This window comes from Alterluteimonas muca (assembly GCF_021191595.1).
Lineage (GTDB): Bacteria > Pseudomonadota > Gammaproteobacteria > Xanthomonadales > Xanthomonadaceae > Luteimonas > Luteimonas muca.
The window spans coordinates 115,344-171,652 of the sequence record NZ_JAIWPS010000004.1 but is presented as its reverse complement, the minus strand read 5'-3'; the positions used below and the strand labels follow the sequence as shown (position 1 = coordinate 171,652).

Sequence of the window (56,309 nt, the reverse complement as noted above, 5' to 3'; positions counted from 1 at the left end):
TGGCCGCTGGTACTGGAACGCATCCAGCGCCTGGGCCTGGACCTGGATGAACTCACGCGACCGCTGCGCACTGGAGGTGCCGAGTGAACACGCCGTCCAACGTCACGCGACCCGACGTCACCCTGCCCCATGTCATCCAGGCACGCGGCCTGCGCAAGGCCTATCGCCACTCCGTGGCGCTGGCCGATGCCAGCTTCGCCATCGAGCCCGGGCGCATCGTCGGGCTGATCGGCCCCAACGGCGCCGGCAAGACCACCGCGCTCAAGGCGATCCTCGGCCTGTTGCAGGTCGACGGTGACCTGCAGGTGCTGGGGCTCGACCCGCGCCGCGACCGCGACCGGCTGATGAACGATGTCTGCTTCATCGCCGATGTCGCGGTGCTGCCACGCTGGATGCGCGTGCGCGAGGCCATCGACTACGTGGAAGCCGTGCACCCGCGCTTCGACCGCAGCCGCTGCGAGCGCTTCCTGGCCAACACCAGGCTCACCCCGAAGATGCGGGTGCGCGAGATGTCCAAGGGCATGATCGTGCAGCTGCACCTGGCGCTGGTCATGGCGATCGACGCCCGCCTGCTGGTGCTCGACGAGCCCACCCTGGGCCTGGACATCCTCTACCGCAAGGAGTTCTACCAGCGCCTGCTGGAGGACTATTTCGACGAGCAGAAGACGATCCTGGTCACCACCCACCAGGTGGAGGAGATCGAGCACATCCTCACCGACGTGATGTTCATCCGTGACGGCCGGATCGTGCTGCAGTCGACGATGGACGAGGTCGGCGAGCGCTTCACCGAGGTGCTGGTCAATGCCGACCGCCTCGACGCCGCCCGTGCACTGGGCCCGGTGAACGAGCGCAGCCTGCCGTTCGGCAAGACCGTGATGCTGTTCGACGGCGTGCCCGTCGCGCGCCTGGCCGAGTACGGCGAAACCCGCAATCCCGGCCTCGCCGACCTGTTCGTGGCCCAGATGAAAGGAACCTACGCATGAATGCCCACGTCGAAACCCCGGCCATGGGGCGCGCCACGAGGCCGCGCGCGCATCCGTTTCCGATGCTGCTCCGGCGCGAATACTGGGAACACCGCGGCGGCTTCCTGTGGGCGCCGCTGATCGCCGGCGGCATCTCGCTGTTGCTGACGATGATCTTCGCGGTGGTCGCCTCGGTGATGGCACGCCGGGCAATGGCCGATGGCGAGCTGCAGATCGACGGCGTCACCATCAACGGCCTCGACCTCGGCATGATCACCAGCCGGATGAGCCCGGTCGAATTGCAGCAGCTCGGCGAGGCCTTCGATGCCAGCCTGCTGATGGCCTCCAGCTGGCCGTTCATCGTCATGGCCTTCGTGGTGTTCTTCTACTGCCTGGGCGCGCTGTACGACGACCGCAAGGACCGCGGCGTGCTGTTCTGGAAGTCGCTGCCGGTGTCGGACCGCGACACCGTGCTGTCGAAGGTCGCGAGTGCTGCGCTGGTGGCGCCGCTGCTGGCAACCGCGGCCGCACTGGTCACGATGCTGCTGTTCGCGATCATCGTCAGCGTGCTGGTGGCCGCGCACGGCGGCAACGCCTTCCAGCTGGTGTGGGCCTCGGGCGGGCCGTTCCGGATGGCGGCGTTCGTGCTCGCGGCGATTCCGGTGTACGCGGTCTGGGCGCTGCCGACCATCGGCTGGCTGCTGCTGTGCTCGGCCTGGGCGAAGGGCAAGCCGTTCCTGTGGGCGATCGTGATCCCGGTGCTGCTGGGGGTGTTCGTCTGGTGGTTCGAGGTGATGGGCTACTTCGGGCTGCAGGCGGAGTGGTTCTGGCAGAACGTGGTGGCACGCATGCTCCTGAGCGTGGTGCCGGCCGGCTGGATGGACGCGGTCAACCTGCATGCCATCGATGCCCCCGGCGACCTGCGCGACGTGCTCAACCTGCGCGCCATGTACTCCACCTTCCTGTCGCCGAAGATGTGGATCGGCGCCGCGGCGGGCGCGTTGATGATCGCCATCGCGGTGCGCCTGCGCCGCTGGCGCGAAGAGATCTGAGTCCGCACCGCGTGCGGGAACCATTCCTCAACAAGGACGCCTGATGAAAGCCACCGCCACCCTGCTGCTCTGCCTGCTCCCCGTCGCCGGATTCGCCCAGGAACGCTGCGCGCACAGCCAGCCGCAGGAGCTCGTCCTGGAAACCGCCGGCGCCAGGCGCGTGATGTTCGACATCGGCCCGCACACGCTGCGCCTGCAGGGCGCAGGTGGCAACGACCACCGGATCGCCGGCCGCGCCTGCGCCTCCAGTGCGGGCGACCTGGAACGCCTGTCGGTCACCCAGGCGCTGCGTGGCGACACCCTGCACGTGACCCTGCAGCGTGCGGACCGGCGCGGGCTGTCGTTCGGCGACCGCTATGCCTACCTGACGCTGGAAGGCACGGTGCCCGACGACGTCCTCGTGCAGCTGCGCGTGGGCTCGGGCGATGCCTGGCTGACCGGCGCCGCCACGGCGAGCGCCGACGTCGGCTCGGGTGATGTCGACGTGCGCCAGGTCCGCGGCCTGCTGACCGCCAAGGTCGGCTCCGGCGACGCCGCGCTGGGCGGCCTGGGCGCGCTCAAGATCCTCTCGCTGGGCTCGGGCGACATCGAGGTCCAGCAGGTGCGTGGCGACGTCGAAGTCGGGAGCATCGGCTCCGGCGATTTCGAACTGCGCGGTGCGGGCGGCAACGTCGACATCGGTTCGATCGGCTCCGGCGACGCGTCGCTGGCGGATGTCACCGGCGACGTCGTGCTGGGTTCCATCGGATCCGGCGACTTCGACGTGCGCAACGTGCAGGGCGGGCTCACCGTCCGCTCCAGGGGCAGCGGCGACGTCGACCACCGCGATGTCGCCGGCACCGTCGACCTTCCCCGCAAGCGCTGACCCTCCTTCCGCAGCGGAGCCTCCCATGCACACCTCACGAAACCGCATCCTTCCGCCGATGCTGTCGGCCTGCCTGCTCGTGGCGATGCTTGCGCCCGCACCACCCGGCCAGGCGGCGGATGGCGGCGTCAACCAGGAGATCAGCAGCGAACTCGCCCAGGCCCGGCGCGAGGTGCAGGCCGATCTCGCCAAGGCACGCCTCGAGCTTACGACCGGCAACATCGACGTCGCCCGTAGCCTGCGCCCCGGCCAGGCGTCCGAGGAGGCCGCCTCCGCGCTGCCGACGGCGGAGATCACCCCGGACGGCGACTTCCTGGTCGACGGCGAGGCCGTGGCCGTCAATGCGGCGCAGCGCCGGCAATTGCTGGACTACCGCGGGCGGGTGATCGCGATCGGCCTTGCCGGGATCGACATCGGCGAGCGCAGCGCGCAGCTTGCGATCGATGCGGTCGACCGTGGGGTGTTCAGCCTGATGGTCGCGGCCATGACAGGCAGCCTGGAACGACAGCTCGAGAAACAGATTGCCACCGCCGTCGAATCCGACGTACGCGCGATCTGTGCCCGCCTGCCGGCGCTGTACGCGTCGCAGCAACGCCTCGCCGACAGCCTGCCCGCGTTCCGGCCCTACGCCACCATGACCGTCGACGAGGCCAGCGACTGCGAGCGCCAGGTCCGCCGCGAATTCGCCAGGCGCTGACCATCTGCCGCCGTCCCTGGCCGGGCACGTGCACGGCCGATGGGATGGCTCCGCTTCGCCCACATTTCTTTCGGACTCCGGAGACCGCCATGACCCGCTCCCTTCCCGCCCTGCTGCTGCTCTGCCTGCTGCCGCTGTCCGCCTGCAGCAACCCGGCTCCGCCCGCCACCGGTGACACCGCGGAACCGGATGAGGGCCTGGTGGCGCGCACCACCCGCCAGGCCATCGGCAAGGCCCGCGAGGAACTCGCCACCGCCGACATCGGCGTGGGCGGCAAGGGCGACGGCCGTGGCTTCAGTTTCGGCGACGGTGCCCGCACGGACGGCCTGCCGCCGGCAAAGATCAGCCCCGCGGGCGACCTGCTGATCGATGGCGAACCCGTGCCGCTCGACGACCGCCAGAGGGCGCTGGTGCTGGCCCACCGCGCCAACGTGATCGCGGTGGCCGATGCCGGCATGGAGATCGGCGCGCAGGGCGCGGCCCTCGGGCTCGACGCGGCACGCGGTGCGCTGGGCGCGCTGTTCACCGGCGGTAGCAAGGAATTCGAGGCACAGATGGAAGCCGAAGGTGCGCGCATCGAACAGGCGGCGCTGGGCCTGTGCGGACATCTGCCGGCAATGCTCGAATCACAGCAGGCGCTCGCCGCCGCGGTGCCCGCCTTCGTGCCCTACGCGACGATGACCGGAGACGATGTCGAGAACTGCCATCGCAAGCTTGAAGAACGTGATGCAGCGGCGGAAGCCGCCACGGCGCCAACGTCAGCCGGCTGAGCTGCAAGCGGTCGCCGTGCCACACCCGCGCCCGGCAGCTGGGGCTCAGCCGCCTCCGCCGCCGGGTTTGCCGTGGATGCCACCGCGGGTCAGCGCTTCCGGGTCCAGCAGCGCGCGCAGGGTCTTTTCATCCAGGCCGCTGTCCTCCAGCGCGATGTCCAGTACCGGCCGGCCTTCGGCGTAGGCGCGCTTGGCGATCGCCGCGCCCTTCTCGTAACCGATCACCGGGTTGAGCGCGGTGACCAGGATCGGGTTGCGGTCCAGCGCGGTGGCGATGATGTCGCGGCGCACGCTCAGGCCATCGATGACGCTGTCGGCCAGCAGGCGCGACACGTTGGCCAGCAGCTGGATCGACTCCAGCAGGTTGGCCGCGATCAGCGGCAGCATCACGTTGAGCTGGAAGTTGCCGCTCTGCCCGGCCACGGTGATCGCGGTGTGGTGGCCCATCACCTGCGCGCAGACCATGCCGACCGCCTCCGGGATCACCGGATTGACCTTGCCCGGCATGATCGAACTGCCCGGCTGCAGCGCCGGCAACTCGACCTCGCCCAGGCCCGCGAGCGGCCCGGCATTCATCCAGCGCAGGTCGTTGGCGATCTTCATCAGCGCCACCGCCAGCGCGTTGAGCTGACCGGACATCTCCACTGCATCGTCCTGCGAGGCGATGCCTTCGAAGCGGTTCTCCGCGCTGGCGAACTTCACCCGCGTCTGCTTCGACAGCGCCGCGCACACGCGCGCACCGAAACGCGGATCGGCATTGATGCCGGTGCCGATCGCGGTGCCGCCGATCGGCAGCCGGCGCAGGCGTTTGAGCGCATCGGCGATGCGGGCCTGCGCCGATTCCAGCTGCGCCGACCATGCGCCGAACTCCTGCGCGAACGTCAGCGGCATCGCATCCATGAGGTGGGTCCGCCCGGTCTTCACCACCTTCTTCAGTCCGCGCGCGCGACGGTCGATGGTCCGGCGCAGGTGGAGGATCGCCGGCTGCAGGTCCTCTTCCGCCGCCAGTACCGCACCCACGCGCAGCGCGGTCGGGATCACGTCGTTGGAGCTCTGGCCGAGGTTCACGTGATCGTTGGGGTGTGCCTTGCGGCCGCGCGCCGAGGCCAGCGCGGCGATCACCTCGTTGGCATTCATGTTCGATGACGTCCCGGACCCGGTCTGGTAGATGTCGATCGGGAACTGCGCGTCGTGGTCGCCGTCGGCCACGGCAAGCGCCGCACGCCGGATCGATGCGGCAAGGCGCTCCGGCAACAGCCCGAGACCACCATTGGCATCGGCCGCGGCGGCCTTCACCAGCCCCAGTGCACGGATGAAACCGCGTGGCATCGGCCGCCCGGAGATCGGGAAGTTCTGCACCGCACGCTGGGTCTGCGCGCCCCACAGCGCATCGGCGGGCACCTGCAGTTCGCCCATGCTGTCGTGTTCGGTACGAAAGGACTCCGGCATGGCGCTCTCCTGTGCGGTGATGGCGGGCCACAGGCTCCGCCGGGTGTGTTCCCGAGGATACGACAGCGACGGTGCAGGCCCGGGATGCCGCCACACGCCACTGGCGCGTCATCGTGAGCGCCCCTGCAGGCCCGGCACGCGAACCACCGCGCCTGCAGCGCTGTTCGATCCCGCATAAAATGCGCGCCCGTCCGTTGTGCAGCATTCCCATGTCCCACGCCCTGCTCGCCCTGTCGCCGCTGGATGGCCGTTACGCATCGAAGGTGGATGCACTGCGCCCGGTGTTTTCCGAGTACGGGCTGATCCGCGCCCGCGTGCGCGTGGAGATCGAATGGCTGCTGGCACTTGCCGCGGAGCCGGGCATCGTCGAACTGTCACCGTTCGATGACGCCGCCACCGAGCGCCTGCGCGCGATCGCCGATGACTTCTCGGTCGAGGATGCCGCGCAGGTCAAGGCGATCGAACGCACCACCAACCACGACGTCAAGGCAGTCGAGTACTTCATCAAGGACCAGCTGCGCGATGCGCCGGGCCTGGCCGGCGCGCTCGAGTTCGTCCACTTCGCCTGCACCAGCGAGGACATCAACAACCTGTCCCATGGACTGATGCTGGAACAGGCGCGGCGCGAGGTGCTGCTGCCGACGCTGCAGGGCATCGCCGACAGGCTACGCACCATGGCGCACGCACAGGCCGGGCAGCCGATGCTGTCGCGCACGCACGGTCAGACCGCATCGCCGACCACGCTCGGCAAGGAGCTGGCCAACGTGGTCGCGCGCCTCGAACGACAGATCCACCAGATCGCCGCGGTCGAGTTCACCGGCAAGATCAATGGCGCGGTCGGCAACTACAACGCGCACGTCGCCAGCTACCCGGATGTCGACTGGCCGGCGTTCGCGCAGCGCTTCGTCGAGGGCCTGGGGCTGGTGTTCAACCCCTACACCACGCAGATCGAGCCGCACGACAACATCGCCGAGATCGGCGATGCCGCCCGCCGCGCCAACACCATTCTGATCGACCTCGCCCGCGACATCTGGGGCTACATCTCGCTGGGCTACTTCAAGCAACGGCTCAAGGAAGGCGAGGTCGGCTCCTCGACGATGCCGCACAAGGTCAACCCGATCGATTTCGAGAACGCCGAGGGGAATTTCGGCATCGCCAATGCGCTGTTCGAGCATTTCAGCGCCAAGCTGCCGATCAGCCGCTGGCAGCGCGACCTGACGGATTCGACCGTGCTGCGCGCGCTCGGCACCGCCTTCGGCCACACCCAGGTGGCGCTGGACGCGCTGTCGCGTGGCCTCGGCAAGCTGGAAGTGAACCCGCAGCGGCTCGACGCCGACCTCGACGCGTCGTGGGAGGTGCTGGCCGAGGCGGTGCAGACGGTCATGCGGCGCCACGGCCTGCCCAACCCGTACGAGCAGCTGAAGGCGCTGACCCGCGGCCAGGGCATCACCGCGGAATCGATGCGTGCCTTCGTCGAGTCGCTGGAGCTGCCGGAGGATGCGAAGCAGCCGCTGCGCGAACTCACCCCCGGCGGCTACACCGGGCTTGCGGAGCACCTCGCCCGCGGGATCTGAACGATCGGCCGGCGGAAAGCGCAAGGCCTCGTGCCGCGCGTCCGGCCAATGCTGCAGGGAGGAAGTGCCGATGTCCGTCTCCATCCTCGTCAACCTCGACGTTCCCGATCTCGCCGCAGCCGAGGCCCTGTACACGACGGCATTCGGCCTGCGCGCCGGGCGCCGTTTTGGCGCGCATGGCGTCGAACTGCTCGGCGCGCAGGCGCCGGTCTACCTGCTGGTAAAGGCGGCCGGCAGCACCGCCGCCGCGACGCGTCCGCGCGACTATGCCCGCCACTGGATGCCCTGCCACCTGGACGTGGTGGTCGACGACCTGGACGTCGCGCTGACCCGGGCGCTCGGTGCCGGCTTTACGCAGGAAGGCGATGTGCGCGAAGCGGACTGGGGGCGGATCGTGCAGATCGCCGATCCGTTCGGGCACGGCTGGTGCCTGCTGCAGTTCCTCGGGCGCGGCTACGACGCGATCGCCACCGCGCCGGCCTGATCCGGACGCGCCCGCGGCATCGGTTTTCGCGTGAGGCGGATCCGGTTTTCGCGTAGGCTGCGGCCCCATGAGCCGCCCCCCATTCCCGATTGAAATCGACGCCAGCCGGACGCCCGAAGGCGGCCCGCTCGGCATGTCCGCCGAACGCTTCCTGCGCGACTACTGGCAGCAGCGGCCGCTGCTGGTCCGCAACGCGTTTCCCGGCTTCGTCTCGCCGATCGAACCCGACGACCTCGCCGGCCTGGCCTGCGAGGACGGCGTGCTGGCGCGCATCGTCGAGCACGACCGCGCAGCCGACCGCTATGGCCTGCGCACCGGTCCGTTCCCCGAAGACGCCTTTCCCGGCATGCCCGACCACGACTGGACCCTGCTGGTGCAGGACGTCGACAAGTGGGACGCCGACATCGCGGCGCTGCTCGACGCCTTCACCTTCCTGCCGCGCTGGCGCATCGACGACATCATGGTGAGCTTCGCCGCCACCGGCGGCTCGGTCGGCGCGCATATCGACCAGTACGACGTGTTCCTGCTGCAGGCCCAGGGCCAGCGCCGCTGGCAGATCGACGCCCGCGCCAACCCGCCGACCGCCTTCCGCGACGATGCGGAGTTGAAGCTGCTGCGCCAGTTCGATCCCAGCCACGACTGGGTGCTCGACGCGGGCGACATGCTCTACCTGCCGCCGGGCATGCCGCACCATGGTGTTGCGGTGAATCCCTGCCTGACGTTCTCGGTGGGCACGCGCGCGCCGTCGTCGGCGGAACTCATCACCGACTGGCTCGACACCGTGGTGGCCGATGCCGACGACAGCATCCGCTACCGCGACGCCGGCATGGCGCCCCCGAAAGACCCGTGGGAGATCGACGCGCTGGCGATGGGTCGCGTGATCGAGGCCCTCAACGCGTTGCGGATGAACGACCCCGACCGCCTCGGCGACTGGTTCGGCCGCTTCATCACTCTCTACCGCGCCGGCGCGGAGGCCATGCCGGGGGGCGAAAGCCGCCCGCGCATCGAGGTGGAATGGGACCTGCGCGCCGGCGGCGCCCTGCACCGCCACCCGTGGACGCGGATGGCCTGGCGGCGTGCGCGCCGCGGCGCGCGCCTGTACGCATCGGGCCAGGAATTCGGCCTGCCGGTCGCGGACGCGCGCGCGCTTGCCGCGTCGGCGCGGGTGGACGATGCGCTGTACTCGCGCCTGTCCGACACCGGCCGCGACGCCGTGATCGCCCTGCTCGAGGCCGGCCATTACCACCTGCTGCCGCCCGACGACGGCGAGTGGGACGGTGCGGAGGACGGCGACGGCGTGGAGATCGACGGGCGATGAGCGGCCAGCCGCCGCCCGGGCCGTTCCAGGTCGCCACGGCCGACTGGACACGCGACCACGCCGCACTGTTGCAGGTGCGCGGCGTGGTGTTCATCGAGGAACAGGGCGTTCCGGAAGCGCTGGAGCGCGACGACGACGACCCGCGCAGCACCCATGTCATCGCCCGCGATGCCGGCGGCCGCCCGATCGGCACCGCGCGGCTGACCCCGCAGCGGCGGATCGGCCGCATGGCCGTGCTGCGCGAGTGGCGCGGCAAGGGGGTCGGCGACGCGCTGCTCGAGGCGCTGCTGCGCGAGGCGCGTACGCAAGGGCTGTCCGAGGTGGCGCTGCATGCCCAGGTCGAGGCCATCGGCTTCTACACCCGGCACGGCTTCGTCCCCGAGGGCGCGCGCTTCGACGAGGCCGGGATCCAGCACCAGACCATGCGCCGTGCGCTGGCGCGGCCGCAGGCGATCGAGGACCGCGATGCCGCGGCGGCCATCGTCTGCGCGCTGGTGCATGGCGCACGCCGGCGGCTATGGGTGTACAGCCGCGAGCTCGATCCGGGCCTGTTCGACGACCCCGAGGTCCTGGCGGCGCTGCGCCGTTTCGGCACCCGCGGCGGCGGTGTCGAGGCGCGCTTCCTGCTGCAGGACCCGGCCGCCGCGCAACGAGCGCATGCGCCGCTGCTGCCGCTCGCCCAGCGCCTGTCGAGCGTGTTCACGTTCCGCGTGGTCGAGGAACCGGTGGACCGCGGTTACGCACCGGCCTACATCGCCACCGACGCCGGCGGCTATTACTTCCGCACCCTCGGCAACCGGTTCGACGGCGAGGCTGAACTCGACGCCCCGGGCCGGGCGCGCCAGCTGCGCGACACCTTCCTGCCAGTGTGGGAACGCGCGCGCCCGGCCAGCGAATTCCGCGTGCTCGGGATCTGACCCGGCAGCCGGCGACAACATGAACGGGGGTGCCGCGGCACCCCGGTGGCGCCGGCAACGGGTCGCCCCCTTCGGTGTGCTGGGGCTATAATCGCGTTCTTTGCCGCATCCCGACCCGGGCGGCCGCTGTAACCACGTCCGGGCCGTCTCCCGCCCCCTCTATCCGAGCCCAAACCCCCGACGTGGACAGTCTTCTCAAGCAGTTCGCCCAGTCTTCCCAGCTCGGCGCCAACGCCGCCTATATCGAGGATCTGTACGAGCAGTACCTCGTGGATCCCGACAGCGTCGGCACCAAGTGGAAAACCTGGTTCGACGGCTTCAAGGGGCGGGAGGCCGGCGACGTGCCGCACTCGGTGGTCATGGACGCGGTCGCCCGCGCCGGCCGCGAGGCCAAGGCCGGTGTCATCACCGCTGCCGGCGGCAACGGCGGCGACCTCGACGCCCAGCGCAAGCAGGGCTCGGTACTCAAGCTGATCACCGCCTACCGTTCGCGCGGCCACCTGCAGGCGGATACCGATCCGTTGGGCATGGCCGAGAAGATCGACGCCCCCGACCTCGAGCTGCCCTTCCACGGCCTGTCCGACGCCGACCTCGACACCGAGTTCGCCACTGGACCCGGCGGCGGCACCAGCACCTTCGGTGGTGCGCCGCGCATGCGCCTGCGCGAGCTGCTGGCGCTGCTCAAGGCCACCTATGCCGGCCCGATCGGCGCCGAATTCATGCACATTCCGCAGGCCGACCAGCGCCGCTGGATGTACGAGCGCATGGAAAAGGCCGGCGGCCGCTTCAGCCACACCCCCGACGAGCAGCGCAGGATCCTCGAGCGCCTGACCGCGGCCGAGGGCCTGGAGCGCTACCTGCACACCAAGTACGTCGGACAGAAGCGCTTCTCGCTGGAGGGCGGTGATTCGCTGATCCCGCTGCTCGACACCGTGATCCGCAGCGCCGGCAACGACGGCGTCAAGGACATCGTGATCGGCATGGCCCACCGCGGCCGCCTCAACGTGCTGGTCAACACCCTTGGCAAGAGCCCGCGCCGGCTGTTCGACGAGTTCGAAGGCAAGTTCGAGCACAACGCGCTCGCGCTGGCCGGCGACGTCAAGTACCACATGGGCTTTTCCGCCGATGTCGCCACCGATGGCGGGCCGGTGCACCTGGCGCTGGCGTTCAACCCGTCGCACCTGGAGATCGTCGACCCGGTGGTCGCCGGCTCGGTGCGTTCGCGCCAGGAGCGCCGTGGCGATACCGACCGCCGCAAGGTGATGCCGATCCTGATCCACGGCGACGCCGCGTTCGCCGGGCAGGGCGTGGTGATGGAGCTGTTCCAGATGTCGCAGGCGCGTGGCTTCGCCGTCGGCGGCACCGTGCACGTGGTGGTCAACAACCAGGTCGGATTCACCACCAGCAACCGCGAGGACGCGCGTTCCACGCTGTACTGCACGGACGTGGCGAAGATGATCGCCGCCCCGGTGCTGCACGTGAATGCCGACGACCCGGAAGCCGTCGCCTTCGCCGCGCGCCTGGCCTACGACTTCCGCCAGGAATTCCGCAAGGACGTGGTCATCGACCTGGTGTGCTACCGCCGCCACGGCCACAACGAGGCCGACGAGCCGGCGATCACCCAGCCGGTGATGTACCAGATCATCCGCAAGCACAAGACCACCCGCGAGCTCTATGCCGAGCAGCTGGAAGGCGCCGGCGTGCTGCCTGCCAAGGCGGGCCAGGCGCTGGTGGATGCCTACCGCGACAAGCTCGATTCCGGCGAGGTCACCACCGAGCTGGCCAAGGTGGAGAAGACGCCGCCGGAGAGCCGCCTGTTCGTCGACTGGGGCACGCTGGTGTCCGGCAGGCTCAGCGACGACACCAGCACCGCGGTCGGGCTGTCGAAGCTGACGTCCCTGGCGCAGGCGATCACCCGCATCCCGGACGACGTGCAGTTGCATGCGCGCGTGTCCAAGGTCTATGACGACCGCCGGAAGATGGCCGCGGGTGAAGCGCCGGCCGACTGGGGCTTCGCCGAGAACCTCGCCTACGCCACCCTGCTCGACGAGGGCTTCGGCCTGCGCCTGGTGGGCCAGGACGTCGGCCGCGGCACGTTCTCGCACCGCCACGCGATCCTGCACGACCAGAAGACCGACACCTACCACCTGCCGCTGCGCCAGCTGGTGGATTCGCCGGAGCGTGCCACCGTCATCGACTCGCTGCTGAGCGAGGAAGCGGTGATGGCCTACGAGTACGGCTTCTCCACCACCGACCCGAACACCCTGTGCATCTGGGAAGGCCAGTTCGGCGACTTCGCCAACGGCGCCCAGGTGGTGATCGACCAGTTCATCGCCTCGGGCGAGGCCAAGTGGGGCCGCATCAGCGGGCTCACCCTGCTGCTGCCGCACGGCTACGAAGGCCAGGGCCCCGAGCACAGCTCGGCGCGCCTGGAGCGCTTCCTGCAGCTGTGCGCGCTCGACAACATGCTCGTGTGCGTGCCGTCGACCCCGGCGCAGGCGTTCCACATGCTGCGCCGGCAGATGCACATGACCACCCGCAAGCCGCTGGTGGTGATGAGCCCGAAGTCGCTGCTGCGCCACAAGCTCGCGGTGTCGAGCCTGGAGGAACTCGCCAACGGCGAATTCCGGCACCTGATCGGCGACGCCTCGGCCGACCCGAAGAAGGTCAAGCGCGTGGTGCTGTGCTCGGGCAAGGTCTACTACGACCTGCTCGAGGATCGGGAAAAGCGCGGCCAGGACGACGTGGCCCTCGTGCGCGTCGAACAGCTCTACCCGTTCCCGCGCGAAGCGCTCACCGCTGAACTCGGCCGTTACGGCAAGGCCACCAGCGTGGTCTGGTGCCAGGAAGAGCCGCAGAACCAGGGCGCGTGGTACCAGATCCGCCACCACCTGCAGGCCTGCGTGCCGGCCGGCCTCGAGCTGCACTACGCCGGCCGCCAGCGCTCGCCCTCGCCCGCCGTCGGCCACTTCGCCGACCACGTCGCCGAGCAGCAGAAGCTGGTCGCCGACGCCCTCGCCTCGCCCGTCGGCAGCGTCTTCGCCGCCGACTGACCCCCCACACCGATTACGACCAGGACGCATCAACACATGGCCACCGAGATCAAGGTACCGGTACTCCCCGAATCCGTTTCCGACGCCACCATCGCCACCTGGCACAAGAAGGTGGGCGACAGCGTCGCGCGCGACGAGAACATCGTCGACCTCGAGACCGACAAGGTCGTGCTCGAGGTCCCCTCGACCGTCGAGGGCGTGATCAAGGAGCTGAAGTACGCCGAGGGTGACACCGTCACCAGCCAGCAGGTGCTGGCGATCATCGAGGAAGGCGCCGCCCCGGCGAAGTCGGCCGAGGCGCCGAAGGCCGAGCCGGCCGCCGGTGCCGAGCAGGTGCAGCCGAAGGCCGAGGCCGCGAAGGCCGAAGCCGCCGCGCCCGCTTCCACCCGTCCCGCCCCGGTCTCCGGCGGCGCCGCTGACCTGCCGCCGGGCGCACGCTTCACCGCCGTGACCCAGGGCATCGATCCGTCGCAGGTCGAAGGCACCGGCCGCCGTGGCGCGGTCACCAAGGAAGACCTGGTGAACTACGCCAGCGGCAAGACCCCCGGGGTGTCCGGTGGCGCGCGTCCGGAAGAGCGCGTGCCGATGACCCGCATCCGCAAGCGCATCGCCGAGCGCCTGATGCAGTCCAAGGACTCCATCGCCATGCTGACCTCGTTCAACGAGGTCAACCTCGGCAAGGTGATGGCCCTGCGCAAGCAGCTGGGCGAACAGTTCCAGAAGGACCACGGCATCAAGCTCGGCTTCATGAGCTTCTTCGCCAAGGCCGCCGCCAACGCGCTGGCGAAGTACCCGGTGGTCAACGCCTCGGTCGACGGCGACGACATCATCTATCACGGCTACGCCGACATCTCGATCGCGGTCTCCACCGACCGCGGCCTGGTGACGCCGGTGCTGCGCAACGTCGAGCGCATGGGCTTTGCCGACGTGGAGAAGTCGATCGCCGACTACGCGACCAAGGCGCGTGACGGCAAGCTGGCGCTGGACGACCTGCAGGGCGGCACCTTCACCATCACCAACGGCGGGACCTTCGGGTCGCTGATGTCGACGCCGATCGTCAACCCGCCGCAGTCGGCGATCCTGGGCATGCACGCGATCAAGGAGCGCGCGATCGTCGAGAACGGCCAGGTCGTCGCCGCGCCGATGATGTACATCGCGCTGTCCTACGACCACCGCATCATCGACGGCAAGGACGCGGTGCTGTTCCTGGTCGACATCAAGAACCAGCTCGAGAACCCGCACCGCATGCTGCTGGGCCTGTAAAGTTCTGGGCCCTCTTCCGCTCGCGGAGAGGCGCGCCCCCATCCGGCGCTGCGCGCCACCTTCTCCCGCACGCGGGAGAAGGGATCAAGCAAGGAAACGAACATGGCTGAACAATTCGACGTCGTCGTCATCGGTGCCGGTCCGGCCGGCTACCACGCCGCCATCCGCGCCGCACAGCTGGGCATGAAGACCGCCTGCATCGATGCCGCGCTCGGCAAGGACGGCAAGCCGGCGCTGGGCGGCACCTGCCTGCGCGTGGGCTGCATCCCGTCCAAGGCGCTGCTGGACTCCTCGCGCCAGTTCCACAACCTGCAGCATGTGTTCGAACAGCACGGCATCACCGCGAAGGATCCGCAGATCGACGTCGAGAAGATGGTCGGCCGCAAGGACGCCATCGTGAAGCAGTTCACCGGCGGCATCGCGCAGCTGTTCAAGGCCAACAAGGTCACCCCGTACTACGGCTTCGCCACCCTGCACGCCGATCGCCTGGTCAAGGTGAAGCAGCACGACGGCAGCGAGATCGAGCTCACCGGCACCAACGTCATCATCGCAGCCGGCTCGGATTCGATCGAGCTGCCGTTCGCGAAGTTCGACGGCGAGACCATCGTCGACAACGTCGGTGCACTCGATTTCACCGAAGTGCCCAGGCGCTTGGCGGTGATCGGCGCCGGCGTGATCGGCCTGGAGCTGGGCAGCGTGTGGAAGCGGCTCGGGGCCGAGGTGGTGATCCTCGAGGCGATGCCGGACTTCCTGGCCGCCGCCGATGCCGAGGTCTCGAAGGTCGCCGCGCGCGAGTTCAGGAAGCAGGGCCTGGATATCCGCCTGGGCGCCAAGGTCTCGAAGGCCGAAGTCACCGGCAAGGGCAAGAAGAAGGAAGTGCAGGTCACCTTCGCCGACAAGGCCGGCGAACAGACCATCACCGTCGACAAGCTGCTGGTCGCCGTAGGCCGCAAGGCGGCGTCGAAGGGCCTGCTGGCGGAAGGCTCAGGCGTGAAGCTCACCGAGCGCGGCCAGATCGAGGTCGACGAGCATTGCCACACCGGCGTCGACGGCGTCTGGGCCGTGGGTGACTGCGTGCGCGGCCCGATGCTGGCGCACAAGGGCTTCGAGGAAGGCATCGCGGTCGCGGAACTCATCGCCGGCCTGCCGGGCCACGTCAACTTCGACACCATTCCCTGGGTGATCTACACCGAGCCGGAGCTGGCCTGGGTCGGCAAGACCGAGCAGCAGCTGAAGGAAGAAGGCGTGCCGTACAAGTCGGGCAGCTTCCCCTTCGCCGCCAACGGCCGCGCCGTGGCCATGGTCGAGCCGGCGGGCTTCGTCAAGGTGCTGGCGCATGCCGAAACCGACCGCGTGCTGGGCATGCACCTGGTCGGCGCCAACGTCTCCGAGCTGGTGCACGAGGGCGTGCTGACGATGGAGTTCAAGGGCTCCGCCGACGACCTGGCACGCATCTGCCACGCCCACCCCACCCTGTCGGAAGTGGTCCACGACGCCGCGATGGCGGTCGACAAGCGCGCGATCCACAAGGCGAACTGACACCACGGCCGCCGGGCGCGCCCGGCGCCACCGCGGTGCATGCGACACAGGCGCCGGGCTCTTGCCCGGCGTCCGCATTTCTCCCCCTGCGTTTTCCTTCCAGCACGGCACACCCATATGCGAAGCATCTGCGTCTACTGCGGCTCCAACAGCGGCGCCCGCCCCATCTACGCCGAACAGGCGATCGCGCTGGGCACGCGCATGGCCCGCGACGGCATCCGCCTGGTCTATGGCGGCGGCAACATCGGCCTGATGGGCACGATCGCAGACGCGGTGCTCGAAGCCGGTGGCGAGGTGACGGGCATCATCCCGAAGCAGCTGGTGGACATGGAAGTGGCGCACCGCGGCCTGACCGGGCTCGAGGTGGTGGGCTCGATGCACGAGCGCAAGCTGCGGATGTTCGATCTCGCCGATGGCTTCGTGGCGATGCCGGGCGGCTTCGGCACGCTGGAGGAAGTGGTGGAAATGCTGACCTGGCGGCAGCTGGGCATCAGCGAGAAGCCCTGCGCGTTCCTGGACGTGGAGGGTTACTACCAGCCGCTGATCGCGATGATGGACCGCATGGTCGAGGAGCGCTTCCTGCATCCTGCACAGCGCGAGGACATGTGGACCGGCCGCGACATCGAGGCGATGCTCGACTGGATGAAGTCCTACGAACCCGCGCAGGCGACCAAGTGGCTGAGCGAGAAGCACAGCCGCGAACTGCGCTGAACCGACCGGAGCAATGCCATGACCATCCCCACCGGCTTCCGTGCCTTCCGTATCCACGATGACGCACAGGGGTATCGCAGCGGCGTCGAAACGGTGGCGCTCGACGACCTTTCACCGGGCGAAGTGGTGATCCGCACGGCGTACTCCTCGGTCAACTTCAAGGATGCGCTGGCCGGCACCGGCAAAGGAAAGATCCTGCGCCGCTTCCCGCTGGTCGGTGGCATCGACGTCGCCGGGCACGTGGTCGCGTCCACCGATCCCGCCTTCAGCGAAGGCGACGAGGTGCTGGTGACCGGCTGCGGGCTGAGCGAAACCCGCGACGGTGGTTATTCCGAATACGCGCGTGTCGAGGCCAAGTGGGCGGTCAGGCTGCCGGCCGGCCTGTCGCTGCGCGACTCGATGGTGCTGGGCACTGCCGGCTTCACCGCGGCACTGGCCCTGCTGCGCCTGACCGAGAACCACCAGCATCCCGGCCTCGGCCCGCTGGCGGTCACCGGCGCCACCGGCGGCGTCGGCTCGCTTGCGGTCGACATCTTCTCCAGCGCCGGTTACGAGGTGCACGCGGTGAGCGGCAAGCCGGCCCAGGCCGCCTATCTCAAGGAGATCGGCGCGACCGAGGTCATCGGCCGCGATGCGCTGGCAACCGGCCGGCCGATGGAATCCGCGCGCTTCGGCGGCGGCCTCGACAACGTCGGTGGCCCCATGCTGGCCAGCCTGCTGGCGCAGACCGTGCCCTACGGCAATGTCGCAAGCGCAGGCCTTGCCGCGAGCCACGAGCTGCCGACGACGGTGATGCCCTTCATCATCCGCGGCGTCTCGCTGCTGGGCGTGGCATCGGCCGGCACCGCGCGCGACATCCGCGATGAGGTCTGGAAGCGCCTGGCCGGCGAATGGAAGCCGCGGCACCTTGACCGCATCCTCCAGCACGAAGCGACACTCGACACGTTGCCCTCCGTGTTCGAGCGAATGCTCGCCGGTGGCTCGCTCGGGCGCACGCTGGTACGCATCGGCTGAGTCGGCGCGCATCGTCCACGCACGCACTGCATCCGCTTGCCGGGTGTAGTGGCGCGGCTACAATCTCCGCTCGCAACCCGGAACATCCCATGGCGCGCATCCTGATCGTCGACGACTCACCTTCCCAGCTTGCGGGCATCCGCCGCATCGTGGAGAAGCTCGGCCATCAGCCGCTGACCGCCGAGGACGGACAGGCCGGCGTGGACGCCGCCAAGCGCGAGTTGCCGGACCTGGTCCTGATGGACGTGGTGATGCCCAATCTCAACGGCTTCCAGGCGACCCGTTCGATCAGCCGCGAGGCGACGACGAAGCACATCCCGGTGGTGCTGATCACCACCAAGGACCAGGAAACCGACCGCATCTGGGGCATGCGCCAGGGCGCGCGCGGCTACCTCACCAAGCCCTTCACCGAGGACGAGCTGGGCGACGTCATCTCCAGCACGCTGGGCGCCGGCGACATCCCGGTCTGAGGAGCAGCCCGGCTGGCCGCCTACGCGCGCCAGCCCTCGCCGAACGCGGCCTGCAGCGCCTCGTAGGCCTCGCGCTGGGCATCGGTCTGCGGCTTCGGCGCCAGCACCTCGAGTTCGACGATCTGGTCGCCCGCCGGTGCGCCGCGCGTGCCGGGTAGCCCACGCCCGCGCAGGCGCAGTCGCCGGCCGGCTTCCGAACCCGCGGGAATCCTGAGCTCCACCGGGCCGCCAAGCGTCGGTGCGCTCACTGTCGCCCCCAGCGCAGCCTCCCATGGCGCGACCGCCAGCACATGGATGACGTTGCCGCCATCGACCTCGAATTGCGGATGCGCGGCGTACTCGACCTCCAGCAGCAGGTCGCCGTGGCTGCCCTGCCCGCGCAGGCGGATCACCTGCCCGGGGCGGATGCCACGCGGCACGTTGACGTCGAGCGAGCGCCCGTTGACCGCGATGCGCACGCTGTTGCCGTGGTAGACCGCGTCCAGCGGCACCGCGAGCTTGGCGCGGGTGTCGCCGCGCGGCGCCTGCGCGCCCGGCCCCGGCCCGCCGCCGAAACCGCGGCGGCGACCGAACAGTTCCTCGAAGAAATCGCTGAAACCGCCACCGTCACCGCCGGCGAAGATCTCCTCGGAATCGACACCGCCGGGGCCGCCAAAACCTCCGTGCGGGGTCTGCACCTCGTCGCCGGGCCGGTAGCCGCGCGCGCGAAGCTGGTCGTAGGCGGCGCGCTTCTGCGGGTCACGCAGGGCCTCGTAGGCCTCGTTGACCGCCTTGAACTGCTCTTCCGCATCCGCCGCCTTGCTGACGTCCGGATGGTATTTGCGGGCGAGCCTGCGATAGGCGGTCTTGAGCTCCGCCTCGTCCGCGCCGGGCTCGACGCCGAGTGTCCCGTAGTAGTCCTTGAACTGCATCGTGCGTGTTCGTCTGGAGGTTGCCCAGTGTAGTGCGTGGCCGGCGGTGCGCGGCCGACAGGGCGTAGCCGCACCGGGCGCGCAATGCGCCCGGTGCGGGCCCCGTTCCGCCGGCGTGGCGGCTGTGTTGCGTGCTTACTGCTGCGTCGGCAGCGTGCCCGGTCGTCCGACCTGGATCCGCCGCGGGGTGGTTTCCGGGCGCTTGGGGATGCTGATTTCCAGCACACCGTTGTGGCCGGACGCGGTGACGCCTTCGGGATCGGCACTGTCGGGCAGCGCGAAGCGGCGGTGGAAACTGCCGTAGCGGCGCTCGACGCGCGAAAAGCTGGTGCCCTCGTCGCGTGCCTCGGACTGGCGCTCGCCGCGGATGCTCAGGATGCCCTTGTCCATCAGCACCTCGACGTCCTCCGGGTCAACACCCGGCAGGTCGGCCAGGATCACGAAACGGTCGGCCTCTTCCTTGATGTCGACGCGCGGTGTCCACTGGCTGGTGACCACCGATGAACCGTCGCGGTCGTCATCGGTCTGGAAGAACTGGTTGAATGCCTGGCGCAGTTCGTCGTGCAGGCTGGGCTGGGTGGTGCCCTGCAGGGGATGGCGGATTGCATGTCTCATCGGTGTGTCCTCCGTTGCTGGATGGCGGCGCCGTGCGCCCGCCGTATGCCCGGGATGTAGCGTTTCCGCTGCGTCTTTCAAGGGTCACGTCGCGGCCCGGCATGGCGCGGCTAGACTGTGTTCACCCATTCCCCGAGGAGTTCCCATGAGCGTGCAGCCCGGCGACAGCATTCCCGAAGTGGTGCTGAAGTACATCAACGATGGCGTGCAGGCCATCGACACCCCCACCCTGTTCCAGAGCCGCAACATGGTGCTGTTCGCGGTGCCGGGGGCGTTCACCCCGACCTGCTCCGAACGCCACCTGCCGGGCTTCGTCGAGCACTTCGACGCGTTCCGCGCGCGCGGGGTCGAGGTCGCCTGCATCGCGGTCAACGACCCGTTCGTGATGCAGGCCTGGGGCCAGCAGCTCGGCGTGCCGGACGCGCTGCGCATGCTCTCGGACGGCAATGGTGATCTCGTGCGCGCGCTGGGCCTGGAGATGGATGCAAGCGCCTACGGGATGGGCCGACGTGCCAAGCGCTTCTCGCTGTATGCCGAGGACGGCGTGATCCGCCACCTGTTCGTGGAGGCGCCGGGCGAGTTCAAGGTCTCGAGCGCCGAGCACATGCTGGCGCAACTCGACCAGGCCGCCGACCGCCCCGCATCCTGAAGCGTTCACCGCTTCACCTGTGGGCAACGGCTGCTTCACGCCGGCTGACGGGGACGGGAGCGCAGAATGCGCGTGCGGCGCCAACGGTGTCCGCATCCCCCCTCAGGAGTCAGCGATGAACAACCAGACGCAGGGTCAGAACAACCAGCAGCAGAGCGGCCAGGACCAGCAGGGCCAGGGCCAGGGCGACCAGCAGCAGCGCCGTGAGACCCAGGGAATCCAGGACGAAGAGGAATAGCGCTCCCCTCCCCCAGGGACACCCCGACGCCCGGCATCAGCCGGGCGTTTCCGTTCCAGGATGTGCCGCCAGCGCCGCAGCCACGCGATCGAGCACCGGCTGCAATTGCGCGATGGCGGCGGGTTCGCGGTTGGCCATCAGGCCCGCCGCGCGGTCCGGCCCCGGAAGCGGACCGCGCCAGGCGAACGCAATCTGGTTGCGCATCCGGCTTTCCTCGACCACCAGCACCCGTTCGGCCCCGAACACCGCGTGCAGGCGCTCGACATGGACGTCGGCTTCGGCCACGAACAGGTTGACCGACAACGCACCGCCCGGTGCCAGCGCGGCATGGCAGTCGGCGTAGAAGCGCTGCGTCGACAGCACCGGCGGGATACCGGTCTCGTCATAGCCATCGACCAGCAGCACGTCGTAGCGCCCCGGGCGCGCGGCCACGAACGCGGCGCCGTCGTCGACTTCGACCCGCAGGCGCGCGTCGTCATCGGGAATGCCGAATTCCCGGCGCAGGCCGACCACCCACGGGTTGTTCTCGACCACCTCCAGCGTGGCTTCCGGGAAATGCCGATGGATGAACTTCACCTGCGATCCACCGCCCAGCCCGACCATGCCGATGCGCGGCCGCGCCGGTGCCCACAGCAGGGCCGCCAGCATCGTGCGCGTGTAGTCGATCAGCAGATGGTCGGGGTCGTCGGCGAGCATCCGGCTCTGGGTCTGGCTGCGGGTGAACTGCAGCGCGGCGTAGCGGCCGTAGCGCCGCACCGAAGGCCGGCGCAGGCGCCGTCCGGACGCGTCCACCGGCCCGCGCACGCGTTGCCACCAGCGCTGCAGCCATGCCGCGATGCTGCTGTTTCCCACGTTGGTTCCGCCTGCGTCGCCCACCGTTGATCCATGTTGCGGAAGGGCGCACAGCCTAGCGTGCGCACCGCGGGCGCGCGATGCGTGGACACGTCGATCGGCGTGGCCGCGCGCCGGGAAGCGCCGGTATGCTGCGGGGGTCCGGTTCCGGGGGGAAAGGATGGACCAGCACATCGACACGGCGACCGGCATGCCCGCTGCGGCGGCCGCCGCGCCACGGCGGATGTCACGGCTGCCGCGGCGCGTGTATCCGTTCCGCGTGCTCGGCATGGGCCTGGCCGGGGTTGCGGCGGCGGTGGTGCTGTACGAGCGCCAGGCCGGGTGGCCGGCGTGGGGCTGGATGCTGGCGATCGCACCGGCCTGCCGCGGCTGTGGCTGCGTTCGCTGCCGTGGATGCTCGGCGGCCTGCTCGCGACCGGCCTGGTCACCGGCTTCGCGGTGGCGCTGGATACCTCGATGGCGGTGATCGTGGCCTGCCTGCCGATGATGATCCTGCACACCATCGGCGTCGCGCTGGCCAGCCAGGACCTGGTGCAGCAGATCCGCGGCAAGAACCGCCAGCTCGACCAGCTCAGCCGCATCGATGGGCTCACCGGGGTGACCAGCCGCCGCCACTGGCAGCAGCAGGCCGAAGCGGTGTTCGCCGGCGCCCGCGCCGACGGCGGCGCGGCGCTGCTGATGATCGACATCGACCGTTTCAAGGACATCAACGACCGTGTCGGCCATGCCGCGGGCGACGGGATCCTGCGCGCGCTCGGCGAGATCCTGCTGCAGTTGCAGGCCCGGCCGGGCCTGGCGGGCCGCTACGGCGGCGATGAATTCGCGCTGGTGGTTCCCGCCGTGGACCGCGCCGCGGCGATGGCCCTGGCCGAACGCCTGCGCGCCACGGTGGTCGTGCGGACCGCCGGCGGGCCGGGCCCGGAAGCGACCATCAGCATCGGCCTGGCGATGGCCGATCCCGCGCAGCAGTCGCTCCGCGACTGGATCGAAGCCGCCGACGCCGCGCTGTACCGCGCCAAGGGCAGCGGACGCAACCGGGTGGAGGCATCGCCGGGTTGACGTGGCGGAATGTCGCGATGGCCGGTTGCCCGCGGCTTGCGCCGGATCAAGTCCCGGCGCACCGGGTTGCCTAGACTGTGCGCATGCAGACCCGTTACCGCGCCACCCCCCGGACCACCGATGTGGTGATCGTCGGCGCCGGCCCCGCCGGGCTGGCACTGGCCTGTGCGCTCGCTCCGCTCGGACTGCGCGTGGAGCTGGTGGAACGCCAGCCACTGTCCGCCGTGGCGGAACCGGCGTTCGATGGCCGCGAGATCGCGCTCACCCACGCCTCGATGCGGCTGCTGCGCGAGCTGGGCATCGCGGCGCACATCCCGGCGGCCGCGATGTCGCCTCTGCGGATTGCACGGGTGATCGAGCGCGACGTCGCACGCGAGCTGCAGGTGCATACCGGTGACACCGGCCACGACCGGCTCGGCAGCCTGGTGTCGAACCGGGTCATCCGCGCGGCGGCGTGGCAGGCCGCGCAGGCGCTGCCCGACGTGCAGGTGCACGCGGGCGCGGTGGTGGATGCCGTACACACCGATGCCCGCGCCGCCGAAGTGCGCCTGGCCGACGGCCGCGTGCTGCGCGCCGGCCTCCTGGTGGCCGCGGACAGCCGGATGTCGCAGACCCGACAGGCGCTCGGCATCGGCGCGCGGATGCACGACTCCGGTCGCCACATGCTGATGTGCCGGATGCACCACGGGGTCGCCAACGATGGCGCGGCCTGGCAGTGGTTCGGCGATGCGCAGACACGTGCGCTGCTGCCGCTTGAGCCGCACCTGTCCTCGGTGGTGCTGACCCTCACCGGTGCCGAGGCGCAACGGATGGAGCGGCTCGACGACGACGCCTTCGCCCGCGAGGTCGAACAACGCTTCGAGCACCGCCTCGGCGCGATGGCCACGGCCAGCACGCGCCACCGCTATCCGCTGGTGACGGTGTACGCGCGCCGCTTCGTGGCCACGCGCGCGGCGCTGGTCGGTGATGCCGCGGTCGGCATGCATCCGGTCACCGCGCACGGCTTCAACCTCGGCCTCGCCAGCGTGGAACGCCTGGCGGGCACGGTGCGCGATTCACTGCAGCGGCACGCCGACCCCGCCGACCCGCGTGCGCTCGCGGCTTATCAGCGCCGCCACCGCCGGGGTTCGCTGCCGCTGTTCCTGGCGACCGCCACCGTCGCCGGCCTGTATGGCGACGACCGTGGTCCGGTGCGGCCGCTGCGTCGTGCCGCGCTCGAGGCTGCAGCGCGCACCGCCCCATTCCGGCGTGCGCTGGCGGCAGGGCTGGTCGACGACGGCCCGGTCGATCCCGGCGCAGCCGATCGCGTACGCGCCGCCCTGCGCTGGCTGCGACCCGGCTGACCCACACGGCACGCACCGCCGGGGTCATGGCCAGCGGCCCTCGCGCATGGGACCATGCGCCCCATGCAGACCATTCCGTTCGATCTCGAAGGCGACCACGTCGAACTCAACCAGCTGCTCAAGCTCGTCGGGCTGGTCGACAGCGGCGGTGCCGGCAAGGCGCTGGTGGCAGCGGGCGCCGTGCGTGTCGACGGCGCGGTCGAATCGCGCAAGACCGCGAAGATCCGCAGCGGCCAGGTGGTGCAGCTCCACGGCGTCGAGATCCGCATCAGCTGACGCGTCCGCATCGTCAGGCGCTTGCTGAACACGCCTTCAGCATGTCCACGGCACGCTGATGCCGCCCTCGCCAGCATGGCGGCATGACGACATCGAACGCAGCCGCCGGCGCGCGCGTCCGGCAATCCGAGTTCTTCCTGCACGACACCCGCCTGGTGGCGGCCTCGCCCTGCGACGTATGGGACCTGGTGATCGGCGACGGGCCGGTGGTGGCCGCCGCGGTCCATGACGGTCACGCGATGCGGCCGTCGCTCGAACAGCATCTCGCCATCGATACGCCCAGCCGGCGCCGCGACGAGGATCCGCTGACCGGGTTGCTCACCAGCGTCGGCGACGTGCGCCTGCGCGCGCGGCGCTCGCGCTTCGAGGTCGACCTCAACCGGCCACGCGACAAGGCGCTGTAGAGCAACCCCGAGGACACCTGGGGCATCCGCTTCTGGCGCGGCGAACTGCCGCGCGAGGAACTGCAGGCCTCGCTCGCCGTGCACGACCGCTTCTACGCGATGCTGACCGAACTTTTCGACGCCCTGCTCGAGCGCCATGGCAGCCTGCTGGTCATCGACCTGCACAGCTACAACCACCGCCGCGACGGACCGGACATCCACGCCCCGGCGGATGCCAATCCGGATATCGACCTCGGTGTCACCACCCTCGACCGCGCGCGCTGGGGCAAGGCCGTGCATGCATTCGCCGAAGCCATGCGCGCCGCACCGGTCGCGGGCGGCGCCCCCGACGTGCGCGAGAACGTGCGCTACCCCGGTGGCGGCCACTTCCCGGAATGGATCCACGCACGTTACGGCAGCAACATCTGCACGATTTCCATCGAATACAAGAAGACCTTCATGGACGAATGGACCGGGCATGCCGACATCGCCCGCCTCTACGACCTGCAGGCCGGGCTCGAGCAGGCGGTGGCCGCGGTGCGCGCGGAGTTCGGGCGGTGAACGCGACCGCAGCGACGCCAAGGCCGCTGCCGCCCATCGCCGCCGGGGTGGACGCCGCACTGGCACGGATGGACGCCGAGCTCGACTGGCTGATGGCGTTGTCGCCGGTCGGCAACGTCGAACTGTGGGAGGCCTTCGAAGGCAGCGGTCGCACCGCGATGCCGGAACTGCGCTATATCGACCTCGACATCGACCTGCATGCGGCGCGGCGCCGACTGCTGGAACTGCCGGTGGACCGGGTGGAATCCCCGTTGCTCTCCGGGCTTCTGGCCGAGAAGCAGCGCGAGCTGGACCGCCAGCTCGAACTGGTGCGCATGCGCGGCACCGACGGCTTCGTGAATGCAAGCATCGACCTGTTCGGTGGCGTGGAGCCGCCGTTGCTGGAACTCGCGCAGGAGATCCTGCGCGACGTCGAGCCGGGTGCACCGTTGCAGGCCGATGCCGGCATCGACGAATTCATGGCCGCGCTGGAAGCGGAGCTCGACTGGTACCACGACCGCTGCCCGGACTTCCACGCCGAGGTCGTGGTCGACACCGACCTCAACTCGCTGATGCTGGTCAACCACGGCACGTTCTATGTCGACGGCAACCTGCGCATCCCGCACGCGCGGGTGCAGCCGCTGATCCAGCACGAGATCGGCACCCATGTGGTGACACGCCACAACGGTGCGCGCCAGCCACTCACGCAACTGAAGGTGGGGCTGGCGCACTACGACCCGCTGCAGGAAGGCCTGGGCGTGCTGGCGGAGTTCCTGGCCGGCTACCTGCCCGGCGAACGGCTGCGGGTGCTCGCGGCGCGTGTGCTCGCAGTGCACATGGCACTGGAGGGCGAAGGCGTGCCGGCGATCTTCGACGCGCTGCACAACATCCACGGGCTGCCGACCGACGACGCCTTCGATGTCGCGGTGCGCGCGGTGCGCGGCGGTGGCCTCAGCAAGGACGCCGTCTACCTGCGCGGCCTGCGCGACCTCGTCGACTACCTCCATGACGACGGCGACTTCGAGGCGCTGCTGGTGGGCAAGTTCGCACTGTCGCACCGCGTGGTGCTCGACCAGCTGCTGGCCGAGGGCTGGGTGGTCGGCCCGGAGCTGCTGCCCCGCTACATGACCGATCCCGCCTTCGCCGACAGGCTCGCACTGTGCCGCAGCCTGCCCGTCCAGCACCTCTACCACATGGAACCCGCATCATGAGCCCCACCCCGATCGCGCTCGGCTTCGTCGTCAACGACATCGCCACCGAGCAGGAGAACTACACCACCATCCGGCTGGCCCGCCGTGCCTGCGCGCGCGGCCACCGCGTTGCGATCATCGGGCTCGGGGACTTCACCTACGACGCCACCGGTTGCGTGCGCGCATCGGCCTGCATCCCGCAGCGCTCCGACTATGCCGACGATGCCGGGCTGCTGGCCGAACTGCAGGGCGAGGGGGCGACGCGCGAGCGCATCTCGGTCGAGGACCTCGACGTGCTGATGCTGCGCAGCGATCCCGCCGAAGAACTCGAAAGCCGGCCATGGGCGCCGAACAGCGCATTGCTGTTCGCCCAGCTGGTCGCGGCACGCCATGTGATCGTCCTCAACGATCCGACGCGCCTGACCGACGCCAGCAACAAGACCTATTTCCAGCATTTCCCCGAGGAACTGCGCCCGGAAACCTGCATCACCCTGGACCCCGACGAGATCAAGTCGTTCATCGCCGCGCACGATGGCTACGGCGTGATCAAGCCGCTGCAGGGCTCGGGCGGCCAGAGCGTGTTCGTGGTGACCCCCGAAAGCGGCGCCAACCTCAACCAGATGATCGATGCGGTGGTGCGCGACGGCTACGCGATCGCGCAGGAATACCTGCCCCGGGCCGCCGACGGCGACCTGCGCCTGCTCACGCTCAACGGCCGCCCGCTGCAGGTGGATGGCACCTGGGCGTGCATCCGCCGCTACAACGACAGCGGCGACGCGCGCAGCAACATCAGCGCCGGCGGCAAGTACGAGGCCGCGGTGCCGGACGCGGATGCATTGCGCCTGGCGGAGATCGCCGCGCCGAAGCTGATCCGCGACGGCATGTACTTCGCCGGCCTCGATATCGTCGGCGACCGCATGATGGAGATCAACGTCGACACGCCCGGCGGCATCAACATGATCGAGGAGCTCACCGGCGTGGATTTCAGCGGCCACATCATCGCCGACCTCGAGCGCAAGGTGCGGCTGCGCGACCAGTACAACCGCACCCTGGGCAACGTCGAGCTGGCGATGCTGTAGCGCCGGAGCCGGTCAGGCCTTGCGCAGGAACTCGGTCTTCACCACCAGGCCCCTGATCTTCTCGGAGTGGCCTTCGACATGCGTCGGATCGCCATCGACCAGGCGGATGTTGCGGATCACCGTGCCCTGCTTGAGCGGGATCGAGGATCCCTTGACCTTGAGATCCTTGATCACCACCACGGTGTCGCCGGCGACCAGCGGATTGCCGTTGCTGTCGCGTACGGTGTCGCCGCTCTCGCCATCCGACGGCGCATCCGACCACTCGTGCCCACACTCCGGGCACACCAGCAGGCCACGATCGGCGTAGGCGTGGGCACCGCCACACTGTGGGCAGGCGGGTTGATCGGACATGTGTGCTCCAGCGACAAACGGCGGCGCATTGTATCGCTAGCCGCGCGGCGCAGCCCCCGAGCGCGCTGCGAGCACGCGTTGCACATCGGCCCAGCCAAGGCCGCGGGCGCGCAGCAGCACCACGAGGTGGTACACCAGGTCGGCGGCTTCGCCGAGCAGTGCATCGTCGTCCTGGGCGACCGCTGCGAGCGCGGTTTCGACACCTTCCTCGCCGACCTTCTGCGCGATGCGGCGCACACCGCCTGCGAACAGGCGTGCGGTGTAGCTCGCATCGGCCGGAGCATCCACCCGGGAAGCCACCAGCGCGTCCAGTGCCGCCACCACGTCGCCTGGCGCGTCGGCGAAGCAGCTGTCGCGTCCCAGATGGCAGGTCGGGCCCTGCGGTCGTGCGCGCACCAGCAGGCTGTCGGCGTCGCAGTCGGTCTCGATGGCGACGAGCCCGAGGGTATTCCCCGACGTCTCGCCCTTGGTCCACAGGCGATTGCGGCTGCGGCTGAAGAACGTCACCTGTCCCGTCCCGCAGGTCACCTGCAGGGCCTGGCGATCCATATAGCCGAGCATCAGCACGCGCATGTTGTCGGCGTCCTGCACCACGGCGGGCAACAGCCCGCCACTCTTGTTCCAGTCGAGGCTGTCGATGTCGATCATGGTGCTCATGCCGTGTCGCCGCGCAGAGGGAAGGAGGCACGGGCGTCCGGCGCTGCCCGCACCGCGATGCCGGCGCCGCGAAGATCGCGTTTGAGTTGCGGGATCGCGAGCGCACCGCTGTGGAACACGCTGGCGGCGAGCGCCGCGTCGGCATCGGCGTCGCGGAACACATCGACGAAATGCGCGGCCGTCCCCGCGCCTCCCGACGCCACCAGCGGTACGCGGCACACCGCGCGCGCGGCACGCAGCTGTTCGATGTCGTAGCCGTTGCGCACGCCGTCGCTGCCCATGCAGTTGAGGACGATCTCGCCGGCACCCAGCGCCTGCGCCTCGACGAGCCAATCCAGCGTGCGCCGCCCGGGCGCGCGTGTGCGCCCGGGATCACCGGTGTGGCTGCGCACACGCCACTCGCCGTCCGCCTCGCGGACCGAATCCACGCCCACCACGACGCACTGCACGCCGAATTCGGCAGCGAGCTCCCCGATCAGCGCCGGACGCTCGAGCGCGGGCGTGTTGATCGAGATCTTGTCGGCGCCGGCCTGGAGCACTGCGCGCGCGGTGGCGACGTCGCGGATGCCACCTGCCACGCAGAACGGGATGTCGAGCAGGCGCGACACGCGGCGGATCCACTCGCGATCCACCGAGCGCCCCTGGGGGCTTGCGGCGATGTCGTAGAACACCAGCTCATCGGCGCCGGCATCGCGGTAGCGCAGTGCAAGTTCGACGATGTCCCCCATGTCCACGTGGTCGCGGAAGCGCACGCCCTTGACCACGCGTCCGTCGAGCACGTCCAGGCAGGGCACGATGCGGCGGCTCAGCATCGCGCGGCCTCCAGCGCCTCGGCCACGGTGAACCGGCCTTCGAGCAGCGCACGGCCGAGCACGATCCCGGCGCAGCCCCGGGTGCGGGCGTCGCCGATGTCGTCGAGCCGGTGCACGCCGCCCGAGGCCTGCACCGAGAGCGACGATGCAATCCCGCGCAGATGCGCATACAGCGCGGGATTGGGGCCGGCGAGCATGCCGTCACGGTCGATGTCGGTGCTCAGCAGATGCACCAGCCCGGCCTGCGCATAACGCAGCGCCAGCGCATCCAGCGTCTCGCCACCGGTTTCGGTCCAGCCGTGCACCGGCAGCCGCCAGACGCCGAGGGCGTCGCGCCGCGTGTCGAGCGCGACGGTGATGCGGTCGGCGCCGAATTCCTGCAACCACGCTTCGACCAGCTCCGGACGGCGTACCGCGAGCGACCCGACCACCACGCGCGCAGCGCCCGCATCAAGCAGGGCGGCCACATCATCACGTGAACGCACGCCCCCGCCGGTCTGTACGCTCAGCCCGGTGCCGGCGATGATCGCCCGCAACAGGGGCCCCAGCGTGTAGTGGCCGACGCGCGCGGCATCGAGATCCACCAGGTGCAGCCATTGCGCACCCTGGTCGGCGTATTCGCGTGCCAGCGCGAGCGGTCCGTCGGCGTAGCGCGTCTCGCGGGCATAGTCGCCCTGGCGCAGGCGCACCACCCGCCCCTCGCGCACGTCGATCGCCGGATAGATGGTGAAGTCGTTGCTGGTCACAGTCCGTTCTCGATGAAATTGCGCAGCAGGCGCGCACCGACGTCGGCGGAGCGCTCCGGGTGGAACTGCGCACCCGCCACGTTGCCGCGCTGCACGACCGCGGCGAAGGTATCGCCATGCCGGCAGGCCAGCACGCAGTCATCGGTCACCGGCGCGGCGTAGCTGTGCACGAAATAGGCGTGTGCACCGTGTTCGATCCCCGCCACCAGCGGCGAGGGCCGCACCGGCGTCAGCGTGTTCCAGCCCATATGGGGGACCCGGACACCGTCGCGTTCCCGCAGGCGCATCACCCTGCCCGGCAGCAGCCCGAGGCAGGCGGTGTCGTCCTCGGCCGAATGCTCGAACAGCAACTGCATGCCCACGCACACGCCGAGCAGAGGCGTCCGCAGCTCGCGCAGCACGTTCACCAGTTCCAGCTCGCGCAAGCGCCGCATCACCGTCGCCGCAGTGCTCACCCCGGGCAGGATCACGCGATCGGCCGCGTGCAGGACCGCCGCGTCGGTGGTGAGTTCCGGCTCCACGCCAAGCCGCTGCAATGCGTACGCCACGGAGCCGAAGTTGGCGCCGCCGGCATCGACCACCGCGAGCCGCATCAGAGCACTCCCTTGGTGCTGGGAAGCCCGGCGCCCTCGCGACGCAATGCCTGGCGAAGCGCACGCGCCACCGCCTTGAACATCGCCTCGATCTTGTGGTGATCGTTGTCGCCGCGCACCTGCAGGTGCAGGTTGAGCCCCGCCGCATCGCAGAGCGAGCGGAAGAAGTGCGCGACCAGTTCGGTCGGCAGATCGCCCACCCGCTCGCGGCGGAAGCCGCCGTCGAACACGAAGTAGGCACGACCGCTGAAGTCGAGCGCGGCCCGTGCCAGGGTCTCGTCCATCGGCAGGGTGAAGCCGGCGTGCGGTGCGGCCGCAGCCAGCATCGGATCGTCTGGCGGGTCGAAACCATAGCGGCCGATCCCGCGCTTGGCGCCCAGCGCTTCACGCAGCGCCTGTCCCAACGCCAGCCCGGTGTCCTCGATGGTGTGGTGCTCGTCGATATGCAGGTCGCCCTGCGCGTCGATCTCCAGTGCGAAGCCGCCGTGCTTGCCGAGCTGGTCGAGCATGTGGTCGAAGAACGCCAGGCCGGTGCTGACGCGCGGCTCTGCGGCCAGATCGAGGTCGAGCGCGACACGGATCGAGGTCTCGCGCGTGGTGCGCTGCACCTGTGCCCGACGCGGTGCATCCACCAGTTCGTGGGCGATGCCCGCCCAGTCCCACTCACCGCCGAACTGTGGCGTGCGCAGCTGGAAGCCACGGATGCCCATGTTGGCGGCGAACGCGATATCGGTATCGCGATCGCCGACCATCGCCGAACGTGCGATGTCGATGCCACGATCGCGCAGGTAGTGCATCGCCAGCCCGATGCCGGGCTTGCGCGTCGGCAGGCCTTCGCTGGCGAAGCTGCGGTCGATCAGCGTTTCACGGAAGCGGATGCCCTGGCTTTCGAAGATCTGCAGCATCAGCGCATGCGGGCCATCGAAGGTGTCCTGCGGGAATGCATCGGTGCCGAGTCCGTCCTGGTTGGTCACCATCACGAACTCCCAGCCGGCGTCGCGCAGCTTCAGCAGTGCGGGAATGACGCCGGGAAACAGCCGCAACTTTTCGTAGGCATCGATCTGGAAGTCGCCCGGTTCCTCGATCAGGGTGCCGTCGCGATCGACGAAGAGGATCGGCGTGCTCATTGCGAAGTCTCCTCTGTGCGGCGTGGCACGGGCATGCCGGCTGCGTCCGTCACGTCGCCGGGCGATCCGGCGGTGCCGCGGGGTGCGCCGAAGACCTCGAGCACGCGATCGTTCTGCTCGGGCGTGCCGATGCTGATCCGCAGTGCGTCGTCGAGCTGCATGGCGCCACGCTGGTCGCGCACGACGATGCCCGCGGCCAGCAGGCCGTCGAACGCGCCCTGCGCATCGCGGCAGCGCACCAGCAGATAGTTGCCGTCGGACGGGTAGACACGACGCACGCCGGGTGCGCGCAGCAGTCCATCGAAAAGGCGCGTGCGTTCGCGTCGCACCTCGTCGACGTGGCGTTGCGTCTGGCGCAGTGCCGCAGGCACGAGCGCCGCGCAGGCCAGCGCCGCCGATGGTGCCGGCAGCGGATACGGCGCCTGGCAACGGCGCAGCACCGCGATCAGGTCCGGATGGCCGATCGCGACGCCCACCCGTGCACCGGCCAGCGCATGCGCCTTGGAGAGCGTGCGCAGCACCACGAGGTTCGCGTGCTGCGCGAGCAGGCCCAGCGCCGACGGCTGCGAGGAGAACTCGGCATAGGCCTCGTCCACCACCACCAGCGCCTGGCCGCGCAGGCTGTCGGCAACGGCTGCGATCGAATCCGACGCGATCGCGGCGCCGGTGGGGTTGGCCGGCGAACACAGGAACACGATCGGCGCCTGGCGTTCGCGTGCGGCCTCGACGACGGCACCGAGGTCCGGTCCGAACCCGCGCACATCATCCAACAGCGGCACCTCCACCAGCGGTGCGCCCTGCAGCCGCGCGGCCACCGCGTACATGCCGAACACCGGCGGCGTGGCGAGCACGGCGTCCTGCCCCGGTCGGCAGCTGGCGCGTACGAGCAGGTCGATGGCCTCGTCGCTGCCACGCCCGACCAGCAGCTGGCCGGCATCCACCGCGTACAGCGCGGCCAGCGCATCGACCAGCGCCTGCGGTTGCGGATCCGGATAGCGGCGGCAGCCGCCATCGGCATCGGCGGCATTCGGCCAGGGCGATTCGTTGGCATTGAGCCAGTCACGGCCGGCCACCCGCGTGCTGCGCGCGGAGCCATAGCCGGCGAAATCGCGCAGGTCCTCGCGGACCAGGTCGAGCACGCTCATGCCCGCGCCTCCGGCAGCCGCAGCCGCACCGCGTTGGCATGGGCCTGCAGGCCTTCGGCTTCGGCGATGGCGATGGCATCGGGCCCGATCGCGGCGATCCCGCCGGGTGTTGCGGTCTGCACGCTGATCGTCTTCTGGAATGCCGCCACGCCGACACCGCTCCAGGCGTGCGCGGCACCGTCTGTCGGCAGCACGTGGTTGGTCCCGCTGCAGTAGTCGCCCAGCGCCTCGGGGGTGTGGTCGCCGAGGAAGATCGAGCCCGCCGAAGTGACCCGGTCGAGCCAGCGGCGCGGTTCGCGCAGCGCCAGGATCAGGTGCTCGGGCGCATACAGGTTGGACAGCGCGAACGCATCCTCGAGGCTGTCGACCTCGACCAGCCGCGAGCGCGCCAGCGCCTGCCGCGCGATGTCGGCGCGCGGCAGCGCGTCGAGCTGGCGGGCCAGCGCCACCTCGACCGCGGCGATCAGCGCCGGTGCGTCGGAGACCAGCAGTACCTGCGAGTCCGGGCCGTGTTCGGCCTGCGACAGCAGGTCGGCGGCGATGAATTCCGGATCGGCGCCGGCATCGGCGATCACCAGTACTTCCGACGGGCCCGCCGGCAGGTCGATGGCGATGTCGCCCGCCTGCGCCAGCTGGCGCTTGGCCTCGGTGACCCAGGCATTGCCCGGCCCGAAGACCTTGTCGCACGCCGGCACCTGCGCGGTGCCGAGCGCCAGCGCGGCGATCGCCTGCGCACCGCCGAGCTTGAAGACGCGGTGCACGCCGGTCATGCGCGCGGCCACCAGCACCGCGGGGTCGGCGCTGCCGTCGCGACGTGGCGGCGTGCACAGCACCACCTGCGCGCACCCGGCCAGGCGCGCCGGAACCCCGAGCATCAACGCGGTGGATGGCAGCGGCGCGCTGCCGGCCGGCACGTACAGGCCGACCCGCGCGATCGGCCGCACCAGCCGTTCGCAGACCACGCCCGGCGCAGTCTCGACGCTGTAGCCCTGCAGCGCGCCGGGCGCGTGGAAGGCCTCGATGCGCGCTGCGGCGCAGGCCATCGCGTCGCGCAGGTTCGCGGGCACCAAGGCTTCAGCCGCGGCGAACTCGGCTTCGCTGACCTCGAAGGATTGCAGTGCGACGCCATCGAGGCGCGCGGTGATGGCACGCAGTGCGTCATCGCCGCCGCCGCGCACCTTGTCGATGAGCGCGGCCACCGACCGCGCCAGTGCCTGCGCACCGTCGCGACCCGGGCGCTGCAACACGCGCAGGCGTGCTTCGCCGTCCAGCGTGGACCAGCGCACGCGCTGCGCGGTCGGCGCGATGTCCAGACCGGTGCTCATGCCAGCGTCCTCTCGACCGGCAGCACCATCAGCCCCCGGGCACCGGCCTGGCGCAGATCTTCCAGGCGCTGCCAGGTCATGGTGCCGCGGCACAGCGTCTGCAGTGCCAGCGTGTCCTGCCCATCGAGCTGCATCACGGTCGGCGGCTCCGCGTCCGGCAGCAGCTTCATCAGCGCGGGCACGGCCTCGCGCGTGGTCTGGAACATCAGCAGGCGGCTGTCGCGCAGGCGCAGCACGCCGTCCATGCGCCGCAGCAGCAGTGCCATGAGTTCGGCACGCGCATCGGTAAATGCCCGCACCGGCCCGGCCAGCACCGCCTCGCTCTGCAGCAGGGTGAGCACCGGGCGCAGCTGGTTGGCGGCGAGCGTGGCGCCGCTGGAGACGAGGTCACAGATCAGGTCGGCCTGGCCGAGACGCGGAGCGATCTCCACCGAACCCGACAGCACCACCACGTCGGCGTCGATGCCCTGCCCGTCCAGCCACTGGCGCACCAGGTGCGGATAGCTGGTGGCGATACGCCGGCCAGCGAGTCCGCCAGGGCCGGTCCATTCCCAGCCCTCGGGCACGGCAAGGTCGAGCCGGCAGCCGCCGAAGCCGAGCGTGCGCAACTCCCGCGCCACCTCCGGCAACGCCTCGGCCTGGCGACCGGCGGCCTGCTCGGCCAGCACGTTGCGGCCGACGATGCCGAGATCGCAGACGCCATCCGCCAGCAGGCCGGGGATGTCGTCGTCTCGCACCAGCAGCAGGTCGATGGGCAGGGTTTCGCCGTAGCAGAACAGGCGATCGCGGCTCTCGCGGAAATCGAGGCCGCACGACGCCAGCAGGGCGCGGGACGGCTCGCCGAGGCGGCCGCTTTTCTGGATGGCAATGCGCAGACGGTCGCGCACCGCCGCGGGGGCGGTCGGGCTCATGGCGGTCCGGGTCAGTGGGAGGGAACGAGGTGCGGGAACTGGCGACGCGCGGCGGCGGCATAGCCGCCCTCGCCGTGGCCCAGCGTGCGTGCGACGCGACCGACGGTGGTCACGCTGACACGGGTGCGCTCGTGGATCTCGCGATACGGCACGCCTTCCAGCAGCAGCGGCACCACTTTCCAGCGGTCCGACATCGCTTCGAGTTCGGCGGGGGTGCACAGGTCGCGCAGGAACGCGACCACGTCCTCGCCGCTCTGCAGCGACGCGAATGCCTCCGCCAGGCCTTGCAGGGCGGCTTCGGCGTCGTATCGCGGCAGGGGATCAGGACGTTGTTTCACTGGGCTAATGTATTAACGCGTTAGTGCATTATTCCGATCGGCGCTCCAATTGCAAGCGCTCGGCGCGTAGCGTTCAGCACGGATGCGGCCTCGTGGTTCAATCGCCCGACGCACCTCACGGACGACGTCGTGCTTCCGATTCCATTGATTGCAACCTGGGCCGCGCTCGTGTTCGCACTCCCGGCAATGGCCGGCGCAGCCGCAGGAGGGCGTCGCGCAGGGGACACCCGGGCCGCAGCGCACGCCGCGCCGGCGCTGCCGCGCAGCCATGACGCGCTCGTGGCCTGGCGCCAGGCGAATCCGGGGCCCGCTGGACCGGATGTCTCCAACCGGTCTGGCGCGCTTCCTGCGCGGACTGGTGCTGATCGATCGTGGTCCGGCGGGCTTCCCGCTCGCCGACCTGCAGGCCGAGCTCACCAGCGCCGAGGTGACTGCGGTGGCACGACTGTTCGGGATGGACGGCCATTGGGAGGGGCTGACCGAAGCCGAGGCGCGGCGCGTATCGCAGGTCGCGCGCCCTGCGGCGGCCACCGCACTGGAACATCGTGTCGAAACGTTCGAAGCGGCCATCGATGAGCTCTCCGCGCAGACGAGCGCCAGAGACCTTGCCACGGCGGTGCAGGCGAGGTTCGAACAGACGTTCCCGTCCGCGGGGTGGACGCGGCTGCTTGCGAACGCGGGCGACCACGACCTGCTCCTGCTGTGGCGCGCGGCCAGCAGTGCAGCGTTTCTCAGCCGTGATCCACGCCTCCACGAGCGCGCGGCGGCGGCCCTCGCCGCGTTGCGCGAGCGTGGGCTGGATACACGCCTGCAGGTGCGGGACATGCAGGCGTTGCATTTCGCGGCCGGCGATCCGGATGCCGCCGCGGCGATCGCGCAGGCGATGCCGGAGCGCGACCCGATCCGGCTACCCGGGCTGCATCCGCTCGCGAACAGCGGACGCCATCACACCGCCTGGGAGGTCACCGGCGATCCTCCGGCACTGGTCGAGCGCGACCGCACGGTGTCCGGGCGGCGCGTGGTCGTGGTGTCGGCGCCGGGTTGCGGATTCAGCCGCGCGGCCGCGCGTGACATTGCCGGGGACGCCACGCTGGGGCCGGTGTTCGCACGCCACGCGCTGTGGCTTGCACCGCCACGGCAGCTCGCCGGCTGGGAGCATCTGCAACGATGGAATGCCGCCCACCCGGACACGCCGATCGAGGTCGCCACCCGCGAAGGCGCGTGGCCGGAGCTGGATTTCGCACGGACCCCGGTGTTCGTGGTGCTCGACGGCGACCGGGTGCTGGCCCGCATCAGTGGCTGGACCCCGGACCATCGCCTGCAGCTGGAGGAGGCCCTGCGCGCCCACGGACTGCTGCCTGACTGACGGCACGCCGCGCCCCGCGGCCGCGCCATGCCTCAGTCCCCGGCGTCGGCAGCCCGGTCGCTGTCCTGGTGGCGGTGCGCGATCACCCAGCCCAGTGCCACGCCGGACACCGCGCCGATGATCTCCATGAAGACGCGCGTGCCAAGGCCGTTGGCGTCATGGATCCCCTGCAGGAACATGCGCGCGTAGACGGGCGACTCCAGCCGCATCACGCCCATATAGAAGAGGTTCCAGGTGTCGATGCCGGCGGCGATCGCGATCGCGGACACGCAGCTCCAGCCGATCGAATGCCCTTCGGTCCAGGCGAACCTCCGGGCCAGCGCGTGGAACAGCCAGAAGGCCAGCACTCCCACCAGCAGCGCGATCAGGCCGGCTTCCAGGCCACCGAGCCAGCCGTAATGCAGCGGCAGGTTCAACCGCCCTGCTCCAGCGCCCGGCGCGCGGCGGTCAGCAGGGTGCCGTCGGCCACCAGGCGCACCGCTTCGGCCACCTCGCCATCGAGCGCACGGTCGCGGTCCAGGAAGGCAATGCGCTCCCGCAGTGCGGCGTGGGCCGCGGCGACGGCCGATCCGGGCTGGAAGGGCTCGGAAACGGCGAGCTCCTCGCGCAGCGCATCGACCTCGGCGAGGAAACGCTCGCGATCCGGATGGGACGGCCCCGGCGCGCCCTGCACCTTCACCGCGAAGCCGGCGGCATCGCTGCGCCGCGCGAGGTCGCGCGCGGCGTTGATCATGTCGCGGCGGAAATCGAGCGCCTGCGCGGCGGTGTGCATTTCCAGTGCCAGCACCTTGCCGAGGTCGGCCACCATCGACAGCACATGGCGCGCCTCGTTGGCGCCCATCGACACGTGGTCCTCGGCGTTGGCGCTGGTGGGTACCGAGTACACGCTGGCCGGGTGCGCGCGTGTGGCGAGGTCGTTGACGATCGCCGCCGCGGTGTACTGGATGATCATGAAACCCGATTCGGTGCCGTCCTCGTTGCCGATCAGGAACGCGGGCAGGCCGTCGCTGGTGGACGGATCGACCAGCTTGTTGAGCCGCCGCTCGGAGATCGACGCCAGCACCGGGATCGCGGCCTTGACCGCCGACAGTGCCAGCGCCAGCGGCATGCCGTGGAAGTGGCCGGCGGAGATCACCTGCTCCTCGACGTGCTCGGCCTCGCGGTCCGGGAACACCAGCGGGTTGTCGGTGACGGCATTGAGTTCGATGTCGAGCACGCGCGCGGCGTGCGCGGCGGCATCGCGCACCGCACCGTGCACCTGCGGGATGCAACGCAGCGAGTAACTGTCCTGCGGCTGATGCTTCTTGCCGCCACGGAACGGCTTGAAGCGGTCGTAGAACTTCTCGCGTCCGTGGCGCTGGTTGGCGGCCACCCAGTCCCAGCCGATGTCGAAGCGCAGCGCCTGCGCTTCGGGGGTGTCCCAGCTCTCCGGCATCCAGAAGCGGAAGCGCGGCACCAGGTGGTAGGCGATGTCGGCGAGCGTCGAACCGTCCAGCAGCGCACGCAGGCGTGCGGCCACCTCGACCTGGCCCGGATGCGGGCGTAGCGCGTGCACGTCGGCATCGAATGCGCCGAGGCGCCCGGCAAAGGCGTCGATGGTCATTGCCGCGGCGAGGTCGGCGGTGTCGAGCAGGTCCTCCAGCCGGTGCAGCGCCAGCACACCCATCGCCAGCATCTGCGCGGTGCCATTGTTGAGCGCCAGGCCTTCCTTGTACGACAGCTCCACCGGGCGCAGGCCGGCGCGCGCGAGCGCCTCGCCACCCGGCATCCGCTCGCCGTCGAGGAAGGCCTCGCCGCCGCCCAGCAGCACGATCGCCAGGTGCGACAGCGGCGCGAGATCACCCGACGCGCCCACCGAACCCAGCGACGGCACCACCGGCACCACACCGGCATTGAGCATCGCGGTCAGCGCCTGCAGGGTCTCCACGCGGATCCCCGAGTGCCCGCGCAGCAGCGTGTTGATGCGGATGCACAGCATCGCGCGCACCACGTCGGCAGGCATCGGCTCGCCCACGCACACCGCGTGGGTGACGATCAGGTTGCGCTGCAGCTCGGCGTGCAGAGAACGTCCGGACGGCGCCACGCCCGGAAGTTCGTCGCGCAGCGGATGCGCGCCCAGCAGCTTGTCGGCATTGCTGCCGAAGCCGGTGGACACCCCGTAGATCGGTTCCTCGCGGCGCACCTGTTCGGCGAGGAAGGCGGCAGCGCGTGCGACCGCCTCCAGCGCGCCGTCGTCCAGCTCGACCGGTGCGCCCCCGGCGACCATCACCAGCTGCGTGCGCGTCAGCGACCTGCCATCGAGATGGATCGGCTTCATCGTGTTCTTCCCCTGTATTCGGTCGGCCGGTCGGCCATCAGCGGCCTGCCAGCGCGCGGGTCTGCTCGAGTTCGACGCGCAGCGCCTCGGCACACTCGGCACGCGCCACCTCGAACTGCTGCTCGCGCAGCAGGTCCTTGACCGCGACCACGCCACGCGAGCGCTCGTCGTCGCCGGCCAGCACCACGAAGCGGATACCCGCCTTCGCCGCGTACTGGAACTGCCGGCCGAGCTTGCGCGGCTCCATCTGCACCTCGGTGTTGATGCCACCGGCACGCAGCCGGCGTGCCAGGTCCAGGGCGTCGTCGAGCGAGGCATCGTCCATCAGCGCCACCATCGCCTGCACGCTGCTTTCGCCGATGCCGTCGATCAGGCCGGCGTCGCGCAGCTGGAAGAACAGCCGAGTCAGGCCGATCGAAATGCCCACGCCGGGCAGCCTGGACTTCGTGTAGTGGCTGGCGAGGTCCTCGTAGCGGCCGCCGGAACAGATCGAACCGATCTCCGGATGGTCGGTGAGCGTGGTCTCGTAGACGGTGCCGGTGTAGTAGTCGAGGCCGCGGGCGATCGAGAAGTTCAACCGGTAGGCGGACTCGGGCACGCCCAGCGCACGCACCAGCTCCAGCACCTCGCGCAGTTCGGCGGCGCCTGCGCGCAGCGCCTCGCCGGCGCCCTCGCCCGCCTGCGCCAGCACCTGGTCGATCCGCGCCAGCGCATCGGCATGCGAGGTGGAGCGCACTTCGACGAAATCGAGGATGCGCTGCACCGCATCAGCGGGAAGACCGAATGCCGCGCTGGTGAGCGTCTCGCGCACGTAGTCGGGGCCACGCTTGTCGATCTTGTCGACCTCGCGCAGCACCAGCGCCTGTTGCTGCGCATCGGTCACACCCTGGGCCTCGAAGAACCCGCGCATCAGCTTGCGGTTGTTGAGCTGCACCGCGAAGCCGCCGATGCCGAGCTCGGAGCACACCGCGTGGATCACCGCGAGGATCTCGGCGTCGTAGCGGATGCTCAGGCCGTCCTTGCCGATGACGTCGATATCGCACTGGTAGAACTCGCGGAAGCGCCCGCGCTGGGCGCGTTCGCCACGGTAGACGCGCTGCATCTGGTAGCGGCGGAACGGGAAGCTGAGCTCGTGCTCGTGCTCGGCCACGTAGCGCGCCAGCGGCACGGTGAGGTCGAAACGCAACGCCAGTTCCGGCAGGCCGGCACCCTCGCCCGCGGCGGCGTTCGCCAGCGCGCCGGTGGACTGCACGAAATACACCTGGCGCTCGGTCTCGCCGCCGGTCTTGGTCAGCAGCACGTCGGACAGCTCGAACACCGGCGTCTCCACCGGCAGGAAGCCGAAGCGCTCGTAGTTGCGGCGGATCACGTCCAGCATGCGCTGGAAGGCGATCTGCTCGCGAGGCAACAGTTCCATGACCCCGGCGGGGGTACGCGGCTTGATCAAGGCGGGCTCCGGCAGTGCAGAAAGGCAGTGCGACAGTTTAGCGGCTCGCCCCACTCCGGCGGCTGGATCACGCACGACCCCCTTGCCGAGTTCTCCTCACATCCCTAGAATGCGCGGCTCAGTCGGGGTGTAGCTCAGCCTGGTAGAGCGCTACGTTCGGGACGTAGAAGTCGCAGGTTCAAATCCTGTCTCCCCGACCACTGTTCATGAAGAAGCCGGCCCCGCGCCGGCTTTTTCGTGTGCGCGCCCGGCGCCGCATCAGGCGGCGGCCATGCTGCGATCCTTGCCGGCCCGCTTCGCCCCGTACATCGCGAGGTCGGCGCGCTTGACCAGGGCATCCAGCGCCTCGCCCGGCGCCGACAGGGCGACGCCGGCACTGAATGCGATGGTAATCCGCGCGCCCTCGTGCGCCAGGGCACGGTGCTGGAGCACGGTACGCAGGCGCGCCAGCGCGGCGAGTGCCTCGGGCAATGGCGTATCGGGCATCAGCACCACGAACTCCTCGCCACCGAAGCGCGCGATGACATCGCTGGCACGCAATGTCAGCCGCGCCACCTCCACCACGTGGCGCAGCGCCGCATCGCCGCCGAGATGGCCGTGCGCGGCATTCAGCGCCCGGAAGTCGTCGAGGTCGAGCATCGCCAGGCACAGCGGACGGCCAGCGCGCACCGCGGCGGCGGCAGCGGCGTCGAACCGTTCCTCGAAGCCGCGGCGGTTGAGGCAGCCGGTCAGCTGGTCCTCGCGTGCCTTGCCGGCGGCGTCGCGCAGCTTCTGCTCCAACTGCTGGATATGGCGTTCGCGTGCTTCGACCTCCTGGCGCGCGCTCAGCAGGTCGTCGCGGGCCCGCAGGGCCTGCGCCTGCACCCGGGCGGTGTCGACCAGCACGTCGTCGAGCATCTGCTGCAGATCGATGATGCTGCGCGCCTCGCGCACCCGGAGTGCGTGTCGGGTGATGCGGTCGTGGAACTCGCCGGTGTCCACCGCCATCCCGTCAAGACGTTCGACGAACGCCGCCATCATGTCCTTCATCGCGGTGCGCGAGTCGGCGATTCCCTGCCGCAGCAGGCCCTGGCGGTAGATCACGTCCCGCAGTTCCGCGCGCGCCGACTGCAGCGACTGCCGGTCCATCGGCCCACCCAGCAGGCCGCGGACCCGCGCGATCTGCCCGTGCAGCCAGCTGCGTTCATCGAGCAGCTCGCCGATGTTCTCCAGCAGCAGCTCGAACAGCCCCACCAGCATCGCCAGCTGTTCGTCGGCATCTTCCGCATACAGGCCCACCCGCGTGCAGAGGCCGGTCAGCTGCTGCGTCAGCACGCCCAGATCCTGCCCGGGGCGCCATTCGCGTACCCGGGATGCAAGCGTCCCGGATTCCGCGGCAAGCACGGGCTCACGTTGCAACAGTGCCCCCAGCGCAACGCCCAGCACCTGGCGCAGCGCCTCGCGCAGGCGCTCGGCATCGCTGGCCGATGGCGGCTCCAGCTCGATGCAGCGGACGTACCGGTCGATCAGTTGCCGCATCGCACGGCCGTACGCGACCCAGTCCTCCGCGGCGCAGGCGGCCTGCAGGTAGCGGCCCATGTCGCCGAGCTCGTCATGCAGCCCGGCCATGCCGTCGGCGAAGGCAGCCAGCAGCAGCACCGGCTGGTCGGCGGTGGCGAACAGCTCACGCAGTTCGGCGCTTCCGATCGGCTCGGCACGGCGGATGGACATCGCGGTCGATGTGCCGCCTGGCGATCGGCGGAGGGTGCTGACGGGGGGGTCGCTCATGTCGCGCATGGAAAGGTTTCTGTGCAGCGGCGGGCATGCGCCGCGGACGCGGGCGATGTGGCTATCGGCCCATCGGGCGGTAAATTGAGCGCTGCCGTGCCGGCATCGGGCCTCTCCCTGAACGGCGCGCGAGGAACTTTCCGGACCCGCAACGCATCGTTGACATGGACATGGCAAGTATCGCCGCGCCGAATGCCGCAGGGATGCAGTGACGCGGCTTTGCATCCCCACCCGATCGATTACTTCATGCGATGTTCCTGCGTTGTTCGTCCTGACCGTCTTGCGCTCCTGCTGTTCGTCCTTTCGCTGCCCGCCGGCGCGCAGGCGCTTACATTCGCTGGACCCGCCCCAGGTGGCCGCGCCGGGGACAGTGTTTTCGCGACCATCGACGATCTGCGCGGGCAAAGCCGCCATGCCGAGGCCCTGCTGCTGATCGAGCGCCGGCTCGCCCATCGCCCCGACGACGACGACGCATACCGCCTGCGCGTACTGACCTTGGCCGATCTCGGCAGTTCGCGCCTGGCCGCCGCCGGGCTTGCGCAACGCCCGGCCCTGTTCGCCGACCATGAGCGCGAGCGCATCGAGGGCGACGCGGTGGCGCGGCGCATCGGCTGGGCCGAAGTGCTGCCGGAGAACCCGCGGGACCGTCTGGCCGAAGCCCGCACCGCGCTGGAGGAACTACGCACGCTGCAGCGCACGGCGCCGCGGCTGACCCGCTGGGAATCCACCCGGCTGAGGGTGGACGCGCTGGCCGCGCTCAACCAGTTGCACCGCCATGAGGACGTTGCCGCCGGGTACCGCGCATTGCTTGCCGAGGACATCGAGGTGCCGGCCTACATCCTCGCCACCGTGGGCGATTCGCTGCTGGCATTGCGGCGCCCCGCCGAGGCGCTGCCGGTGCTCGAACAGGCGGTCTCCCACGAGCCCGGCAACGTCAACGCCACGATCCTGCTCGGCTACGCGTGGCTGGAACTGGAACGCTTCGATCGCGCACTGCCGGTCTTCGCCGCGCTTGCCGCCTCGCAACCGGCGCGGCCGCGTCGCGATGGCGCGGCTGCCGGGTATGAGAACTGGGACCGCTACAGCGCCGATGTCGCACACGCGATGGCGCATTCGCACGCCAACGATCACGCCCGGGCCGATGACATGCTGCAGGCACTCGTGGCCATCGGACCCCACAACGCATCGCTGCAGGCGGCTTACGGCGCGGTGCAGGCACGCCGGTTGCGGCCCTCCGCGGCGCTGGAGCGCTACCGGATGGCGGCCACCCTGGATCCATACGATCGCGACGCCCTCGCCGGCCAGGTCGGCAGCCTGGTCGCGCTGGAGCGCATCGACGAGGCCGCGGATGCACTGCAGGCGTTACAGGCCATCCATCCGCATGATCCGCGCAGCGCACGCATCGCTCGCGATCTCGATCGCCATCGCGGCGCGCAGTTCGCGCTGTCGTCGGCCTCGGGCCGCAGCAACGCGCGTGGCGAAGGCACCGCGCAATCGCCGTTTGGCAGCCGCGATGCCAGCCACGCACTGGAGCTGCGCTCGCCGCTGCTGGCCGGGCGCTGGCGCGTGGGCGTCGTCGGCCAGCAACGTGAGGCCGACTTCGACGACATCCGCACGCGCTATCGCGGCGCCGGCGTGGGCGGCTGGTACCGACACGACCGCCTCGGTGCCGCGGCCACCGTCTGGCGTATCGACGACGATGACGCGCCCGGTCCCACCGCGTGGACGCTCGCCGCAGACTGGCGCCTCGGCGATGCCTGGCGGATCGGCGGCTCCATGGCCCATCGCGATGCGGATGCCTCGCTGCAGGCGCGCCGGGCCGGCATCACCGCCGACAGCCTGCGCCTGAGCGCCGACTGGACACCGGACGACACCCTCGCCATCGGCGCGCATGCATCGCACCTGCGTTACGACGACGGCAACACTCGTGACGGGATCGGCGTGGATGCATCCACCCGTCTGCATACGCGCCCGCACCTGCTGGTCGATGCACTGGCCTCGGTCCATGCCAGCCGCGGCTCGCACGGCGAGGACGCCGCGTACTTCAACCCGTCGCGCGACGCCTCGATGCAGCTGGGCCTGCGCCTGGACCACATCACCTGGCGGCGCTACGGCAGCGCGTTCCGGCAGAGGCTGGAACTGCACGCCGGCCCGTACTGGCAGCAGAGGCATGGCAGTCAATGGATACCCGCCGTCGGTTACCGCCATGTGTGGCGACGCGAAGGCGGCACGTTCGAATATGGCGTGACCTGGTCACGCCCGGTCTACGACGGCGTGCGCGAGCAGCGCGTCGCGCTCGACGCCGGCCTGCGCTGGGGAGGTGCACGATGAGCCGCGCACTGGTGCTGATGCTGGCGCTGCTGGCATGGGCGTGCTGGCCACATGCGGCCCGTGCCGACCTGCTGGTGCTGAGCTATCACGACATCCGCGACGATGTCGCGCCAAAGGGTGATCCCGATGCCTACGCGGTGTCGACGGCCAACTTCGCCCGGCACCTGGACTGGCTGCATGGCAATGGCTACCGCCCGGTCAGCGTGCAGGCGGTGCTGGATGCGCGCGCCGGCCGCGGCGCGCTGCCCGAACGCGCGGTGCTGCTGACCTTCGACGATGGCCTGCGCAGCGCCTACACCCACGCATTCCCGCTGCTGCGCGCATACGGTTTCCCCGCGCTGGTGGCACCGGTGACAGGCTGGATGGACCTGGCCGAGGGCGAAGCGGTGCCCTATGGCCCGCGCGACTTCACCCGCGAGGACTTCCTGACCTGGGCGCAGCTGCGCGAGATGCAGGACAGCGGCCTGGTCGAGATCGGCTCGCACAGCCACGACCTGCACCGGGGGGTGACCGGCAACCCCTTTGGCAACCAGATGCCCGCTGCGGTCACCCGTCTGTGGAATGCGGACACGGGCTACGAGTCCGATGCGGACTGGCACGCGCGCATCCATGCCGACCTCGCCACCAGCAGTGCGCTGATCGAGCGCCACACCGGTCGCGCGCCACGGGTGATGGTGTGGCCCTACGCCGCCTACAACCGCGCCGCCACCGATATCGCCCACGCGCTGGGCATGACCCTGTCGTTCGATCTCGAAGGCCGTTCACAGCAGGGCGACCTTGGCCAGCAGGGCGAGCGTGAGGCCGGCCAGGACTCGCTGGACAGCCTTGCGCGGCTGCTGATGCACCGCAATCCCGATGTGCGTGACTTCGCCGGCGAGCTGCGCCGCGATCTCTCGCGCGATGGCCTGCGGGCGATCCAGGTCGACCTCGACTATGTGCACGACGAGGATCCGGTGCAGATGGCGCGCAATCTCGATGCGCTGGTGCAACGCATCCACGAGATCCGCCCGAGCCATGTGTTCCTGCAGGCGTTCGCCGATCCCGATGGCGATGGCGCGGCGGATGCCCTGTACTTTCCCAACCGGCACCTGCCGGTGCGCGCGGATCTCTTCAGCCGCGTGGCCTGGCAGTTGCGCACGCGCGCGGGCGTGCGGGTGTTCGCGTGGCTTCCAGTGCTGGGCTACGAACTCGCCGACCCAGCACTGCAGCGCGAGCTGCGGATCGCCGCGCACGACCCGGCCGAGATTCCCCGGCTCGATCCTGCCGATCCGCGCGCGCTTGCGATCGTCGAGGACATCTATGCCGATCTCGCCCGCCACGCGCATTTCGACGGCCTGCTGTTCCATGACGATGCCTATCTGCGCGACGACGAGGTGCCTCACTACGGCGACGGGGTGCCGGCCCGCCGCACCGCAGGGCTGGTCGACTTCACCCTCGCGCTGAAGGCGTCCGCCGAGCGCTGGCGGCCGAAGCTCGTCACCGTGCGCAACCTGTTCGCACGACCGGTGCTGGAGCCGGAATCCGAAGCGTGGTTCGCGCAGCGCCTGGACGCGTTCCTGGAGGCCTACGACTTCACCGCGCTGATGGCGATGCCGCAGCTCGAGAACGCGGAGGATCCCGAACGCTGGATGCAGGCCCTGGTGGCCGCGGTCGCCACCACGCCGGGTGGGCTCGAACGCGCACTGTTCGAGCTGCAGACGATCGACTGGCGCAGTCAGCGACCGATCGCGCCGGATGTGCTGCGCAGCCAGGTGCGCGCACTGCTCGCCGCGGGCGTGCGCCACCTCGGTTACTACCCGGACGACTTCATCTCCGACCATCCGCCCCTGCCCGCCGCCCGTGAAGCGATGTCGGCACGCGAATTCCCCTACGTGGAGCATTGATTGGACGTTTACGGGTTTCCGCTTGCCGCATGGCTGTTCAACTTCGCGTTCTTCTACCCGATCGTCATGGCCTTTTTCTGGATGACCGGCGGCATCTACTACTACCTGCGCCGCGAGCGTGGCACCCCACTGCCGGATGCACCGCCCCCACTGCCGGACACGCCGTTCGCTTCGATCCTGGTGCCCTGCCACAACGAGCAGGACCACATCGTGGCCACGATCACCGCGCTGTCGGCGCAGGAGTACCCGGAATTCGAAATCATCGCGGTCAATGACGGCAGCAGCGACCGCACCCCGGAGCTGCTCGATGCAATGGTCGCCGACCATCCGCGCCTGCGCGTGGTACACCTGGCCGCAAACCAGGGCAAGGCGAACGCGCTGCGCATCGGGACGCTGGCGGCGACCTCGGAGTACCTGGTGTGCATCGATGCCGATGCCGCGCTCGATCGGCACGCGGTGCGCTGGCTGGTCGGCCACCTGATCGACGGGCCACGCGTGGGGGCGGTCACCGGCAACCCTCGCATCCGCAACCGCACCACCCTGCTAGGCCGCATGCAGATCGGCGAGTTCTCCGCGATCATCGGCCTGATCAAGCGCGCGCAACGCACCTACGGTCGTCTGTTCACCATCTCCGGCGTGATCTGCGCGTTCCGGCGCACGGCACTGCACGACGTCGGCTACTGGAGCGACCGCATGGTGACCGAGGACATCGACATCTCCTGGCGGCTGCAGCTGGCCGGCTGGGACATCCGCTACGAACCCAACGCGCTGTGCTGGATCCTGATGCCCGAGACGCTGCGCGGGCTGTGGTCGCAACGGATGCGCTGGGCCAGCGGAGGCGTCGAGGTGCTGCTGCGCCACGGCCGCGACGTGCTGTCGTGGCGCCGGCGGCGGATGTGGGGCGTGCTTGCCGAATACGCGCTCAGCCTCACCTGGGCCTACGTGATGCTGACCATCATCCTGCTCTGGGTGCTCGGCCTGTTGCTGCCGTTGCCGGCCCCGTTGCAGGTCGAAACCATCCTGCCGCGCTGGCACGGGGTGGTGCTTGCCTCGGTGTGCATGCTGCAGTTCGCCACCAGCCTGGTGATCGAGCGCCGGTACGAACGCGGCCTGGCGCGGCACTTCTACTGGATCATCTGGTACCCGATGGCCTTCTGGGCGATCGGCATGGTGACCGCGGCGATCGCCTTCCCGCGCACCCTGCTCGGCCGCCGTGACCGGCGCGCGTTGTGGACCAGCCCGGATCGTGGAGCACGCGCATGACACCGCCGATCATCGACCACCGTCATCGCCGCGGGCCCGGCCGGCGTGCCGCCGGCGGTGCGATGACGGCCGCCGCATGGGCGGTGTACGCGTGGCTGTGGGCGCCGCTGGTGACGATAATCGCCTGGTATGTCGGCATCCGCACCGCGTGGCTGCAGCTGTACCTGCGCCAGGATGAGGTCGACCTGTTCGTGCTCGCCTCGCTGCCACTGATCGCGCTGGCGTGCGGTACGCTGCTGATCGGCTGGGCGGAGTACAACCGGGCCCGCTTCGCAAACGCCGACCGGCGCCGTCGCCGGACGGATGTGGATGACGACAGCGTGCGCTGCGCGCTTGGCGCCACGCCGATGCTGGCAACGAAGCTACGCGACGGGCGCATCGTCCACGTGGCGCTTGACGATGACGCGTGCCCCGTGGCCGCGCAACTGGGCAGCTGACTCCGTCGGGCTACAGCGCATCCAGCCGCGCACGCAGTTGATCCAGGCGCAGGTCCGCCGCCGCGCCGGGCGACACGCGCGCCGCGAGGCTGGCTTCCGGCGTGCGTCCCTCCCCGGCCTGCTCCACCGACGCCGCGGCGGCACGGTAGGCATCGCGGAACGGAACGCCGGCGGCGGCCTGCTCCACGGCGACATCGGTGGCATACATGCCGGCGTCCATCGCCGCGCGCATGCCCGCGGGCTTCCATTCCAGGTTGGACAGCAGCGCCGGCAGCAGCTCCAGCGCGGCGAGCCCGCGACCGAAGCCGTGGAAGATCGCGCCCTTGCTCGACTGCAGATCGCGGTGGTAACCCGACGGCAGCGACAGCAGCTGCTCGATCTCGGTCCGCGCGGCGGCGACGCTGGCATGCGCGGCGCGCATCAGCTCCACGACATCGGGATTGCGCTTGTTGGGCATGATCGAACTGCCGGTGGTGTACTGCGCCGGCAACGCCACGAAGCCGAACTCCGCCGCGGTGAACAGCGACAGGTCCCAGGCCAGGCGCCGCAGGTCGAGCGTGGCCGAGCCGAGCGCTTCGAGTGCGGCCAGCTCGAACTTGCCGCGCGACAGCTGGGCGTAGATCGGGCTCACCTGCATGCGCGCGAAGCCGAGCGCGGCGGTGGTGTGTTCACGGTCGAGCGGCAGGTTCACGCCGTAGCCCGCAGCGGTCCCGAGCGGGTTGGCGTCGACCAGTGCCAGCGTGTCGAGCGCGCGACGGGCATCGTCGATAAAAGCCTCGGCCCAGCCGGCCCACCACATGCCGGCCGATGACACCACCGCACGCTGCAGGTGGGTGTAGCCGGGCAATGGCAGATCCTTCTCCGCCTGCGCGCGATCGATCGCGACACGCGCGGTCTCACGTGACAGCGCGGCCACCCGCGCCAGCTTCTCCTTCAGCCACAACCGCGTGGCGACCAGCACCTGGTCGTTACGGCTGCGGCCGGTGTGGACCTTCTTGCCGGCATCGCCGAGGCGCTCGACCAGCCGCGCCTCGATTGCCGAATGACCATCCTCGTAGCGCGCATCGAGGATGAAGTCACCACCGCCGAAGTCCACGGCGAGCTGGTCGAGTTCCGCTTCCAGCCCCTGCAGTTCGTCGGCAGAAAGGATGCCAATGCGCTGCAGGCCCTGCGCATGCGCGCGGCTGGCGGCGATATCGTGCAGGAAGAACTCGCGGTCCAGCAGCACATCGTCGCCGGCGAGGAAGGCCTGGATCTGCGCGTCGACGGCGACGCCGGGTTTCTGCCAGAGGAGGTCGGACATCGTTGGGGTTCCTGTTGCCGGGCGGAGCGGCGCGTGCCGTGCCTAGAGCGGAATGCCCGCGGTCTCCGGGAGACCGAAGGCGAGGTTGAGGTTCTGCAGCGCCTGGGTGGCGGCACCCTTGAGCAGGTTGTCCAGCGTGGCGACCACCACCACGCGACGGCCGTCGTCGCTCGCGGTGAAGCCGCCGATCCGTGCGCCATGGTGCCCGGCGATGCCGCTCACCCACGGTGCGGCATCGACGATCTCCACCAGAGGCTCGTCCGCGTACCGGTCGCGGTAACGCGCAGCAAGCGCGTCCACGTCCACCGGAGCCGACAGGTGCGCGTTGACGGTCAGTGTGATGCCACGGAAGTGTGCGGCGACATGCGGCATGAATTCCACCGCAGTCGCCAGCTGGCGCGTCACCTCGCGCTCGTGGATATGCCCGGCCAGCGCATACGGCATCAGGTTGTCGCGCAGAAGCTCGATGTTGTTGCGGTCCGATGGCGTGGTCCCGGCACCGGAGTAACCGGACACGCCGAAGGCCTGCACGGGACCGTCCAGCAGGCCCAGCAGCGGCGCGATCGCCAGCTGCATCGCGGTGGCGTAGCAGCCGGGGTTGCTGATCCGGCGCTGGCCGTCATAACGCCCGCGGGTGAGCTCGGGCAGCCCGTAATACCAGCTGTCGTCGAAGCGGTAGTCGGCCGACAGGTCGACCACCACCGTCTCCGGCGCATCGCGGTCGAGCGCGGCGACGAATGGCGCGGCCTTGCCGTTTGGCAGCGCCAGCACCACCGCATCCGCGCCCTGCCCGGGCACCGCATCGGCGCCGAAGTTGCCGTAGCGCAGGTCACCGGTGTAGCCGGCGACCTGCGCGTCCACGCGCTGGCCGTCGAGTTCGCGCGACGAGACGAAGGCAAGCTCCAGCGACGGATGGCCGTGGACCAGCCGGATCAGCTCCGCGCCGGTATGGCCGCGTGCGCCGACGATGCCGACGGTACGTACGGATTGGCTCATGTCGTACTCCCTTCGCTCAGTCGACGAGGGTCGGCGTGCGCTGCGCGCAATGGTCGACGAAATAGCGGATGTCATCGAGATCGCCGGTGCCGTACCAGAACACCTTCCACGCATCCTGCTTGTAGCAGCCGTCGGACTGCGCGTAATAGAAGATATTGATCTGATTGTCGTGGCGCGAACGCCAGAACAGCTGCGGCGTCTCCTCGTGCATCACCTGCCACACCGCGCGCCCCAGGCCCTCGCCCTGCGCCTCGTCGAGCACCGCGAACTTGTCGAGATACACGTACCCGTCTTCGGCGGTGAGGATCACCGCGGCACGGTAGTTCTCGCTGACATAGGCGCGCAGCAGACGGGTGCGCTCGAAATAGTCAGGCGCCAGCGTGCGGCCGAAGCTCGACTCGATCAGCGTGCGCAGGCGGTCGAGGTCGAAGGCGCTCCAGTCGGTCGCGCGCAGCACGCGCTCGCCGCGACGCACCAGCGTGCCCGAGCCCTTGTGGGTGAACAGCTCCTTGGCCAGATCGTCCGGGCGGGTGATGGAGACCGACGAGGTCAGCGGCAGGTCGTCCAGCAGTCCCTTGATCTGCTCCAGCTTCAGCCGCATCCCGCCGCTGATCCAGTCCTGCGCCATGAGGTGTTCGTATTCGGTCGACAGGTTGATCGAGTCGATCACGCTGCCCTGCTCGTCGAGCAACCCGCCGGTGCCGGTGAGGAAGATGATCTTGTACGGCTGCAGCACCCGCACCAGCTCGTTGGCGGAGAAGTCGGCGTTGACGTTGAGGATCTGCCCGCCACTGGTCTCGCCGAGGCTTGCGATGACCGGGATCGACCCGGCCTGCAGGCTGGTCTCGATCGGCGCCAGGTTGACCCTGCGGATCTCGCCCACCAGCCCGTAGGTGTCGCGGTCGAGGTAGTCCGCCTCGAACACGCCGCCGGTGATCGAGGTCGCCCGCGCACCCGACTGCTGCAGCGCCTCCACCAGTGCCAGGTTGGACGCCTGGAACACGCGACGCACGATCGCCAGCGACTCCGGCGTGGTCACGCGCAGGCCGTTGACGGTGTGCTTCTCGATGCCGGCGGCCGACAGCTCCGCATCGAGCTGCGGGCCGGCGCCGTGCACGACGATCGGGCTCAGGCCCACCTGCTGCAGGAAGGTCAGCGACGAGGTCAGTGCATCGAGGTCGTCGCGCAATACCGCGCCACCCACCTTCACCACCGCGAAGCGCTTGGCATCGAGCTGGGAGAAGCGCTTGAGGTACTGGCTGATCTCGCGCGCGCTCGCCATCGACGACAACAGGCGGACGATGGTCTGGCGGGTCTGGGTATGTGCTTGCATCGGCTCGGTTCGGGTGGGTGCGGGTTTCAGCCGCGGATTACGGTGCGGACGCGGATCGAAGGGGGAAACGTGCGGCGTTGCTGTCGGGCCACTCCTCCCGCGCGGGAGGGGTGTTACGTGCGTGTCTGGCGGGCCGCGGTCCGTCGGCCGCCGCCGGCGTTCATCGGCGTGGATCCGCGACAGAACCGGCCGCGCCACCCAGGATCCGCACGATCGACTCCGCGTAGGTCTCGAGCTCGCTCAACGACACCCACTCGTCGGCCGTGTGCGCCTGGGCGATGTCGCCAGGTCCGTGGACGATCGCGGTCATCCCCGCCTGCGAGAACAGCGAGGCCTCGGTCCAGAAGTCCACCGCATTTCCAACGGGCAGGCCGAGCGCGTCGGCGAGGTCGCGTGCTTCCAGCCGGCGCTCCTCGGCTTCGGCGACGTTGCCGGCCGGCAGCGGCGGACCGCGGAAGGTTTCCTCGTAGCGATCGAGCGCGCCGGTGGTGACGAAGCCGCCGAACGTGCTGTGCAGCACGTCGATGTCCTGCGACGGCAGCGGCCTGAAGCCGAAGCGCACCTCGGCATGCGGGGCGATGACGTTGGCCTTGATGCCGCCTTCCACGCGGCCGACGTTGAAGCGCAGGCCGGTCAGGCCACCGAACCGCTGGTGCGCCTGTGCCTCGACGAAATCGAGCGCGCTCGCGCCCCAGCGCATCGCCTGGTGCAGCGCGCTGGCCTCGAGCGCATTGGCGCCGGATGCATGCCCGGCCGCACCGCGGAACTGCAGCCGCACCGAACTGATGCCGCGATGCGCGAGCACCGCTTCGCAGCGCGTCGGCTCGGCGATCACCGCTTCGGCGAAGCCGTGGTCGCGTTCCAGGAACGCGGCGATGCCGCGCGGGTCATTGGCCTCCTCGTCGCTGGTGAACAGGAACGCCGCCGCACCGGTGGTGGCCTGCGCCGCGGCGATCAACCCGGCCGCCGCGCCCTTGATGTCGCAGGTGCCGAGGCCGATGGCGCGGCGGCCACGCACGCGCAGGCGCAGCGGGTCGGCGCTCCAGTGCGGCGAGTCCGGCACGGTGTCCAGGTGCACGTTGAACAGTACCCGGGGCTGCCCGCGCACCGCGAACAACGACACCGCGCCGTCACCGTGGTCGGTCACCTCGACGCGGAAATCCGCCAGCTGCGCGCGGATGTAGTCGAAGATTCCACCGGTATCGATGGCCCGCGGGGGATTACGGGTGTCGAAGGACACCAGCCGTTCCAGGTGCGTCAGGGTGCTGTCGAGAAGATCGCTCATCGGCTTCGCATCAGGGTCGCGGTGGTGGGTTCGGGGCCGGGATGCCGGGTCGCTCAGCGATTGACCTGCGCATACAGCGTCGAGCTCATGCCGAACAGCTTGATGAAGCCTTCGGCTTCCTCGACGCCCCAGTCCGCGGACTGCGCGTAGGTCGCGTTGCGCGAATGCAGCAGGTGCGCGGAGCTGATGGCCACGGCGTCAACCCGGCCGCCACGCGTCTCGAGCGTGACCTCGCCGGTCACCGTGGCCTGCACCGAGGCCAGGAAGGCCTCGAGGTCGGTCTTGAGCGGGTCGTGGAAGAAGCCCTCGTAGACCAGCTCCACCCACTTGCGCGCCACCTCGGGCTTGAAGCGGTTCTGCTGCTTGGACAGCACCGCCTCCTCGAGTGCGCGATGCGCGGTGAGCAGCGCCACCAGGCCCGGCGCTTCGTACACGATGCGGCCCTTCAGGCCGATCACGGTGTCGCCGGTATACACGCCACGGCCGACGCCGTAGGACGCGAACAGCGTGTTGAGCCTGGCCAGGATCTGCTCGCCCGGCAGCGGCTTGCCGTCCAGTTCCACCGCCTCGCCGGCGACGAACCGCAGCCTCACCGTCAGCGGTTCCACCGGCCAGGCGCTACGCGGCGCACACCAGCCACGCGCGCCCTCGCCAGGTGCCTCCCAGCGGTCGATCTCGCCACCCGACATGGTCACGCCCAGCAGGTTCTCGTTGATGGTGTAGGCCATCTGCTTGGCGCGCACGCCGAAGCCGCGCTCCTCGAGATACTTCTGCTCGTAGGCGCGGGTCTGGGTGTGTTCCTTCTGGATCTCGCGGATCGGCGCCACGATGCGGTAGTCGCCCTGTGCCTTGATGGCGAGGTCGAAGCGCACCTGGTCGTTGCCCATGCCGGTGCAGCCGTGGGCGATGGCGTTGGTGCCGAGCTCCGCCGCGCGCTTCAGTGCGGCATCGACGATCAGGTAGCGGTCGGAGACCAGCAGCGGGTACTGGCCCTGGTAGCCCTCGCCCGCCCACACGAAGGGCTTGACGAAACCATTCCAGATCGCCGGGCCGCCATCGACGGTGACGTGGCTGGCCACGCCCAGCTCCTGCGCGCGCTTCTCGATGAAGGCGCGCTCGTCGGCGTCCACGCCGCCGGTGTCGGCGAACACCGTGTGCACCGACCAGCCGCGCTCCTGCAGGTACGGCACGCAGAAACTGGTATCGAGGCCACCCGAGAAGGCGAGCACGATGTCGCGGCTCTGCGCCGGCGAAGTGCGGACCGGGGAACCGTCGGAAGAAGGCGCGGGATGCTGCGACATGGGAGATCTCTGGAGGAAAAAGAAGGGGAGAAAAAGGAAAAGAAGGGCCGCTCAGGCAGCGTGGGTGGCGGCGGTCACTGGCGCGCGAGTGCCGCCATCACCGCCTTCTGCACGTGCAGGCGGTTCTCGGCCTCGTCGATGGCGATGCAGTTGGGCGAGTCCATCACCGCATCGGTGGCCTTGACGTTGCGACGCAGCGGCAGGCAGTGCGAGAACACGCCGTTGTTGGTCAGCGCCATCTTGCGCTCGTCGACCATGAAGTGCCTGTACTGCTCGCGGATGGGCTTTTCCGGGCCCCAGTTGCCGAAGTACGGCAGCGCGCCCCAGCTCTTGGCGTAGACCACGTCGGCGCCGGCATAGGCGGCATCGACGTCATGGCTGACCGCCAGCGAGCCCCCGCTCGCGGCGACATTGGCCTCGGCCCAGTCCATGTAGCGCTCGTCGAGGATGTACTCGGGCGTCGGGCACAGCAGGGTCACGTCCATGCCGAGCCGGGTGGCGATGGTGAGCGCCGAGTTGGCCACCGCGGTGTTGAGCGGCTTCGGGTGGTAGGTCCAGGTCAGCACGTACTTTTTCCCGCGCAGGTCGCTGGTGCCGAAGTGCTCCTGCAGCGCCAGCGCGTGCGCGAGTTCCTGGCACGGATGGGTGATGGTCTCCATGTTGATCACCGGCACCGGCGAATACTTCGCGAACGCCTTCAGCACGATGTCCTGGCGGTCGTACGCCCAGTCGGTGAATTTCGGGAACGCACGCACGCCGATCATGTCGACATAGCGGCCCAGCACGCGCGCCACCTCGGCAATGTGCTCTTCGGTGTCGCCGTCCATCACCGTGCCGAGGTCGAACTCGATCGGCCATGCGTCCTTGCCCGGCTGCAGCACGACGGCGTGGCCGCCCAGCTGGAACGCGCCCAGCTCGAAGCTGGTGCGCGTGCGCATCGACGGGTTGAAGAACACCAGCGCGATCGAGCGGCCCTTCAGCGCATCCCCGAGCTTCTCGCGCTTGAAACGGGCGGCATCGGCCAGCAGCGCGTCCAGCTCCGCGCGGCTCCAGTCCTGGGTGTTGAGGAAGTGCTTGATCGACATCGGCATGGTCCGGGTGGAGGTGGTGCGCCCGCAGTGGCTGCGGGTGCCTGCGCGTCATGCGCATGGTGCGGAAACGAAAAAACCCAGCGCTCGGGCTGGGTCTGTCCTGGTGAAACTCGAATGCGACGAGTACCGGCTACCCAGCGGAATGGTGGGCTTCCGGTCGACGCGCGCGCGAGGTCATGCCAGCCGCCATCCAGGCGGAGGTCAGGATCTCGGCGTCGGCGCGAAGGGGGTTCATGAGGGGCGGCATCCTCGCACGGGCGCCGGCGGGCGGCAAGTGGCGGCTCATTCGGCCGACGCCCCGACCACCGGCGTCACCGACACCCGCACACGCACCCGGTTGCCCGGGTCGAACGGCAGCCGCGAACGGTACTTCACGCCCTTGTGGATGTAATCCACCTCGTAGCCGATCGGGCGGCGGAATTCGCGCTCCACCGGCACCATCCGGCAGTTGCCGTTGGCCGGACGCGCGCGCGCAGCCTCTTCCTCGTCCGGGCCGAGCACGTCGCGCACCGCGCCGACCACGCGGGAAATGCCGCGCCGCTCGCCCTCGCCGGCCACCGGCGTGGAGGCATCGCAGCGCTCGACCATGCTGGTCGCCCGCAGCACCTGGTAGACCGGTTCGGCGCTCAGCACGCGGGCGTATTCCATCCGCACGTTCTCCTGCGGAGGCGCGGCCATCTGCGCGTCGCGCTGGGCGCGCTGGTTGCCATGCACGCTCTGCGCCGCAACCGGCAACGACACCGCCGCCACCACCAGGAAGGCGCACAGGCAGGTTGCTTGCTGGAACGGTTGGGGCATGGAAACCAGGAGAGGCGCGAATTCAGGGAGTTTAGGCCGTGGCGCTGTGCGCGGCCTGAATCCTCGCTGTCGTGGACCCGGGCGGGCCGTTAGAATCCCGGGGTTTACCGCAA

Annotated in this window: 51 protein-coding genes, 1 tRNA gene and 3 pseudogenes (1 of these 55 only partly in view); 30 read left to right on the top strand and 25 right to left on the bottom strand. The window is 69.8% G+C overall.

What is annotated here, in order from left to right; translation table 11 throughout:
• The 6 genes from LDO11_RS07850 to LDO11_RS07825 form a co-directional block, all read left to right on the top strand.
• Nucleotides 1–87 carry the 3' portion of a GntR family transcriptional regulator gene (locus LDO11_RS07850; RefSeq protein WP_129135983.1) on the top strand. 285 nt of this gene lie to the left of the window's left edge, so the window shows 87 of its 372 coding nt (coding positions 286–372); its start codon lies off the left edge, out of view; the stop codon is at nt 85–87.
• A gap of 35 nt (nt 88–122) precedes the next feature.
• Nucleotides 123–983, top strand: a complete 861-nt coding sequence (locus LDO11_RS07845; RefSeq protein ID WP_255683358.1) for an ABC transporter ATP-binding protein — start codon at nt 123–125, stop codon at nt 981–983.
• Entirely contained in the window at nt 980–2,014 is a 1,035-nt protein-coding gene (locus tag LDO11_RS07840; protein WP_232141031.1) for an ABC-2 transporter permease, read from the top strand. Before LDO11_RS07845 ends, LDO11_RS07840 begins: the two co-directional genes overlap by 4 nt.
• 43 nt (nt 2,015–2,057) lie before the next feature.
• Complete coding sequence (locus tag LDO11_RS07835) at nt 2,058–2,879, top strand: GIN domain-containing protein (protein WP_232141030.1); 822 nt, start codon at nt 2,058–2,060, stop codon at nt 2,877–2,879.
• Between the two features lie 25 nt (nt 2,880–2,904).
• Entirely contained in the window at nt 2,905–3,576 is a 672-nt protein-coding gene (locus LDO11_RS07830; RefSeq protein WP_129135986.1) for a YggN family protein, read from the top strand.
• An 89-nt stretch (nt 3,577–3,665) separates the two neighbouring features.
• Entirely contained in the window at nt 3,666–4,346 is a 681-nt protein-coding gene (locus tag LDO11_RS07825) for a YggN family protein (protein ID WP_129135987.1), read from the top strand.
• Between the two features lie 45 nt (nt 4,347–4,391).
• Here the strand turns inward: LDO11_RS07825 and LDO11_RS07820 are convergent, their stop codons facing one another.
• The gene (locus tag LDO11_RS07820) at nt 4,392–5,795 is read right to left on the bottom strand and encodes a class II fumarate hydratase (RefSeq protein ID WP_129135988.1); all 1,404 of its coding nucleotides are present in this window, start codon (nt 5,793–5,795) and stop codon (nt 4,392–4,394) included.
• A gap of 209 nt (nt 5,796–6,004) precedes the next feature.
• On the opposite strand from LDO11_RS07820, the gene purB reads away from it, so the two are divergent.
• From purB to pilH, 10 genes are all read left to right on the top strand, one after another.
• Nucleotides 6,005–7,369, top strand: coding sequence for an adenylosuccinate lyase (purB, locus tag LDO11_RS07815; RefSeq protein ID WP_232141029.1), 1,365 nt, complete (start codon nt 6,005–6,007; stop codon nt 7,367–7,369).
• Between the two features lie 70 nt (nt 7,370–7,439).
• Nucleotides 7,440–7,853 carry a VOC family protein gene (locus LDO11_RS07810; RefSeq protein WP_232141028.1) on the top strand — a complete coding sequence of 138 codons (414 nt, stop codon included), beginning with the start codon at nt 7,440–7,442 and terminating at the stop codon, nt 7,851–7,853.
• A gap of 67 nt (nt 7,854–7,920) precedes the next feature.
• Entirely contained in the window at nt 7,921–9,171 is a 1,251-nt protein-coding gene (locus LDO11_RS07805; protein WP_232141027.1) for a cupin domain-containing protein, read from the top strand.
• Complete coding sequence (locus LDO11_RS07800) at nt 9,168–10,088, top strand: GNAT family N-acetyltransferase (RefSeq protein WP_232141026.1); 921 nt, start codon at nt 9,168–9,170, stop codon at nt 10,086–10,088. The genes LDO11_RS07805 and LDO11_RS07800 overlap by 4 nt, the downstream gene beginning before the upstream one ends.
• A 182-nt stretch (nt 10,089–10,270) precedes the next feature.
• Nucleotides 10,271–13,141, top strand: a complete 2,871-nt coding sequence (locus LDO11_RS07795) for a 2-oxoglutarate dehydrogenase E1 component (RefSeq protein WP_232141025.1) — start codon at nt 10,271–10,273, stop codon at nt 13,139–13,141.
• A 36-nt stretch (nt 13,142–13,177) separates the two neighbouring features.
• A complete protein-coding gene (gene sucB / locus LDO11_RS07790) occupies nt 13,178–14,404 on the top strand; it encodes a dihydrolipoyllysine-residue succinyltransferase (protein WP_232141024.1) in 1,227 nt (408 codons plus the stop codon).
• A 102-nt stretch (nt 14,405–14,506) separates the two neighbouring features.
• Complete coding sequence (gene lpdA / locus LDO11_RS07785) at nt 14,507–15,943, top strand: dihydrolipoyl dehydrogenase (protein WP_232141023.1); 1,437 nt, start codon at nt 14,507–14,509, stop codon at nt 15,941–15,943.
• Between the two features lie 117 nt (nt 15,944–16,060).
• Nucleotides 16,061–16,654: an LOG family protein gene (locus LDO11_RS07780; RefSeq protein ID WP_129135996.1), complete on the top strand. Its 594-nt coding sequence runs from the start codon at nt 16,061–16,063 to the stop codon at nt 16,652–16,654.
• An 18-nt stretch (nt 16,655–16,672) separates the two neighbouring features.
• Nucleotides 16,673–17,668 (top strand): oxidoreductase, encoded by a 996-nt coding sequence (locus tag LDO11_RS07775; RefSeq protein WP_232141022.1) that lies wholly within the window; start codon nt 16,673–16,675, stop codon nt 17,666–17,668.
• A gap of 89 nt (nt 17,669–17,757) precedes the next feature.
• Entirely contained in the window at nt 17,758–18,138 is a 381-nt protein-coding gene (gene pilH / locus LDO11_RS07770) for a twitching motility response regulator PilH (protein WP_232141021.1), read from the top strand.
• A 20-nt stretch (nt 18,139–18,158) separates the two neighbouring features.
• Here pilH and LDO11_RS07765 read toward each other — a convergent pair whose 3' ends face one another.
• The gene (locus LDO11_RS07765; RefSeq protein ID WP_232141020.1) at nt 18,159–19,049 is read right to left on the bottom strand and encodes a DnaJ C-terminal domain-containing protein; all 891 of its coding nucleotides are present in this window, start codon (nt 19,047–19,049) and stop codon (nt 18,159–18,161) included.
• 135 nt (nt 19,050–19,184) lie between these two features.
• On the bottom strand, nt 19,185–19,664 hold the full coding sequence (locus LDO11_RS07760) for an Hsp20/alpha crystallin family protein (RefSeq protein ID WP_129136000.1): 480 nt from the start codon (nt 19,662–19,664) through the stop codon (nt 19,185–19,187).
• 145 nt (nt 19,665–19,809) lie between these two features.
• Between LDO11_RS07760 and LDO11_RS07755 the strand changes: the two genes are divergently transcribed.
• Together LDO11_RS07755 and LDO11_RS15715 are read left to right on the top strand one after the other, a co-directional pair.
• The gene (locus LDO11_RS07755) at nt 19,810–20,313 is read left to right on the top strand and encodes a peroxiredoxin (protein ID WP_232141019.1); all 504 of its coding nucleotides are present in this window, start codon (nt 19,810–19,812) and stop codon (nt 20,311–20,313) included.
• A 115-nt stretch (nt 20,314–20,428) separates the two neighbouring features.
• Nucleotides 20,429–20,551 (top strand): hypothetical protein, encoded by a 123-nt coding sequence (locus tag LDO11_RS15715; protein WP_255683339.1) that lies wholly within the window; start codon nt 20,429–20,431, stop codon nt 20,549–20,551.
• 36 nt (nt 20,552–20,587) lie between these two features.
• Here the strand turns inward: LDO11_RS15715 and LDO11_RS07750 are convergent, their stop codons facing one another.
• Nucleotides 20,588–21,403 (bottom strand): spermine/spermidine synthase domain-containing protein, encoded by an 816-nt coding sequence (locus tag LDO11_RS07750; protein ID WP_232141018.1) that lies wholly within the window; start codon nt 21,401–21,403, stop codon nt 20,588–20,590.
• Between the two features lie 330 nt (nt 21,404–21,733).
• Between LDO11_RS07750 and LDO11_RS07745 the strand changes: the two genes are divergently transcribed.
• From LDO11_RS07745 to LDO11_RS07720, 6 genes and pseudogenes are all read left to right on the top strand, one after another.
• Nucleotides 21,734–22,462, top strand: a complete 729-nt coding sequence (locus LDO11_RS07745) for a GGDEF domain-containing protein (RefSeq protein ID WP_232141017.1) — start codon at nt 21,734–21,736, stop codon at nt 22,460–22,462.
• A gap of 83 nt (nt 22,463–22,545) precedes the next feature.
• On the top strand, nt 22,546–23,805 hold the full coding sequence (ubiM, locus tag LDO11_RS07740) for a 5-demethoxyubiquinol-8 5-hydroxylase UbiM (RefSeq protein ID WP_232141016.1): 1,260 nt from the start codon (nt 22,546–22,548) through the stop codon (nt 23,803–23,805).
• A 63-nt stretch (nt 23,806–23,868) separates the two neighbouring features.
• Entirely contained in the window at nt 23,869–24,081 is a 213-nt protein-coding gene (locus LDO11_RS07735) for an RNA-binding S4 domain-containing protein (protein ID WP_232141015.1), read from the top strand.
• Between the two features lie 83 nt (nt 24,082–24,164).
• Nucleotides 24,165–25,025 (top strand): annotated as a pseudogene (locus LDO11_RS07730) (N-formylglutamate amidohydrolase).
• Nucleotides 25,022–26,215 carry a tyrosine/phenylalanine carboxypeptidase domain-containing protein gene (locus LDO11_RS07725; RefSeq protein WP_232141014.1) on the top strand — a complete coding sequence of 398 codons (1,194 nt, stop codon included), beginning with the start codon at nt 25,022–25,024 and terminating at the stop codon, nt 26,213–26,215. The pseudogene LDO11_RS07730 and the gene LDO11_RS07725 overlap by 4 nt, the downstream one beginning before the upstream one ends.
• Nucleotides 26,212–27,273, top strand: a complete 1,062-nt coding sequence (locus tag LDO11_RS07720; RefSeq protein WP_232141013.1) for an ATP-grasp domain-containing protein — start codon at nt 26,212–26,214, stop codon at nt 27,271–27,273. The genes LDO11_RS07725 and LDO11_RS07720 overlap by 4 nt, the downstream gene beginning before the upstream one ends.
• Nucleotides 27,274–27,285: 12 nt before the next feature.
• Here the strand turns inward: LDO11_RS07720 and LDO11_RS07715 are convergent, their stop codons facing one another.
• The 10 genes and pseudogenes from LDO11_RS07715 to LDO11_RS07670 all read right to left on the bottom strand — a co-directional run bounded on the left by LDO11_RS07715 (nt 27,286) and on the right by LDO11_RS07670 (nt 35,278).
• Complete coding sequence (locus LDO11_RS07715) at nt 27,286–27,624, bottom strand: zinc ribbon domain-containing protein YjdM (protein WP_232141012.1); 339 nt, start codon at nt 27,622–27,624, stop codon at nt 27,286–27,288.
• Nucleotides 27,625–27,660: 36 nt separating this feature from the next.
• Nucleotides 27,661–28,281 carry a bifunctional phosphoribosyl-AMP cyclohydrolase/phosphoribosyl-ATP diphosphatase HisIE gene (gene hisIE, locus LDO11_RS07710; protein WP_129136008.1) on the bottom strand — a complete coding sequence of 207 codons (621 nt, stop codon included), beginning with the start codon at nt 28,279–28,281 and terminating at the stop codon, nt 27,661–27,663.
• On the bottom strand, nt 28,278–29,093 hold the full coding sequence (gene hisF, locus LDO11_RS07705) for an imidazole glycerol phosphate synthase subunit HisF (RefSeq protein WP_129136009.1): 816 nt from the start codon (nt 29,091–29,093) through the stop codon (nt 28,278–28,280). The genes hisIE and hisF overlap by 4 nt, the downstream gene beginning before the upstream one ends.
• Nucleotides 29,087–29,839 (bottom strand): 1-(5-phosphoribosyl)-5-[(5-phosphoribosylamino)methylideneamino]imidazole-4-carboxamide isomerase, encoded by a 753-nt coding sequence (gene hisA / locus LDO11_RS07700; RefSeq protein ID WP_232141011.1) that lies wholly within the window; start codon nt 29,837–29,839, stop codon nt 29,087–29,089. The genes hisF and hisA overlap by 7 nt, the downstream gene beginning before the upstream one ends.
• A complete protein-coding gene (gene hisH, locus LDO11_RS07695; protein WP_232141092.1) occupies nt 29,836–30,435 on the bottom strand; it encodes an imidazole glycerol phosphate synthase subunit HisH in 600 nt (199 codons plus the stop codon). Before hisH ends, hisA begins: the two co-directional genes overlap by 4 nt.
• A 59-nt stretch (nt 30,436–30,494) precedes the next feature.
• Nucleotides 30,495–31,673 (bottom strand): annotated as a pseudogene (gene hisB / locus LDO11_RS07690) (bifunctional histidinol-phosphatase/imidazoleglycerol-phosphate dehydratase HisB); the annotation flags it as partial.
• Nucleotides 31,628–32,704 (bottom strand): annotated as a pseudogene (hisC, locus tag LDO11_RS07685) (histidinol-phosphate transaminase); the annotation flags it as partial. The pseudogenes hisC and hisB, both read right to left, overlap by 46 nt.
• On the bottom strand, nt 32,701–34,029 hold the full coding sequence (gene hisD, locus LDO11_RS07680) for a histidinol dehydrogenase (protein WP_232141009.1): 1,329 nt from the start codon (nt 34,027–34,029) through the stop codon (nt 32,701–32,703). The pseudogene hisC and the gene hisD, both read right to left, overlap by 4 nt.
• The gene (hisG, locus tag LDO11_RS07675; RefSeq protein ID WP_232141008.1) at nt 34,026–34,940 is read right to left on the bottom strand and encodes an ATP phosphoribosyltransferase; all 915 of its coding nucleotides are present in this window, start codon (nt 34,938–34,940) and stop codon (nt 34,026–34,028) included. Before hisG ends, hisD begins: the two co-directional genes overlap by 4 nt.
• 11 nt (nt 34,941–34,951) lie before the next feature.
• Nucleotides 34,952–35,278 (bottom strand): YerC/YecD family TrpR-related protein, encoded by a 327-nt coding sequence (locus LDO11_RS07670; protein WP_129136016.1) that lies wholly within the window; start codon nt 35,276–35,278, stop codon nt 34,952–34,954.
• Nucleotides 35,279–35,597: 319 nt separating this feature from the next.
• On the opposite strand from LDO11_RS07670, the gene LDO11_RS07665 reads away from it, so the two are divergent.
• On the top strand, nt 35,598–36,644 hold the full coding sequence (locus LDO11_RS07665) for a hypothetical protein (RefSeq protein ID WP_232141007.1): 1,047 nt from the start codon (nt 35,598–35,600) through the stop codon (nt 36,642–36,644).
• Between the two features lie 32 nt (nt 36,645–36,676).
• Here LDO11_RS07665 and LDO11_RS07660 read toward each other — a convergent pair whose 3' ends face one another.
• The 3 genes from LDO11_RS07660 to hisS are packed head-to-tail and all read right to left on the bottom strand — an operon-like array spanning nt 36,677 to nt 40,408.
• A complete protein-coding gene (locus LDO11_RS07660; protein WP_232141006.1) occupies nt 36,677–37,060 on the bottom strand; it encodes a hypothetical protein in 384 nt (127 codons plus the stop codon).
• Nucleotides 37,057–38,961: an HAL/PAL/TAL family ammonia-lyase gene (locus LDO11_RS07655; protein WP_232141005.1), complete on the bottom strand. Its 1,905-nt coding sequence runs from the start codon at nt 38,959–38,961 to the stop codon at nt 37,057–37,059. Before LDO11_RS07655 ends, LDO11_RS07660 begins: the two co-directional genes overlap by 4 nt.
• A 37-nt stretch (nt 38,962–38,998) precedes the next feature.
• A complete protein-coding gene (gene hisS, locus LDO11_RS07650; RefSeq protein ID WP_232141004.1) occupies nt 38,999–40,408 on the bottom strand; it encodes a histidine--tRNA ligase in 1,410 nt (469 codons plus the stop codon).
• A 123-nt stretch (nt 40,409–40,531) separates the two neighbouring features.
• Between hisS and LDO11_RS07645 the strand changes: the two genes are divergently transcribed.
• Nucleotides 40,532–40,608 (top strand) — tRNA-Pro (locus LDO11_RS07645).
• Between the two features lie 58 nt (nt 40,609–40,666).
• Here LDO11_RS07645 and LDO11_RS07640 read toward each other — a convergent pair.
• Nucleotides 40,667–42,118, bottom strand: coding sequence for a GGDEF domain-containing protein (locus LDO11_RS07640; RefSeq protein WP_232141003.1), 1,452 nt, complete (start codon nt 42,116–42,118; stop codon nt 40,667–40,669).
• Between the two features lie 303 nt (nt 42,119–42,421).
• On the opposite strand from LDO11_RS07640, the gene pgaA reads away from it, so the two are divergent.
• The 4 genes from pgaA to pgaD are packed head-to-tail and all read left to right on the top strand — an operon-like array spanning nt 42,422 to nt 48,089.
• The gene (gene pgaA, locus LDO11_RS07635; protein ID WP_232141002.1) at nt 42,422–44,506 is read left to right on the top strand and encodes a poly-beta-1,6 N-acetyl-D-glucosamine export porin PgaA; all 2,085 of its coding nucleotides are present in this window, start codon (nt 42,422–42,424) and stop codon (nt 44,504–44,506) included.
• On the top strand, nt 44,503–46,389 hold the full coding sequence (pgaB, locus tag LDO11_RS07630) for a poly-beta-1,6-N-acetyl-D-glucosamine N-deacetylase PgaB (RefSeq protein ID WP_232141001.1): 1,887 nt from the start codon (nt 44,503–44,505) through the stop codon (nt 46,387–46,389). Before pgaA ends, pgaB begins: the two co-directional genes overlap by 4 nt.
• A complete protein-coding gene (pgaC, locus tag LDO11_RS07625) occupies nt 46,390–47,652 on the top strand; it encodes a poly-beta-1,6-N-acetyl-D-glucosamine synthase (protein WP_232141000.1) in 1,263 nt (420 codons plus the stop codon).
• The gene (pgaD, locus tag LDO11_RS07620) at nt 47,649–48,089 is read left to right on the top strand and encodes a poly-beta-1,6-N-acetyl-D-glucosamine biosynthesis protein PgaD (RefSeq protein WP_129136025.1); all 441 of its coding nucleotides are present in this window, start codon (nt 47,649–47,651) and stop codon (nt 48,087–48,089) included. The genes pgaC and pgaD overlap by 4 nt, the downstream gene beginning before the upstream one ends.
• Before the next feature lie 10 nt (nt 48,090–48,099).
• Here the strand turns inward: pgaD and argH are convergent, their stop codons facing one another.
• From argH to LDO11_RS07585, 7 genes are all read right to left on the bottom strand, one after another.
• Nucleotides 48,100–49,392: an argininosuccinate lyase gene (gene argH, locus LDO11_RS07615; RefSeq protein ID WP_232140999.1), complete on the bottom strand. Its 1,293-nt coding sequence runs from the start codon at nt 49,390–49,392 to the stop codon at nt 48,100–48,102.
• Nucleotides 49,393–49,434: 42 nt separating this feature from the next.
• A complete protein-coding gene (gene argC / locus LDO11_RS07610) occupies nt 49,435–50,388 on the bottom strand; it encodes an N-acetyl-gamma-glutamyl-phosphate reductase (protein WP_232140998.1) in 954 nt (317 codons plus the stop codon).
• A gap of 16 nt (nt 50,389–50,404) precedes the next feature.
• Nucleotides 50,405–51,721: an acetylglutamate kinase gene (locus LDO11_RS07605; protein WP_232140997.1), complete on the bottom strand. Its 1,317-nt coding sequence runs from the start codon at nt 51,719–51,721 to the stop codon at nt 50,405–50,407.
• A 160-nt stretch (nt 51,722–51,881) separates the two neighbouring features.
• Complete coding sequence (locus LDO11_RS07600) at nt 51,882–53,006, bottom strand: acetylornithine deacetylase (protein ID WP_232140996.1); 1,125 nt, start codon at nt 53,004–53,006, stop codon at nt 51,882–51,884.
• A gap of 53 nt (nt 53,007–53,059) precedes the next feature.
• Nucleotides 53,060–54,307, bottom strand: a complete 1,248-nt coding sequence (locus LDO11_RS07595) for an argininosuccinate synthase (protein ID WP_232140995.1) — start codon at nt 54,305–54,307, stop codon at nt 53,060–53,062.
• A 74-nt stretch (nt 54,308–54,381) separates the two neighbouring features.
• On the bottom strand, nt 54,382–55,392 hold the full coding sequence (locus LDO11_RS07590; protein ID WP_232140994.1) for an N-acetylornithine carbamoyltransferase: 1,011 nt from the start codon (nt 55,390–55,392) through the stop codon (nt 54,382–54,384).
• Nucleotides 55,393–55,680: 288 nt separating this feature from the next.
• A complete protein-coding gene (locus LDO11_RS07585) occupies nt 55,681–56,196 on the bottom strand; it encodes a hypothetical protein (protein WP_232140993.1) in 516 nt (171 codons plus the stop codon).
• Between the last annotated feature and the right edge of the window lie 113 nt (nt 56,197–56,309).

Coding starts and splice junctions, on each gene's coding strand:
- LDO11_RS07840 (WP_232141031.1), top strand. CDS start 980: ATGAATGCCCACGTCGAAACCCCGGCCATGGGGCGCGCCACGAGGCCG.
- LDO11_RS07835 (WP_232141030.1), top strand. CDS start 2,058: ATGAAAGCCACCGCCACCCTGCTGCTCTGCCTGCTCCCCGTCGCCGGA.
- LDO11_RS07830 (WP_129135986.1), top strand. CDS start 2,905: ATGCACACCTCACGAAACCGCATCCTTCCGCCGATGCTGTCGGCCTGC.
- LDO11_RS07825 (WP_129135987.1), top strand. CDS start 3,666: ATGACCCGCTCCCTTCCCGCCCTGCTGCTGCTCTGCCTGCTGCCGCTG.
- LDO11_RS07820 (WP_129135988.1), bottom strand. CDS start 5,795: ATGCCGGAGTCCTTTCGTACCGAACACGACAGCATGGGCGAACTGCAG.
- purB (WP_232141029.1), top strand. CDS start 6,005: ATGTCCCACGCCCTGCTCGCCCTGTCGCCGCTGGATGGCCGTTACGCA.
- LDO11_RS07810 (WP_232141028.1), top strand. CDS start 7,440: ATGTCCGTCTCCATCCTCGTCAACCTCGACGTTCCCGATCTCGCCGCA.
- LDO11_RS07805 (WP_232141027.1), top strand. CDS start 7,921: ATGAGCCGCCCCCCATTCCCGATTGAAATCGACGCCAGCCGGACGCCC.
- LDO11_RS07800 (WP_232141026.1), top strand. CDS start 9,168: ATGAGCGGCCAGCCGCCGCCCGGGCCGTTCCAGGTCGCCACGGCCGAC.
- sucB (WP_232141024.1), top strand. CDS start 13,178: ATGGCCACCGAGATCAAGGTACCGGTACTCCCCGAATCCGTTTCCGAC.
- lpdA (WP_232141023.1), top strand. CDS start 14,507: ATGGCTGAACAATTCGACGTCGTCGTCATCGGTGCCGGTCCGGCCGGC.
- LDO11_RS07780 (WP_129135996.1), top strand. CDS start 16,061: ATGCGAAGCATCTGCGTCTACTGCGGCTCCAACAGCGGCGCCCGCCCC.
- LDO11_RS07775 (WP_232141022.1), top strand. CDS start 16,673: ATGACCATCCCCACCGGCTTCCGTGCCTTCCGTATCCACGATGACGCA.
- pilH (WP_232141021.1), top strand. CDS start 17,758: ATGGCGCGCATCCTGATCGTCGACGACTCACCTTCCCAGCTTGCGGGC.
- LDO11_RS07765 (WP_232141020.1), bottom strand. CDS start 19,049: ATGCAGTTCAAGGACTACTACGGGACACTCGGCGTCGAGCCCGGCGCG.
- LDO11_RS07760 (WP_129136000.1), bottom strand. CDS start 19,664: ATGAGACATGCAATCCGCCATCCCCTGCAGGGCACCACCCAGCCCAGC.
- LDO11_RS07755 (WP_232141019.1), top strand. CDS start 19,810: ATGAGCGTGCAGCCCGGCGACAGCATTCCCGAAGTGGTGCTGAAGTAC.
- LDO11_RS15715 (WP_255683339.1), top strand. CDS start 20,429: ATGAACAACCAGACGCAGGGTCAGAACAACCAGCAGCAGAGCGGCCAG.
- ubiM (WP_232141016.1), top strand. CDS start 22,546: ATGCAGACCCGTTACCGCGCCACCCCCCGGACCACCGATGTGGTGATC.
- LDO11_RS07735 (WP_232141015.1), top strand. CDS start 23,869: ATGCAGACCATTCCGTTCGATCTCGAAGGCGACCACGTCGAACTCAAC.
- LDO11_RS07720 (WP_232141013.1), top strand. CDS start 26,212: ATGAGCCCCACCCCGATCGCGCTCGGCTTCGTCGTCAACGACATCGCC.
- LDO11_RS07715 (WP_232141012.1), bottom strand. CDS start 27,624: ATGTCCGATCAACCCGCCTGCCCACAGTGTGGCGGTGCCCACGCCTAC.
- hisIE (WP_129136008.1), bottom strand. CDS start 28,281: ATGAGCACCATGATCGACATCGACAGCCTCGACTGGAACAAGAGTGGC.
- hisF (WP_129136009.1), bottom strand. CDS start 29,093: ATGCTGAGCCGCCGCATCGTGCCCTGCCTGGACGTGCTCGACGGACGC.
- hisD (WP_232141009.1), bottom strand. CDS start 34,029: ATGAGCACCGGTCTGGACATCGCGCCGACCGCGCAGCGCGTGCGCTGG.
- hisG (WP_232141008.1), bottom strand. CDS start 34,940: ATGAGCCCGACCGCCCCCGCGGCGGTGCGCGACCGTCTGCGCATTGCC.
- LDO11_RS07665 (WP_232141007.1), top strand. CDS start 35,598: ATGTCTCCAACCGGTCTGGCGCGCTTCCTGCGCGGACTGGTGCTGATC.
- LDO11_RS07655 (WP_232141005.1), bottom strand. CDS start 38,961: ATGAAGCCGATCCATCTCGATGGCAGGTCGCTGACGCGCACGCAGCTG.
- LDO11_RS07640 (WP_232141003.1), bottom strand. CDS start 42,118: ATGTCCATCCGCCGTGCCGAGCCGATCGGAAGCGCCGAACTGCGTGAG.
- pgaA (WP_232141002.1), top strand. CDS start 42,422: ATGCGATGTTCCTGCGTTGTTCGTCCTGACCGTCTTGCGCTCCTGCTG.
- pgaB (WP_232141001.1), top strand. CDS start 44,503: ATGAGCCGCGCACTGGTGCTGATGCTGGCGCTGCTGGCATGGGCGTGC.
- pgaD (WP_129136025.1), top strand. CDS start 47,649: ATGACACCGCCGATCATCGACCACCGTCATCGCCGCGGGCCCGGCCGG.
- argH (WP_232140999.1), bottom strand. CDS start 49,392: ATGTCCGACCTCCTCTGGCAGAAACCCGGCGTCGCCGTCGACGCGCAG.
- argC (WP_232140998.1), bottom strand. CDS start 50,388: ATGAGCCAATCCGTACGTACCGTCGGCATCGTCGGCGCACGCGGCCAT.
- LDO11_RS07605 (WP_232140997.1), bottom strand. CDS start 51,721: ATGCAAGCACATACCCAGACCCGCCAGACCATCGTCCGCCTGTTGTCG.
- LDO11_RS07600 (WP_232140996.1), bottom strand. CDS start 53,006: ATGAGCGATCTTCTCGACAGCACCCTGACGCACCTGGAACGGCTGGTG.
- LDO11_RS07595 (WP_232140995.1), bottom strand. CDS start 54,307: ATGTCGCAGCATCCCGCGCCTTCTTCCGACGGTTCCCCGGTCCGCACT.
- LDO11_RS07590 (WP_232140994.1), bottom strand. CDS start 55,392: ATGTCGATCAAGCACTTCCTCAACACCCAGGACTGGAGCCGCGCGGAG.
- LDO11_RS07585 (WP_232140993.1), bottom strand. CDS start 56,196: ATGCCCCAACCGTTCCAGCAAGCAACCTGCCTGTGCGCCTTCCTGGTG.